The following is a 57,671-nucleotide window of genomic DNA, read 5'->3' as shown; positions in this document are numbered from 1 at the left end:
GAAGGTAGTTTTGCGATTTTTTTACTAAATTATTTAACAATAAATGGATGACAAAAACACACAACAGATTGGTTAGGAAAAACACATGGATGAACCTTTACATAGCCTTGACAATATTTCAGCACCTTTTGATAAACACACTAATAGCAAGCAAGTTAGCTATGAAAAAAAACATGTTTTGCTGGTTAAAATTTGTTCGCCAGATAAACAACAACTTAGTTACATACTAAAAACACTGGGTTATATCCCGGTTGAAATAACCAATGCAGACAGCAACGAAAGCCGCATCTTAAAAATCAGCAATAGCTGCCTGATCATTGTTGATGACGAAAGTCATGACCAAAAGGTGCTCAAGTCAGTTAACGAAGCACAAAATACGATATTTTCTCAATCTAGGTTACACCGCCCTGTTTTATCACTTGTTGATGTTAACAAATGTAATAAGCATGAACTGTATACTCTTGGAGTATTTGACTATATCAGCTGTCCGTTAATCCCTCAGGAATTAACGCTCAGAATAAGCCATGCCATCAATTATTTTGAAACTTCGCAAGCAGCTTTGTACACCCTTGCCTTACCCAGAAAGGGTCGCCCAAAAGCGGCTTCACCATTAATTAGGCAAAAAACCGTGGCATTGGCCAAAAATACCGCTGCATATCTGCAAACCAAGCTTGGTGAAGATATCAAGCTCAGCGAGTTGATTGTTAAAATGGGCACTAATCGCAATAAACTTAATGATGCTTTTAAAACCAGTTATGGCTTAACCGTGTTCGCCTGGCTACATGAAAAACGCATGTCATTGGCTCAAAAATTATTAAAAACAACCACTTTGAGTATTTTGCAGGTGGGTGACCACGTGGGGTATCCAGACTCTAATAATTTTTCAACCGCATTCAAGCGTGAGTATAAATTATCGCCGAGGCATTACAGACAATCCTTATCTTAGGATCATTTGTGCACCCAACAAAGATATTAGGCGATGAGGCAAAGGTTTATTAATGTTGAGAGTCATATAGTCATTAAGTAAAAAGTAATGAATTACAAAGACACGCATCGTAATAAATATAAAATTAATTTTTGGGCTGCTAGTTATCGAGGGTGTTTTGTTAATTTTTTTCAGTTGCTAAGGAGTATTCTATGAAGTTAATCAGTAAATTAAAGTTTTTGCTACCTCTATGCCTGCTATTGGTCGGTCCGACGTTAGCGCAAGAAGGGAAGATCAATTCCTTGCAACAGATGATGTTGTTTAGAAGTTTTATCCAAGATGCTGATGCATGTATGGTTATTGTCAAAGATCGCACCGTCAACTATGCGGATGCGGTTACAAACTCTACACCCACAACCTGTCCTGACATGTTCGCGTGGGTACAATTGGCAGAAGTAATTGATCAGAAATGGTGGGAATGGGGATTGGATCAAACGGTTTGGCCAGCGGTTCCTTGGCCCGTGTGTACCGAAAGTATCACCAGCAATTGCTGTTCACAAACTGCTAAAGCTGTTTCCGAAAGCCAGCCAGAGCATTGCCCTGCGTTTCGTGCAGATTACAAAAATCCATCACCGCTCCCTAATTCCATAACGCGTCCCAGTGGTGACGTTATCAGCCATACTGGCTTGAATAACATCAATGACCGTGATCCCGATCGTTTGTTGCGTGACTTGGAAAACGAATTGGTTTTCCGCAACAAACCATTTGTAAAATATGTTCTGGACCAAGATTTGTATTCAAAAGAAGGTTTAGGTTCGCGTAACCGCGCACAGGCAGCGGCGATAAGTGCAGGTAATATCGGCCTAGCCCATCGTCTTGAAGTGAGTTTCCCAACCGATGCGTCAATGGTAAAGGCTGATTTCATTCCTATGGACATCATGTTGGACCGTAAATTGATCCAAAACCAAGCAAAAGGTTCCACAATACATCCGCCAAACAATCCAGATTACCCATATTTGACTGTTTGGATCGGCGGCGACAAAGAAGGATCAACCCTAACGCCTGATCCTAAACATCCAGATGATCGCAGCAAAGATGTCTACAGCTATAATGGCTATTACTACTTGGTTGCGATGACTAATGCGTCAAAAGATTTACCAAAGTGGCATTGGTATGCATTAGAGCATGTTGCAAACGAAGGTCGTTGTGACTTGATCGGTTGTAACGACAGTTATGGCTATCAGGTTTCTGCGCATAAGCAGAGGCGAAATAACGCTGATTTTGGCCCCAGTTATGTGCCCCCGCATATCACCTATAACAACGATCGTCATTCAGGAAACGACGCCATATTCCATTCAGGAAAAACATATCTTCCTGTGGAGACGGGTGAAACGATCAGCGCTGATCTGAAGGCGTTATTGAAAGGGTTTAACATTGGTACGGATAAAACAGACACTGACCCTACGACGATTTCGGGGGCCGATCCTGCATGGATGAATTATCGCATGAAGGGAACACAAACCGCATTCTACCATGCGACAGGTGTTCCAACAGGTATGGGTGCGTCTGTGACAGAAGGTGGATTTGTAAACTCTGCTTCTTGTATGTCATGTCATGCGCAGGCATCGGTTAATGCTTATGGCCAATCTGGTTTCCAAGGCGTTGGTTCAACGTGGCGTCCAAATCTGGATGGAATGACCGAAGTGACTATGGGGGCGCCAAATATCAGCGATTTCTATGGGTTAGGTGGGCCGACAATCACGGCCACACAGATCGATTTCGTATGGGGTATTCTCGGCGCATCTTGCCAAGTGGTCAGTGATTCACCTGGTGTTTGCGCCCGCTATCCAGACAGACCGTCGATTAAAAAATAGCAAATTGGCTGCTCGCTAGGGTGGGTCGCTATATATGTAGATGAAATGCCGCGAACGCTGGGTTTAGTAAATGCCTTATAGGGGGAAAGGCAAATCGGTTTTACATATAGAATACGTCTAGACGTTGTGTAGGTTTCGGTTTGTTAGCCTTTGTAGCACCTACTCAGAGCAGTCTATTTTAGTTGAGATCTGAATCAGAGAACAATAAAGGACAGGCACTCTGAAAGATCATCTAATCTACAATTGGATAAAAAAGTCGGTTTCAGAAAATAAATAACAATTTCCGATTAAGCATCGAATTTAACCCAAAAAACTGTTTTCCAGGTATAGCTGCCCGCGAACACTCAAAACGTTCTCAGTATTGGTTGGTCGGAATCGAGGGTCAGGTCTTGAAACTTGTATTCGGCCCTGATAAGCGGAGTCGGCACACCACAGGCATCATCAGGTATAATCATTAATATGCCCCTAAAAAATAATATAAACCAAAACAACTTTAGGAGAACTAAAAATTATGAGTTACTTACAATTTAACCCACACAATCAAGGCCCTTTGCAGGAAGGCTCCGCCAAGCAAACCAAAATCCAACAGGGGTCGATCAAGCGGTCTTTTTCGGATTGGATCATCGAGAATTATGGCGCAGACTATTTAGAGACGTTAAATAAGCAACGATCTAAGAAAGGAGCTGAACGATTTAACAACTGCGCAGCATCAAATCAACCGGTAGTTGGGATCATCGGCGGCGGATTCGCGGGCATGTACGCGGGGCTTATTCTGCAATCACTAGGAATCGAGAGCCAAATTTTCGAAGGTTCTGAGCGGGTCGGAGGCCGGATTGACACTTGGTATTCCAGTAATTACGATGCAGACAATAAACAAACTGCCGGACTATATGGCGAGATGGGTGGCATGCGCTTGCCGCAATATTCAGAAGATATGCTACCAGTGCAACATTTAGCCCTAGCGGTTAATGCGGTGTTAAAAAGTAACAACATGGCTGACAAGCTGGTCGAGTGGCGTAAGTTTTATTACAATTCTCCGGTGCAACGGATGCGTTACAACAACATGGAAGAACCTATCGAGGCGCAAGATTCAAGTTTGAACTCGCTTAATTTTGGCTCTGATGAAGGTGGTGATATTCCAATGGTTTGGGTAACGCCTACGACGCAGGGGAGCAGCACTGAATATTTGCCGATCAACGTTATTCTGGATAAAGTTAATGCTAAGTTTATCGATGCACTGAGTGACTCTTTTGCTGATGGTTTCAAGATGTTAATGGAGTTTGACAATTACTCTATGTGGGCATATTTAACCAACGTCTTTACCTTAGAACATTTGGGCGAGTACTACCAAGAGACTATGGGGCCTAAAGATGCGCATTTGTCGTACAACGTTACCAGCTATCTAGAAACAATGAATGTTGGCACAGGCATGTATTCGGTATCCTTTGTAGAGATGGTGATTGCTGTTTATGATTGGGGCGGTAGTAAAAACTCATACAACCCCTGCGACCCAAACATCTATATGCTAACTGTCGATAAAGGAATGCAGAACTTTCCTGATGCTTGCAAAGCCGTATTGAATTTAGAGTCTGGCGTTACCGCCGATGTGGGATATGCCGCACAGCAACAAATCGGCATGATCAGAGGTACCAATGAGCAAAAGGGCTATTCGCCAGATAACCTCACAGCAGCAGCACAGCCACCTTCAAGTGTACCTAAGGCAGAAACTATTCCTAGCAACCCACCACCTGCCTCAAAAACAAAGCAACGGGTGTTTATGAATCATCAAGTATTGGGTGTGGTTCATGATCCTTCTTTATATGACGGTCTGGGCGGTATGAAAGTCTCCGTCAAAGATACAAATGGTCAAGGCGATGCTGTCGAAAGACACTTTCCTTATGTGATTAGCACCCTGCCAAACGGTAAATATTTAAATGGGCAAGCGAGTTTTGATTTCTTTGAAGATTTATCATTTTCCAAAGCAAGGGCTCTAAGAGAGTCAAATTACATGCCATCTTTTAAGGCTTTTATAACCTTTGATAGCCAATTTTGGGCCAAACTGGGTGAACGTCAAAATGCGGGTTTGGGCGTTGGCACTACCGATCGTTCTAACCGGCAAATAGTCTATCCGAGCTATGGCTACGATGCCGATGCCGGTGTATTACAAGTCTACTGTTGGGCTCAAGATGCAGAGCGCTTAGGCGCGTTAACCGATGAAGAGGCGATCAACGAATGCTTAAAGGGAATTCAATATTTATACCCAGAAGTTGACGTTATGGCTGAGTATGCCAAATACAACCCTGATGTCACCACCAAAACCTGGTTTTGGGACAATCATGCCGGCGGTGGCGCCTTTGCAATGTTTAGGCCAGGGCAATTCAAAAAACTTTATCCGACGCTACTAACACCGGAATTTGATGGTTGCCTAAATTTCGCCGGCGAATGCTGTTCAGTGCATCATGGTTGGATCGTCGGTGCTTTAGATTCGGCCTACAATGCCGTTTACAACATCATTCGGCAGTCTGGAGATAAGGCTCTACTTGATCAAATGGAACGCACCTGGGGCATACTCACGGCGCCCGATATCGATTCGCGGTCAACGCGCGTGCAAAAAATGTTGGCCTAAACATTTAGAATAAAAGAATAAAATATAAGGGGTCAAATATAAGGGGTCGGTGACACTTGATAATTATTCTCATTTGCATTCTTTTAAAATTAGCCATAATTGATGGGGTATTTAGGGTCGAAAGGAGTCGATAATACCCCGTAAGCCACGCCATTTTTTAGTAAACGTTCAATGTCATCATGGGTGTATGGTTATTTTGGTCAGATAAATAACTTAGTTTTACACTCAAAAACTGGGTTATGTCCCGTTTTAAATCAGCAATGCCGATAACAATGCAATACTTTCTTAACCCGGATTAAACCGCCCTTGCTATCCCTTGCGGATGTCCATAAAAGTAATAAGCATGAACGGTATACTCTTGGGGTATTTGAATATGTCAGTTGCCCGTTAATTCTTCAGGAATCAACCTTCAGGATCACTCATGCAATTAATTATTTTGAAGCTGCGCAAGCACCTTTGCACGTTCTTATCTTACCCAGCTAGGCTCGCCCGAAAGCGGCCATAACCTTAATCAAACAACAAATCATCGCCTTCGTCAAAAATACCGCTGCATATCTGCAACTCCAGCTTGGTGAAGATATCAAATTCAGTGAGTTGATTATTAAAAAGTGCACTAATCAAAATAAACTCAATAATGCTTATAAAACCAGTTATGGCTTAACCGTGTTTGCCTGGCTGCATGAAAAACGTATGTCACTGGCCAAACGTTATTAAAAAACACCACTTTGAGTATTTTACCTGTGGGTGAGCAAGTGGGTTATCCAGATTCTAATAATTTCTCAACCGCATGCAAGCGTGAGTATAAATTATCGCCCAAGCATTACAGACAATCCTTATTCTTAGGAATATTAGTGCACCAAACAAAGGTTTTAGGGAGCGAGGCAAAGGTTTATTAATTTTTAGCGTTGTATTGTCATGGCATATGAAAAAAATGAATAAGTAAATGAACACATCACCACTTCGGATGGGACAGATGTGGCGGAGCTTACCTGATGTTAGCAATAGAAAAAAAATGGTATCAAATTTATACCAAGTCCAACGCAGAAAAAAAACTGTATGAAAAAATCCTCATGCTGGATGCCGAGGCATTTTTACCATTAAGAAAGCTTCGTAAACAGTGGAGTGACAGAGTGAAGGTCATAGAGGAGCCAGCGTTTAAATCGTATATATTTGCAAAGTTGACCGGTACACAAGTACGTATGGTTGAGCGGTTGGCTGAATTTTGTTGTTTTATCAGCTATGGCGGTGGCGGCAAAAGCATGACGGGTAAAACGAACAAATATTTTCCGTCTATTACAGATCAAGATATCGATAGTATCGCCAAGGTATTGGCCATTTTTCCGAGTGCACAGTTGCAAGACATAAACACATTGAGCAAAGGCAGTAAAGTTCAAATCAATCACGGTAGTTTAGCAAACTATCAGGGGACTTTATTGGCAGACCCTGAAGGCAATAAAGTGGCCATTGATATTAAAGGCTTGGCACAATCGCTGGTGATAAATGTCCCTGTGGATTTACTCAAAGCAATAGCATAATCATTATAAACAATCACAAAACTATTTTGGCTACTCGTTATCATGGGTGCCTTGCTATTGTGATGTCTCTGACCCCTCGATCGGATTGGAGGTATAAAATTACTAAAATAAACACCTATAATATTCAAGGATTATGGACATGGCTACTCCACTTTTGCCGCCAGAACCTGCACCTGCAGCCAAGCATAGTAAATTAGACCAGTTTATTCCGGTTCAAAATTCACCCCCAACAATAGTGTTATGGAGATTTGCTGAATACCTGTCTGGTAAGTGGAACCATAAATCCATAATGTTGAGTATTAAAAAAGCCTTAAATACTAACTACAACCAATGGATAATTAATTTAACCATTAAAAATGGACGGTTTGATATAGGTAGAGTGGATCAATTACCTTGGGGTCAACGACAAAAGCTTGCTGAAATGTTTGCCACTTGGCTCACTGGTCAACAAACATTAACGCCGAAAGAAAAAAATTACTTTTATGTCGCTTCCATCCTTAATAATAAATCCATGTTACAAGAAGCAGCACAATTTTATTGCGATGTAGTACAACAATACAGAAATGATCCGCGGCTCGAGGGCTATATATCCAAAGAAAGTCAACACAACTGGCCTTGTCCTCCATTCTCAAACGGGATCTATGACATTCTTACCACACTACCCATTTTCAGCTGGATACAGTCGAATATAAATAATCGTGGTTATGTGCAAATGATATGGACAGCCTTGTATCAAAAAATTTTAGGGCGCATTGATTTAAAACATGGTTTGCTTCTTTGTGAGGTACATATGCAAACACTCACGCAAAAGCAGGATGACTATACCGATGATGAAGTCGGTTACATAGTCCGCGGCATGTTACAACTTCGCGATGTTAACAAAGTAGAAAAACATGACCGCAATGGTGTTTACGCCAGATACTGCACCGATAGTGACAAACTCAAAAATCGCCTGATTGGAAAAGCGGCGCGTTATAGCCGGAAAAACATCACTAAAATTGGAAGTGCGAATATTTTAAAGTTCGGTTTAAAGTTTTCGACGCTCTACGACATTAAAGATCTGGATCCTGGCGCTAAAGGGCGGATATATAATTATAGCCATGATCATATTCAGGGGATGTCAGGAAGCACTTTAGACTATTGTAATTGGCTTCATTATTTAACCAATGGTGACATGCTTAAATCATTAAGGCTTTTTCAGGTTAATTACGCGGGTTGGCATGCCATTGCTCCCGATGGTATGTCACATTCACAATTAGAATCTATCAATACTATCTTTGATATGTGGGGTGGCCATCACATCTCAGATGCCATAATGATACCGATAACAAGCCATGATGATATCAAGAGCATGATGAAAATCATTCACAATACAATGCCCTATTTAGTCCCTGTCGATCAAGGTTATACGAGGAAAATATAAAATCAATGGTTGAGCTAGATAACGGCTCTCTTAACCGCATACGAACATAAATAACACAGCAAAATCAACAACTTAATCTGGACTTAATTCGATTTATCATTCTATTATAAAGACCAACACCGAAACGTTTGACTGTGTGTACTTATGTTCTATACACGCAAAAAACGTTTATAAACTTACTGGGTTGACTATCAGGAGATAACTATGTCAATACAAGATACGCTACCAAAATCACGCTTAACCTTGCGCTATCGCACTGAAATTAATGGCCAACAAGAGGATATCGAGTTGCCGTTACGCCTTCTTGTCGTGGGTGATTTTTCTGGAAGCAATTCCAGTAAAGATTCTTTTGAAGGGCGCAATGTGCTGAGCTTTGACGGAAAAAACCTGAATAATATAATGCAAAAAATGAAAATTCGTTTAAAAGTAACTGACAGCGAAGAAAACACTCACACTATTCCTATTGAAAATGTTGACTCTTTTTTACCGGGCAACGTGATTAAATCTATCAGCACAATGGATGATATGGTCAAAGCAAAAAACTTACTTAACTCCTTACTTTCCAGCATAAATAATAGCAATAAATTTCGCCAAACCCTGTCCACATTATTGGAAGAACCAGAGGCATTGGACAAATTAAAACAACTGATGGCACCCGGTTACGAAAAGATTGCAACATTACCTCCAAGCGTTACCCATGCTGGCACTGCTGGTTAATGCACAAAACAACTATCAATTTTACAGGAACATAAGCCATGAGTGATAACGCTGTAGCTACCCAAACATCTCTTGCCGTACTCGGTGAGAGTTTGCACTATCAACCGGAGATACTGCAAAAACTGTTGAATAAGAAACAACGTTTACTGAGTTTTGATGAGCTTAATCAAAACATTTCTAAACTGCTTGCGCCAATGGAGGACATTAAAGATACCCCCGAGCTAAAAGCAATGGAGAAGACCCTCAACAAGTTTAAAACAGCATCCACCAATACGCTAAAATTTATTACCGAGTTGGATACAGACAGTAAAGTGGATATTGTTAATATTGTTGATAAAACGATTAAAACATTAGACGAAAATACCGATAAAACAATGGCTTTGGTGGAAGAGGCGAAAGCCGCTGAACCTGAAGATACGGCGACATTAGATAATGCTCGCAAATCGTTTCTCAAGTTGGCCAAGGATACACAACCTCTAAGTACACAACAAAAATCCCTTAGTGAATCCTTGCAAAGCGAAGATAACTTGGTGCTTGATGAAGCCGAACAAGCAGCCGATTATTTTTTGAGTAGTCTGGCCATTGCTCTATTTAACGATATTTTGTCAGTTGATGACGACGAGAGTTCTCATTTGGCTGCCATTCGTCAAAAAGTACGTAATTTAACCAGTCAAATAAATGACAAGCTTGATGAGGACTTAAACGCCATAGTGCATGATGAAAATTTTAAGGCTATGGAAGCCAACTGGTTAGGTTTGCATAATCTTATTGAAAGTACAGATTGGTCTGCAGATGTGATGATTGATGTGTTCGACTGTACTAAAGAAGAACTAGGTGAAGATCTTGAAAACAATGCCGTAGATTTGATTAATGGTGAATTTTTCAAAAAAGTCTATGTAGCGGAATACGACCAATTTGGTGGTTTGCCCTATGGCGCTATTATTGGGTTATATGAATTTGAAAACACCCGTGAAGACCGGGCTTGGTTGTCAACCATGGGTAAACTGGCAAACGCCAGTCATGCGCCTTTTATTAGTTCGGTGGGACCTAAGTTTTTTGGTTGTAAAAACATTGAAGAAATGGCTGATATTCGAGACCTAAGGGCGCATATGAGTCATCCTAGATTTGAGAAATGGCAGGCCATGCGAGATACTGAAGAAGCAGCTTATATAGGCCTCACACTCCCTCGTTTTTTATTAAGGGCCCCCTACCACGCAGAAAATAATCCTGCTGGCGCTGGTTTGACGTATGAAGAAGAGATCCGTACCCAAAAAGGAGGAGAGGATTTTTTGTGGTGTAATGCTTCATTGTTATTTGCCAAAAATATGATTGGATCATTTATCAATTCTGGCTGGTGTCAATATTTGCGAGGCCCTAAAGGAGGCGGAAAAATAGAACACCTGCCGCGCTATGCTTTTGATCTTAATGGCCAACAGGAAATTAAAGCCCCCATTGAAATGGTCATTCCTGACTACCGAGAATTGGCTTTTGCCGACCTAGGATTTATCCCGTTAATTTATCGTAAAGGTGGCTCTGAGGCCTGCTTCTTTAGTAGTCAGTCAATTAAAAAATCAAACCGTTTTAAAGACCCCCATGACTCTGAAAACTCACAATTGGTGACGAATCTGTCCTACACATTATCGATCACTCGCATCGCCCACTATGTCAAATGCATTATGCGTGACAACATTGGTAGCTCTGCAGATGGTCCCTATATTAATAATGTTTTACAGACGTGGTTGTCTCAATATGTAACGACAGTCGTCAACCCAGATGACCTAACACTAAGGTACTACCCCTTTAAAGCAGCACAAGTAATTACAACGTCTCAAGAAGGCATGATTGGTTGGTACAACAGTGAGATAACAATTTTACCGCATATTCAGTTTGAAGGGTTAGATGTTGAATTAAAAATGGACGTGCGGATTTAGGTTTGCACAGTTTTGCACAGTATAATTTTAATAAATATTAAATTGAGGATTTAAACATGGCTTCTACATCATTTAATTGCAGCGTTAATCAGGGCTTTAATTTTGAAAAAGACTCTCAGAGCGTTGTTGGGCATCTCACGTCCTTGAAAATTGGTACCACAGAATTCGCCAAAGACATTGAAATAATGGACCCTACCGCTATCAAAGATGACACCAAAGTCAAAGTGGTGGGCGTGATATCAGGGATCTATTGGAATGGCGGTTATGCTGATCCACTTAGCATAAATTGCCAAGTTTCAACCGTGAATAAACAAGATTCGGTGGTGCTACAACACTCTGATTTGAGTGATACAACAGTGGAATATGACTACGTAATCTACGACTACGATCCAGTGGCAAAAGTTTACTTTAAGGCCTTTCACAATAACGAAACAACCTTAAAAGGCCTAGTAGAAAAATCCGGTGGGTCCTTGAGCCTTGGTATCGAAATGGACCAAGGTATGGAAGTCGTATCGCCTAAAAACTTTGGATTTTACATTGGCATTATGCCCCAAGAAGAAGCGCAAACTGTGCATTATGGCGTATCCAATACGGGTAAGTTCACTAAAGCTTGGGGAGTGACTGTCGCTGCATAAGGTGGCAAGCCTGAGCTATACCGATTATAGCTTAGGTTAACACCCCTTATGTTGCCTGTTTATCGTGCAACATAGTGGGTAATAATCATTCATTATCAACATATTTCGTTATCAATGGGCAAGCATCTATCTATGAGTATTCATGACATTGCACCTGTGCACTGGCAAATGGGCCAAACATTACTGCCCGACCACCTAATTGCACAAGAAAATGCCTTAACTGCTAACACTTTCTTGCGTCATCAAGCTAGTGGTTTGCCATTTTATGGCATAGGCAAGTTGGAATGGGACAAGTATTTGCTTGCAAAAGGTAATCTCAATCTCACCTCATTTCGTGTATTTACGCATGCCAATAGTTTGTTAGTGGATTGTCCAGGGAATGCCGATATTGTCAGCTTGCCCTTAGAGCTCAAAGATACATCTAGAGTTAAGGTATACTATTTTATACTACAGAGCCCACCAGCAATGAATACCGAACAATTACCACACAACATCTCAGAGACTGTTGCTCGCCGTATATTCAAAGTTATTTTGGCTTTGCAGCCTGCGTTGAGTGAAGAGTACGAAACCTTGTGTAAGCATTACAAGGTTATTGACCAAGGTAAACTTGCGGAATTTGTTGAGGATAACAACGGCGGTTGGAAACTGTCTGAGCGTTTTATCCCACCACTCGTACAGATAGGAGTAAGTGAATTTTTGCTTGGCCCTTTGAAGCAATTGAATATTCTCCTTAACCGTTATCTGAAAGAGACCCTAGGGCTGTATCAAAAACAACAGTTACCTGACATTAAACTGTTTGAGATAAAACACTGCATAAATGCTTTATATGAAAGCCAACAGTTTCTAGCTAACCATATTGGTTATCCAAAACAAAAACCAGAATTGCAATTACACCCCTACTTTTTATACGAGCAGTTACAAAAACTTCATAGGCAACTAAGTTTACTCAGTGGAGAATGGGCGCCCCTACCTTTGCAGAACTATCAACATAGTGATTTGCATGGCACCTTTAAAACATTGTTTCGCAATGTCGTATCTCGTCTTAAATTGCATAGTCGCAACAGTCAGAGTTTTCAGTTACACCTCAAAGATGGTAAATATCAAACGGTGCTTCCAGACGTTGCCAGTAGAAAAGATAACCTATATTTAGTCATAAACTGTGATCAACAACCTTCATTGGCTGACGAAGACCTGCCCTGCATGAGCAGCCACAAACGCATCTCAACTTTATTCCATTATTCTTTAAGTGGTGTGGGACTTATACCCGTTAAACATAAAGCGCTCACCCATTATTTTGGTCAGACCACCCAGTGTTTCCGGCTACAGGAAGGTGAAGAGCTTGATCACATAATTCAGGAGGCAAGCTTAAGCTTTCTAGCACAGCCAGAATTCGAAGCCTATTCCTTTTTTTTGTTTTATCAACCACAAACGTCCTCTTCAACGGGAGTCATACATGCCCCTATTAAATAAATTTGTAACCTTGCCCTCTACTAGAACAGGCCACCCCGTTGCTAGCGAGAGTGACGATCCACAAGTTCAAAGCATCATAGACAACCTCAGAACAGTATTGCAGTCGCGGAGAACATTGGGAGCAGGGCACACAATAGGCTTACAGGATTATTCAGAGCAATTGCTAGGTGAGCCACTGATGCATCTGCTTTGTGCAGACATGCGTGAGCAAATTACTCTTCATGAGCCTAGATTGGATGCGGTGGAGGTATCATTAATAGAAAATGGCGCTAATTTATGGCGTATGACCCTCAGCGCTCAGTTAAAGCAGCGACAAAACGCAGCAGGGCAGACCTCTTCCAAGCATAAACCTATTACCTGCATATTAGAACTGGCCAAGCCAGCCTATTTACAAAACATGCGAGACGTCAAAGTGGTGATGATATGAGCGCGCTATTTTGTCGGGTTGAGTTGAACAAGACAGATGGCATAGTCATTACCCTAGATAATAAGGATGGCAGTATCACTCACACCATAGTACTCAGCGGTGATGATATCACGACCATCAGCAAGGGTGATGCAGGTACCAGCACCATAGTGCAAGCACCAGACAAAATTACTATGGACTGTAAAACCTTCGAGCTCACTGCTGAAACTATCACATGCAGCGCCAGTAGTACGGCTGAATTCAACAGTGGCAGTGACTTCAGCATTAACAGCGATGCCAATCTCAATGCTAAGGCTGCCATGGATGTCAGTGTTGATGGCACCAATATCAACCTCACTGGCACCGCGCAAATAAGTGGCTCAGCGCCCCTTATAAAACTGCAATAACGGGCAATAGGATAAAAAATGGCAACGTCAGAACCCAAAATCACAGCAAACGAACAGAATATTTTCCATGAAGAAATGACGTTTCTGGCGAATATCCAATCACGTTTTATGGATATACATAGCCAAGTCCCGGTAGAGTATGAGGATCCTGATGTTAAACGCCTCTCTGAAGCCATGGCAGCATTTATGGCCAAAGGTCGAATCGAGGGCAAGGCCCAAATCAATCAACTTCATCGCCGTGTATTTCAACAATTGTTACCCTATATTGCCTCCCCCGTGGCCTCAATGGGTTTGTTACAAACCAACACGCGTCATATTACTGAAGCGACCGAAATAAAGGCTGGCACAGCATTTACTATTATCTCAGAAGATGACGACAAGGCTGAATACCAAAGCCTCCATGCTATGCCGATAAGGCCCATTACCTTGGGACGTCTTGGGTATGCATCAAATAACCTAACAACAGCTAGCGCCGGCAGTCAGTTCAAAATTGAAATAAACGCACTCACCAAAGTACCTGGTCACCTGCAACACTTACCCCTTTATTTAACGGTTAATAATAATTACTCGCTGACCTTACAACTGATCAAAATATTGGAGCAAAGTCTGGTAGCTGTGAGCGCAGTATTTGATGAAAACCTTGAAGTATTAGGCCAGTTTTCATTAGGCGCTTGTCAACCAGAAATTCAAGCCATAAATACCCGCAACTCACCTGATATGGAGCCAGATGCAGAGCATCCTATCGAAAATATAAGGCACTTCTTTCAGTTACCCCAGCAAGAGAATTACCTAAATCTATATTTTAAGGAAAGCCCACAGCAGTGGAACAAGTGTGAATTGAAATTAATTTTAAATTCACCTTGGCCGCAAAACAGCAAATTATCAGTTGAGTTTTTTAAACTTGGAGTGATTTGTGTTGAGAACATAAGCAAAGATCAGGCAGAGGCATTTACCTTTGATGCAACCCGTAGTGCACACCCCGTTCGACCACCTGCTACAGCACCTGAACTGGTTATGCTTAAATGCCTTGGTGTTTATCGAGGGGCATTAAAAGACCGAGATTTATTACGCCCCGGTATTCTAAAGTCTGGTGATGGTGCATATGAACTCCATCATCAAGGAACGGCCCCCCCTTTGATTGACATCCAACTTGCTGAAGCTTTCTTCAAACCAGTAAAAATTACCGTTGACGCTTTGTGGCACCAACCGGGGTTTAGTGCCCACCTCTGGAAGAAATTAGCAGTCAGAACAACGCAGTTAGATATACCTGGGTTAAAATGTCAGGTATTTTCTCCTCCTGTCCCCCATGTACCCTTTAACGACAACGATCCACACAGTCTATTAGAATTAAGTCTGTTAAAGAACAAAGACAGATTAACGCTTGAAGAAATAATTTTTATTCTTGAAAGTATAAGCACAGTATTTACACGAGAATTTAAAACTGTGAAACCCTTGCTAGTAGAAGTACATTTTTTCCCACCCAACAATTATGGGTTTGTGATTGCCGATACCAGTGCGCAAACACGCACGTTACTTGAGTGTTTTGTGAAAAAGTTACAAATATTGCTAAACCTCTGGTTAGCTGGCAGCAAAATCAGAGTCACTATCAAAAACAAAATCCACATAGCTGAGCCCACCAGCCATGATGAATATCAGGAACATGAATTTGTTCCTGAAGAAGAACCCACTTCATCTAGCCAACCTCTATCAGCCACGCCACACACAGCAGAAGAAGACAAACTCATTCCCGTATCTTCAGACAATTGGTTGCTTTTTGAAGAGGAAATAGACGAACTCGGTTTAACGCAAAGAGATGCTAAAGATGCATAACAAGCTCTGGGACATAATCTATCAATACTTTACTGCACAGGCCAAGATTTATCATAAATTTGCAGACCTAGATTTTGAGCAGCAAATGGCATTGCTGGCAGAGACAGAGGTTGATCCTGTCGACCCAGCAGTGGTTGGCTTGAATTCGCTGTATGTAGAACTTTGTGAAATATTACAACAATGCAAAGAAAACATGAATGGGCTACTAGATGAAACCCAGATTCAGTTTGTTGTTTGTACATTGGCCATTGCTTGTGACGAAAACGTGTTAACGACACAAATAGCTAAAATGCAAATGACTCAGGGGTCATTAGACAAATACTCACGTACCACCGCTGAGTTAACACTCGCGACAAGTTGGCCAAAATTACAGCGGGAATTTGCAAGTTGTACTAATGGTGGTGAGCAGTTTTTTGATAACATCGACTTATTTCTTACTCAGTCGAATGTGTACAGGTTTATCATCGAGTTGTCCTATTTCTGCCTTGCACAAGGATTCCGAGGTAAACACCTTGCTCGCCTCGAAACCATCGATACTTATAAAGACCGCTGTATAGCTAAACTTACCCACGGAGATCATTTTTCGGCAACGGATGATAGACATAACAACAAGAAAATTAATAAGTATGGACATGCTTTGAGGAGCAAAAATGAACCCTCAGCATAATACAATTTCATCATGGTCGTTAAAACAAGAAATAAATGCCCGCCTTGGGGACTTTGATCTTATTTCGTTGCTACGACTACTCAAATTACATCACTATGACGAACAATCACTGTGGTTTAGTAGTCACAATAATATTACCTCTCAAAATCGCCTTATAGAATCGGTCAATATTGACGGCAAACAAGGTTATGCTTTTATAGAGTTGAATATTGGGATCCTCGCCAGCACAGGCATACTGCCAGAACACATGCGAAAATTTATGGATCGCCCTGATGTAAATGAGAAACAGTTACAACAATTTTTTCAATTGTATGACCACCTGCTAATTGTCAGCTATCTTGGGCAGCTTTACCCAGAGATTAATCGTCATTTTTTTGATAATTGGCAACACACAGTGGCTTGTTATACACATCTGCAAAATATGCGCAGTAAAGCTAGCTTGCACTGGTTATTAAATACTGCTTTCCCTGAATTCGAAGTCGCTATAATTAGCAGTCTGTCGAACGACAATAATTTTTTATCTGAGCCTATTCTTGGGCAAATGACCTTGGGAGAAATAAGCGCACAAGAGAAGGAAACAACGCAGCTCGGATTCAAATTTTATATGCTATTACGCCCCGAATGGAATAACCAACCGTTCGACTGGCAGGTAAAAACCAAAGAACGCATCATTGAATGGATTATTCCTTGGCTAAAAGACTTTACTATTGAAGTGGAATTTTATTTATCCATCACCCGCTCTGAAACACACCTAAAATTGCGCCAGCAAAGTGTGTTGGGTTATGACCCGTTTTTGCAAAAAGGTAAAAAAACAAAAATCGAAGCTTCTAACGTAGCAAATTACACCGTACTTATTCATAAACAAAGCTTACCTGAGCACTCACAACACAAGCCGCTGCAAAGAGAATGGGAAGACACATGGCGAATTCGAGTATGACCTATTTTGCCATTGACACTCTTCAAGCATTACCTGTGGTTTTTCAGCATATTAATGAAGATAGTGAAGAGATGCCGATGGTAATTACCAACAATGTCGATGATTGCTTTATGTCTATGTCATCTGATTGGCAATTGGGAAATTACCTAAACATTGTTGAATATGCGAATAACCAACCTATTTATTGCCTCTGCGATATACGTATATGTGTTTATTATTTGTATAGTTTATGGGCTTCGCAAAAAGAGATCACTAGCGAAACACTTTTTATTATTCTGAACCGTATTCTGAACCACCCCCAAGCGCCTTGGAAAGTCACACTGGTAAACCAATCGGATAAAAGTATCAATAAAGTTTTATCCAATAGTGTCGCTTTACTGCTGCGTAAAATCATTAACCACTTAGACAATCCTAATACCCAAGAACGTATTGGGCAGGAAAAACCAGAACAAATTTTACGGGCGCTAAACAACCTGCATACCACGGTTAATAAGCGGCTCAGTCAGCCAACTGATGCACTAGAAAATGCTTTTGTAAGCATAAAGGAATGTTATTCACTACAGCAACAACAGGAACATGAAAAAAATAGCACACAACAAGCTGTATTGAGTGTGGTCGAAAATAATGCCGTTGCGGCCACTAAGCCCGCCAACGTAAAGCCAACCATGGGCAAAGAAGCAATCGATAACAACAATCTGGTTGATCTCACATTATTCAACCCCTCTCATGCGTTAAAACAACTTTTCAGACATATATTATTGTTTAAAGACTTAATTAAGCAAAATGACCAACTGAAAGCCGCCGTAGTATTGAACGATATACAACAAGAATTAGACAACTTTAATCCCCTGCATTATTTCCCTGAGTATTTTACCTCATTTGCTAGTTTGCGGGCTAAACACGGGGCTAAACTCGCACCATTATTTGACCAGCAAGACAGTTATCAATGGAAAGTATTGAGTGAATGTTATAAGACCAACATTGAAGCTTTTCTAACGATAGAGGATACCCAAACAGAATGGGATAAACACCCAGACGATAAGCCAATCGAAGACTATTTGGACGATGGTTATCATGAATAATAGATCTGGTGAATACACCCATACAGGCCCTTTTTCGCAACTAGATGCTCAAACGGGTCACTGCCAGGAATCCCTTGCGTTGACCTTAGTGTTAAGTATTAATGGACAAGACACGACTATTCCAGGGGCGAATATCAAAGTATGTGAACTGGCCATATTACGTTATGGGTTTACTGGTGTTTTAGAGTTTTACGTGCCTAACGACCAACGTGAAGATACGTTAATTGATACTTTTGCTACAGAAGACTTAATTAGCTTAGCGCTTGGGATTAATGCGGTACATAACTTACCTGAACCACTACCAAAAGCGTTTACAGTTAAGGGCTTGGTCACACAAAAATCAGTGACAGAGTCGGCCTATCGTCAAGTAAATGGTGCGCCAGTTTTGTATCGATACTATCGCATCCATTTTGCTGACCCAGCTCAGGTACTTTGGCAACAGCATTATCCAAGCGAGCTATATGTGGATGACTGCATGACAACCGTTATTAACGCACAAGTGGTTTCCCCCATCACCCTAACAATCGATTTTTCGCCAGCCGACACTATTGTGCCCCTAATATGCCTCGCGCTTGGTAACACCGATAATTCACACCCAGGAGAAACCGGTGTCACTAATAAGGCCAGCTTTTACGATTTTTTAATGGGTTATATTCATGATAACAATGGGTTTTTCATCTACGACTATGAGGAGCAAACGTACCAAATCTGTTTAGAAGAACCTCAATTACAAAACACAACAGCATTTTTACCCCATGAAATAAACACGATTCAACATACTTGGCCTGCCAGCAAACGCTCTGTAACCAGCCTGTTAAATGCCACAGCAGACAACAGCAAGAATACGCCATTGACCAATGAGCAAGCAGTGGCTGGTATTAAGCACGACACTATGTTGCGCCAATCAATCGAAGACCGATTCAATCAGCGTAAAGACATGCAAAGCAATCGATTAACTGTGCATGGTAAACAAATTCAAGTTGTTTTTAATCAATGGCCACTGCAAACGTTTTGGCCTGAGTGCGAACTGAGTGTGGATCCCTCAGTAGATGGTCAGCACTTTTTACACGCTAATCAAATCTACCGTTGTGCCAGCCTATATATCAATGTAAAGGCGCTGGATAATCGGCCTGAAAAAGACCTTGATTTAACGTACACCCAATACCAGTTGCTATATCAGGCTCAGGGTCACCCGACGGATAAGCCACAATCTGTGCTGCCGAAATATACACTGCCCCAATACCCTTTGTATGTAGAAGGTTTGATCGTCAGTGACCAAGGGCAAGACAATGAGAAAACCTTTGATGTACCTAAAAATGATGATACTGGCCAATTCGAATACAAAGTAAACATTCCTTTGTGGGATCTAACGATTAAAGTCATGTTGGAGCCTGACTATCTAAACAGCCACTTTTATTTTCCCTTTCATCGAGATACAAAACTACTACTCGCCTTTGATTTATATCGAGCCCATGTGGTGAAAGTACTTAACTGGGGCGAAGGTGTGCAATTACCCATGGCCACCCAAGGAAACCATATTTTATTTGGTAAAACCTCAGAAGATCAAACCTCTGTGTCGCATTTCTATGACGATGGCAAACCGGTTCTTGCGATAAAACGTAATAAAGAAAATGATACAGAACTCGTGCGCCTAGAAGAAGGCAGTATCATTTTACAAACCAGTGAAGACGACTAATGGAGACAGCTTGTGCCAAATTGTGTATGTAGTGGCGCCACCTTACAATGTAGTTTTGGGGTTGCCCCTTCAGTGTTAACTGTATTGCCTATCAATCGTGTGATGGAAGGTACACCGGCGGCAAATATCATGGACTTTATCCCTATAATGAATATTGCCCCCTTTGCACTGTGTAATTCACCCAGTAATCCGGTTGTGATTGCACTGACGGCGGCAGCGTTTGGGGTGCCCACACCTGCGCCTTGTATTCCTGTTACTGTGAGTCCTTGGATTGCAGGAAACCCAACGGTGCTGTTAGCCAATTCACCCATTTTAACCGACGATAGCCAGTTAAACTGCATGTGGGCCGGTGTCATCAGTATAAAACAAGCCGGACAAGTCGTCGTTACCGCTTAGGTCAAAATGAAGTCATTAATCGTCCAAAGGGCAAAGGAGTCAAGTGAGCATGAGTAAACTTCACAGGGATATGTTATTAGGCGGGTTAGGTTTGATTATTTTAGGTACCTTCTTAAGCCTGGTGTTATTGATAGACTGGGCAACATTCAACGACAGCCTTTTATTAAATTTATCGCTCACATTATTGGTTATATTGGGAGGCATATTTTTCTGCTATTTACTTTGGGTAAGAGCTTATGGGGTAAAAGTACTGTTATTAGGTGATCATTCTTATGACGAAGAAAGTCTGATAGACAATTACGAAATACAACTATTAGACGGTCAACTTCACACAAAAATCATCCCTCAAGTCATATTAGAGAAAGATTCGCTAAGAACGCGTGCTCAGTTACGGCGCATAAGGGGCTCTTTCTTTTTCCCACCACGCGTGGTCATCAACCTTAATATTAATCAGTTACTGTTAAACGATGAAGCGCAACAAGTGTTGCTAACGCACAATCTAAACCGCGTGTTACATCTATTAAAACGCCGGCTAGATGAGCAAAAAATAGATGTCATCATTAATTCCATGGGCACCCAAGAAGGCTTTTACGAATTCAGTAATCTGGCCAGTCAACCCATGCGGTTTAGCGCTTCATCCAAGCTCAAGGAGCAATTTGTCGCACTACAAAATAGTAGCCATGCGCTTGGCGAATACCCATCAGAGTGCTTTCTAAACTACCTGAAGTTTAGCCACAACATACCCGTATTTTTGACCATAATAGATACATTATTAAGCAACATAATGTTGTCGGGTTATGATTCTAACTGTGAGGTGGTTTTTTCAAAATAATGAAGAGAAAAGAAGAAAGAAGGAGGGCAAGTCATTTGATTATTAAAACTATTCAAAATGGTAAAACTATTGATGTGCTATGACTTCAACTATGCGGTTTTATTGGCCCTTTTATTAAGCCGCTGAGTTTACGTTAAATTTGATGTTTTTGCCTTTTTCGTTGGCGGATTATTACAAAGCTACCTATCGCCATAAATTGCAAAACTATTTTTTGGGGTACTCGTTATCATCGGTGTGTTGTTAATTTAGATCAAATAAACAACAACTTGGTTTCATACTCAAAAAACTGGGTTATATCCCGGTTTAAATCAGCAATGCCGATAACAATAAAGCCGCATCTTAAAAATCGACAATGAAAATATCAGCAAAAGTTGCCTGACCATTGTTGATGCCAAAAGCCATGCCCTTGGCCAAAAATACCCCGGCATATCTGCAAAGCCAGCTTGGTGAAGATATCAAACTCAGTGAGCTGATTGTTAAAATGGACACTAATCTCAATAAGCTCAATGATGCGTTTAAAAGCAGTTATGGTCTAACCGTGTTCGCCTGGCTGCTTAAAAAACGCATATCATTGGCTCAAACGTTATTAAAAACAACCACTTTAAGTATTTTTCAGGTGGGTGATTAAGTGGGTTATCCAGATTCTAATAATTTTTCAACTGCATTCAAACCTGAGTATAAATTGTCACCAGGGCATTACAGAAAATCGTTATCTTAGGAGCATTTGTGCACCCCGCAAAGGTATCAGGGATGAGGCAAAGGTTTATTAATTTTTAGGGTTGTATGATTATTATGTTAAAAGTAATGAATTACAAATATATGCATAGTAATAAATGAAAATTTTTTTTTCTTCTCGTTATCATGGGTGTCTTGTTAATTCTTTAATTCTTAGGGAACCAAAATAATGAGTCATTGCGACAATTCACACTGTCCGGGGCCACGGCAACCCAATTTCATAGAAGATCAGAGAGGCACTCGATGTCTCTACTGCGGGCACCGCCTAGTACGTGAACACCAGCCCGTTGACGAGGTCGCGAACGCGGTATTGGCACTGGAGTTGGCCACCACCACTGCCGCAAATGAATTGATCCATCGACGGCACATACGCGGCGGCATTCGAAGGCTGCTGCATGAGGGCATCGCCGACGCTCGTAAAGCACTGCTCTTTGGCCCTGAATCTCCGCTTGACGCTAACGCGCGCGATCTGGTGGTCGTGGCAAACGAACTATTGGATGGCGTTGCCACATCGCCAACTATTCAGGTTCTATCCGACCAATTTGTGGATCGAGAATTTAACCCGCGAGGGCCGGTGGTCGATGGTACTCGTCGGCGGTTCCTAAGACCCACGCCTCCTCTTGATCCAAACGCCACAGGCCGATCTCGGACCATCTCGCGTAGGCAGGTGGACGCCTATAAACTTATTCGGGACAAGGTCATTCGCAACGAGTTAAGTGGCAGCACCAAGTTCTACAGCTTTTACCATGCACAAACGCCGCGAATGAGGATTGCTCAGGATCTCTACAAGAAAGTCTACGAGAAGTATTACCGAAGACCCGTACCCGCAGATTTTCACTTCTTTCGCTACCCAGGACCTAACGACCGTACGTTTGCCGAATTCGACAACGTCACAGACTTCTTAGTGGCCAAGATTGAAGAGACTGGCATGATCGACGACAACGATGGTGGTACCAAACGCCATATCATTTCGGCCAATCTCTCGTTGTTTGGCAGCCTCGGACATGCCGGTGAGGAGACGTTCCATTATTTTCAAATTGGAGAGGGGCAAACGCCACTTGACCCGAGATGGTTCATTGAAAAGTTTTTCGGTGAGTTTGGTTTCGACACCGCACCCATCGCCCAACTGATGGCCGCAGCCGAGCTGACAGACACTGTCGAAGGCAGTCTCTTCCAGATCATGGTGCCAGCAGATCTTGTCGATGACGTCGCCTATATGGCTCACCCCCATGGCATTCCCTTCGACGATGAACTGCTCGATGACCTGCATTATGTTGGTGATATTCAATACCGCTGGCAAGATCTTGAGCCTGGGTCGGCGCTCGCTCGTGAGAAGATGAACGACGAGCTCACACGTAAGCTCAAACTGTTTCCTCAACGACCAGCTGTCGTGCCTGGCCCTCCGGTACCACTGCGCTCAGCCTTGAGAACCGCCCATGATCCAAAGCCACCAGTGACCGGTACCAAGGAGGAGCGTGACAAACTGGCCGACGACAATATGTCTCGAAGGTACCGTTTAGAACTCAATGAATTGACGCGACGCACGATCCTGAGAGCCCGCCAAGGACACTATCGTCCCTCGGTTTACTTACAGCGGTACGGCCAAGACTCAAGTCAGTTCCACCACCCACAGCAAGCGCATTTTGCCCAAAGGCAGCGGGAGGCCCCTGATCATATCGGGCACGGCAAAGAGAGTCCGCACGAGTTGATACGCATTCAAAACAGGCCACTATTCATGCAAGCGCGCTTGCTATTGTCCCAAGCGCACATGCTGGACCCTGCCAGTGGTATACGAATTTTCCGGCATACGACCGTCGCTCCGCCCGATCAGGCTCGCTACGAACGCACGCTCGACCAAATGGCCGACGTGTTGATTCACTCATCTCGACCGCGTTGGCGATGAGAAGCAAAAAGAATAAAAGGGGTCGCCCATTAGGGATCCCCAGTCAAGCATAATAAAAGGGGTCGGTGACAAAAGGGGTCGGTGACACTTGAGAATTATTCTCATTTGAATTTTTTAAAAATTAGCTATACTTGATGGCGTATTTAGTATCGAAAGGAGTCGATAATGCCTCGTAAGGCACGCCATTTTTTAGCAAACGTTCCTTGTCATATCATTAGTCGCGGCAATAATCATAATGTGCGTTTTTTTGCCGACGATGATTATTTATTTTATCTCGAATGCCTAAATGATGCCTGTCCAATCAATGGGGTCAGAGACGTTGATTTTCAACAATCAATGGGGTCAGAGACGTTGATTTTCTAATTTAGTCATCTACGCTTATGTTATTCCTTTATTTTAGGGCTTAGCTGAAGATGGCGAGATTACCTCGATTAAATTTGGCGGGTATTCCTCAGTATGTTGTTCAGCGTTGCAATAACCGTCAGGCCAGCTTTTTTGCTGAACAAGATTACACCGTTTATCTCGATAAACTCAAATATTACGCAAAAAAGTACCAAGTGAATGTTCACGCATTCGTATTGATGACCAACCACGTGCATTTACTCATGACACCTGAAACAGAAAAAGGCGTGAGTCAGCTCATGCAATCTCTGGGGCGGTATTATGTTAGGTACATCAACAAAACCTATCAACGTACAGGTACGTTATGGGAAGGTCGATATAAATCTACCTTAGTCGATAGTGATAACTACTTTTTGTTGGTAAGTCGTTACATCGAACTTAATCCGGTGAGAGCTCATATGGTGGTGCACCCTGCGGAATATCCTTGGTCAAGTTACCACGGCAATGCACTGGATAAAGATGTAGCACTACTGTCAGCCCATTACTGTTATCAATCACTTGGCACGAACAAAGAGGAACGCAAACAGGCTTATAAATACCTGTTTGAACACCACATACCTGAACTTACGTTACAGGAAATACGGGATGCGACAAATAAAGCGTGGGTATTGGGTGAAAATCGATTCAAACAACAAGTTGAGCAACAAACGGGAAGAAGAGCAGTGCCACTAGCCAGAGGTGGGGATAGAAAATCCAAGTGTTTTAGAGGCATAGTATAAATCAACGTCAACGTTGATTTCCTGTCTAAAAAATGCAGCATCAGTACATGCTTATGTACTGATGACAAGCCATGTTCACCTGCTCATGTCAACCAGTGAGTTAATGTCTATTACCAAAGTAATGCAATCGGCAGGTCGGCGTTATGCAAATTAATAAAGTTAACAACCCATGATAATGAGCAATTCCAAAAATAGTTTTTATTTATTATAATGGTTATCTTTCTGATTATTTTCTTGAGTTTTGTGTTTACTGAAAAGACTACACAATCGTACCCTAGGTTTTTTTATGAACGATAGTATTGTTACAAAAGCAAAGTTTTGGAAGTGTACACTCCAAGTTAATCCCGCCAGCTATATTAATTATTGTGGAGTTGAGTACAGCATTTCGTACACGTCTCATATGGCGGTACTTTATGAATACATTTAAGTATGTTGCTACCAATATTATAGATGAATTACATGCTATTCGAGATGAATTTAGACAGTCAAAGATTTTAATGAGCGTAATTTTTATTTCCATTATTAGCTTAATATTTTATCTAGACCCTATTCCTAATAGAGTTATTAATTTTAGTAGTGATACTAATCAGTCGCAATGGTATTCATTTGCTAAAGATACTAGGTTAAAACTACAAAATTCAGGAATTAATATGACCATTTTTAATACAGGCGGTGCTGTCGAAAATGCGACTCTAATTAACAATCCAACATCTAAAATTAACGCTGGTTTAACTTATGGTGCAGCTTTGGACGAGAGTCAGATTGATGGGATTTATTCACTAGGCAGCATTGCGTATGAAACTTTATTTGTTTTTTATAATAAAAATAAAATTCCGGTTTTAAAAAACTTGAAAGATTTGGCTAATTATAAGGTTGCTCTAGGACCAGCCAATAGTGGTTCTTTTGTTATCGCTAAAGATTTATTCATGGCTTTAGATGTCAATGTGAATGAGAATCAGAACTTCAGTTTGGGAGAGTTTTTAAAGATAAGGAAACGTTTATTGAAGGGAAATGTAGATGCTGTGATTATTGTGACCAATATTAATGATCCTTTAATTCGCCCCTTGTTTGACGATCCCAATATGGCTCTATATAGTTTCACAAATGCATTAGCTTATAAAAAGCATTTTAGTTATTTTGAAGCTATGACTTTACCGGCTGGTTCGATTGATTTACTAAAGCATATTCCCACAAAGGATGTTTCATTGATATCTACATCAACTAGTTTGATAGTTAGCAGAGATATGCATCCAGATCTTCAGTTAGCCTTGCTGATGGAGATAAAAAATTTGATTCACAGCAGTCCACTTACATCTTTTGCTAAACGCAATGAATTTCCAAAATATATTGATACTTTAATACCGATAAGTCCCATTGCGCAGAAATTTTATAATTATGGCCCTACAAAGGCTGCACGTTTTTTCCCTTTTTTGATCGCTGGTTTTATTGATAGAATTTGGCTCTTTGCTTTGGGTTTGATTTCAATTTATTACCCCTTATCAAAACTGAATATTAACGTCAGAACAAGACGTTTTGATATTAAACTACAATCGTATTATAAAGAACTTCTAGAAATAGAAAATAGTTTGTACGGAAACAATATAAGTGAAAATCAAAAATTAGAATTTCTCAAGCATTTGGTTCGTATGAATTCGGATGCTCATGAGTGTTGTGTACCAAGAGGAAGTGAAGGCAATTATTTCGACTTACTCAACGGCATTATAAGCCTTAAAAACCAAATTGAGTTGATTGTTACTTGAAAAGAAATAAAGGGATCGGTAACACTTGATAACTATTCTCATTTGAATTTTTTAAAAATTAGCTATACTTGATGGCGTATTTAGGGACGAAAGGAGTCGATAATGCCCCGTAAGCCACGCCATTTTTTAGCAAACGTTGCTTGCCATATCATTAGTCGCGGCAATAATCATAATGTGTGTTTTTTTGCCGACGATGATTATTTATTTTATCTCGAATGCCTAAGTGATGCCTGTGTAAAGTATGCAGTTTCAGTACATGCTTATGTGCTGATGACAAACCATGTTCACCTACTCATGACACCCAGTGAACTAATGTCTATGCCCAAAGTAATGCAATCGGTAGGTCGGCGTTATGTACAATATATCAACAAAACGTATTGGCGAACGGGCACATTATGGGAACGTAGATAAAAACCGCAACGTCAATGAGTTATGCACGATATTTATCGTCGTTTGGGTAATGACGATAGCGCGCGTTATTATGCCTCGGTCTCGAAAAAGCCAAGTAAGTTTGATTGATACACCTTATTATCATTGTGTGACGGTCGTTTAATTTTGGCCGGTGCCTTTGCCACCGAAATTTGTGCTTACGCAGTGATGAGTAACTATGTGTATGTGGTAATACATGGGGGTGTAGGCATGGCTTGAGATCTTAAACGGTAAATAGTATATGTCCCTTACTCCGAAAAGTTTAAATAATTTAGAATAAATACTCCGTGTCATTAATTGATTTTTCCAACTAAAACGAGTTTTTTCATACCTATCAGAGACTTGAATGTTGATACTTTATCTTGCAGGTTTAAAATCCGTTATATAAAAACCTTGAGTTTAAGTCTGAAGATGATAATAAATCAAATTAAAACAATGAGTTAAAGTAAGAAGGTTACCAGAAGGTAGCGAATGAGTTTTTTCTTTAGAGTGTTTGACATCAGGTTGATGCCGTAAACACACGAAGGATTTATTAATGACTCCAGCTAACAATTCAAGAGAGGCTAACAGCCATAATCTGGACTTATGTTCAGTGATTGAGAAATTCTCTATTTCCCTTTCCAACGAAAAAATAGGTGCCTTTATTGAGATGATAAATGTTATTGCGGAAGGTATTTTTGTAGTCAATGCTGATGGTGTCATCGAATTCATTAACCCAATGGCTGCGAAATTTTTGGGCAATTCTCAAGACGCTTTAGTGGGGCAGCGTTGGTTTCACTTTCTACATGATCGCCATCGCGAACAATATGAGTATATCTTCCTAAATTGGAAAAAAAACAAAAAGCAACCATTAAGTCATGGTCCCAAAGAGGTATTATTAACCCGTGCGGATAGCACTTGGTTGGAGGCTGACTTATCGATTTCTCGCTTGCCAGAATCACTAACACAAGGTAGCCCGATGTTTGTTGGCGTGTTACATAATTTAACAGAACATAAGGCTGAATATAGCGAACTTCGCAAACAAGCCAGTATCGACCATTTAACGGGTTTGGCGAATCGGTATCATCTTGAAAAAACGCTGAATAAAAGTTGGACTGATAGCATTGTGAATGGACAACCCATTAGTTTAATCCTTATAGACGTGGATTATTTCAAGCACTTTAACGATCGATTTGGCCATGTTTATGGCGATAAATGTTTGCAAAAAATAGCGAAGGTTATCGATACTTGTTTACCTTCGAATGATAGCTTAGCGGCACGCTATGGTGGCGAAGAATTTGCCGTCATTCTACCCCGCAACCATACAGCAGATGCAGAGTTAATTGCCAAACAAATTCAGCAACAGATAAACATCATTAATTTTAGCGATCTGGGTCTGCCTTCAACTCTACGAGTGAGTGTTAGCCAAGGTATATCATGCGAACATAGTGGTCAATACCGTACCCCAGAAGCCCTTATTTGTTCAGCAGATACCGCTTTGTACCGCGCTAAAGCAGAAGGAAGAGACAGAATTAACCTCAGTTTGTAGCAGTTGAGGTTCTTTGACCAATTAGTCGCTATGGTCGTAATATTTTGAAGGAAAATGATTTATTTATTAATAACGCAGGAAGTAAAAAAATTATAGGGTTACATCTTCAAGAGAAATAGCAAAAAAAGTATTGGTACAAGATGCCCGATACCATATTTTGATCATTCGAGGAGACAAAAGTGTTCATGCTATTGGGTTGTATCGAAAATACAGTATGGTTGGGGAACGCAAAGCTATTAGTCTTTTTGACTCTAATCAAAGGAAGTTGACTGCTGCGGGTCTAAATGACGTGAGTGGCTTTAGTCTTTATAAAGTCACTCACAAACCTCAGGTATTATGTTGAAATTTTATTTTAAAGATAAGTATTTATCAGGATCAGTTAACAATTCAATTAACACCTCAACATTATTATCAAGTTGTTGTTTTACACGGCCAGGAAATATTTCGTTTAGTTTATCTAAACGGTCAAATTGCGTGTGCCAAATATTTCCCCAGTTTTTTTCGGTCTTTTTATCACAAGCGGTAACGTTCTTTTGATCATAGCAAGTCCACAGCTTTTCTTTGGTCGATTGAGAATAACCATCAAAGCCATCCTTACCGTTAATCGAAAAGTTTGTTGACTCAACATAAGCAATGGGCACGCCAGCACAGGCAAAGCTCGCATGATCAGACCAAGAACCTGTTACACCTTCAGGGTAGCCCGCATAATCAGGATGAATAACATACTTATTGTCTTCACCTAAAACGTTAATTGATGCACTGAGTAAAGCATTGCGCATTGATGTGTCGCTGTTGTACTCATCACTTTTACAACGCTTATAAGGGGTTGAATGTGCGCTGTGTACATAAACTTTATCGCCACCGGCAATGGTGTCAAAGTTTATCATGGCAGCAATATTACCAATTTCGTTACGTGCTGATAAATCGCTAACGTAGTGATTAGAGCCTTTTAAACCTATTTCTTCTGCGCCAAACGCGACGAAACGAATATTATAATTTTTAGGAAGCTGAGTGGTGAGTGCTTCGGCTATTGCCAGCATTGCTGCTACCCCAGCACCGTTATCGGTTGCTCCCATTGAACCTGTTTTCATCGCGGTCGAATCATAATGAGCACCCAAAATTATAGTAGGTTTAGTAGAATCACCCCATTGGGCAATAATGTTGTTTGACTCACCTTCCATTTCTCCACTTTGAAATGAAAATTTTTGTTCAGTAACTTGGTAACCAAATTTTTCAAACATGGTTTTAATATAACTTGCTGTTTGCTGTTCTTTTTCAGTTCCAGCTTCGCGAGCGCCAATACCTTCGGTAGGTGAAGCGAGTTGTTTAAGATAGGTATAGGCTCGTTTTTCATTAATATCTGTATTGGTTTGATTTGCTGCTAAAGAACAAGGAGTGACGAGTAATAGCGAACTGGTCAGGAAACAAGGTAACGCCAAAGGGTGGAAATATTTCATGTTTATCCTTAAGGGGAGGACGAAAAAGGGCTGATTATTTTATGGTGATAGAATAATAGAGTTACTTATTATTAACAATAACAGAGAATGAAAAAAATTAATCACCATAAAGAACGTCAATTAATATTAGGCGCCAATAATAACCTTTATATATAAGAGTCAATAATACGGGTAATACTTCCATTCACTTTTAAAGTTTGAATCGCATGATTGATTTGAGGTAGTAGGTACTCTAGTTCTTTTCGAAGTCTTACTCTTAAAAAACCATCAGAATGTATTGGGCCTAAAATAATAGGTACCGATAACGCTTTTGCCCAATACTGTGCAGGCTTGTCGCCACTAATGGCAAAGGTAATTCGTTTTCTAAAAAGTGCTTTCACCAATTCTTTTTCTGAAGGGTAATCTAGCCGATTAAATAAATGATCGTTGTGATAGTAATAACCTCTAACAGTACCTAAACTTTGACCTTTTAATTGTTCATCTTTTCCTAGATCTTTGGGGATAGGAGTACCTGCCAAATAAATAATATGCTCTTTGATTGGAATAACCGTATCACTAAAAACATAGCGGCTAGACTTTTTCTCTTCAGATAACCAATCAGGATTAATTAAATCAAAATCAACCACCGCATTTTCAAGCGATAAATTAGTGCGCATTGGCGGTAAAATAACTTCTTGGCCGTTGATATTGGCATTGACGAGTATAACGTCAACCACATCAGTTACGATGCCACGTTTTTCGCCCGTGTTAATATAATAAGGGTACCAAGCACTGGAACCCGAAGGGTCAAACTTTAACGTTGGGATAGGCGAATTACAAGCAACATCAGCTTGTTGGCATGCTACGCTCTTCAAAGGAAGTAACGATAACGCTAAGATTAAAAATTGACACAATGAATTATTAAACATGCTGTCCCTAATTAATGATCTTTTAAAAATAGTAGCATTTGAATAAAAATATGTCTTTATTTTAAATAAATTTATGCTAAAAAAAACAGCGTAAACCGGAAGGTGTACGCTGTTGTGCTACTGTTTTTTCTAAAAATGGTGCACTAAAGTTTAATCGCGGTTAAATAGATTGATGCCGCTTGTCTCTTGTTAACACCACCTATTTTTAGGGTGTTGTTGGTATATTTATCTTTTCTTTTCTCGGTTTTGTTAACACCACAACATTACCAGCAACAATAATTAATAAGCCAATTACGGTATAAACATTCCAGCTAAAGCCTTCAAAAATTGTTGATATGACGACAGCGACAGCAGGAAACATCACACTGGCGTATGAAGCTTTATGAGCACCGATGTTATTTAGTAGTGTTAAGTAACTTGCAAAGGCGATAATCGAACCGAAAATAGATAAGTAAATGAGTGAGCTGATATAAGGTAAAGTATATGAAAATGTAAACGATTTACCTTGTGCTAATAACAGTATTGTCATAAAAATCGAGCCATACAACATACCCCAAGCATTGGCTTGCATCATCGGTAAGTTCATGAGTTTATTTTTCATTGAAACCATATTGCCGGTTGAAGCAAATAAAGTACCGACAAAGCAAAGTGATAAACCAAGTAACGTTTCTGTGCCTAATTCTGTATCGTTAATTTGTGGCCAAAATAAAACAACAATACCCATTAAACCCAGAAAAGCACCGAGGTAAGTCTGCTGAGTAATTTTAGTTTTGAACCAAATTCGTGCGTTTATGATATTAAAAAACATGATCATTGAAAAAGCGATTGAGGTAAGGGCAGAGTTTATATGTTGCTGTGCGGAATATAAAAAATAGTAATTACAGCCAAATAGCATTAAGCCAAAAAATAAAAACTGTAAGTGCTGCTTTCTATTAAAGGCAAGTGAGAGCTTTTTAAAACGGCAATAGGCAAACAAAAGTATTGCCGCTAAACCAAAACGATAAACAATTGAAGCTTCAGGTGGAACGTCACCCAATTGGTAATTAATGGCGATCCAAGTTGTTCCCCAGATAAGCACGGTGATCACATATAATAGTGTGTTGTTCATTATTCTTTCCTGAAAATTTAGACGATCATTTTTTTACACGGCATTTAACTTAATAACGTTAACATCATTTTTGTTGACGTTTTATTACTTCGTTATTTTACTCAGTTTAGACACATTTATATATTGTGTATTCAATAACAACAGGGCTTTATATTCGATAATTATTTAATCAAATGTTTGTCTAGCTACTAATGATTTCTTACAATGTAAAGTAAAGTCATGGTGTTCTTTTTCACACTGTTTGAATGCTTAACTGAATGACTCTACTGTAGATAGTTTATAGTATACACTGTTGTGTAACAGATACAGAAAATGTAAAATGCAACCTGTACAGTTTGCAATGGTTAGATAAAATGCGTCTTTTAGACAAATCTTCCTCAGAGTTCCTCTATCAGCAAGTTATCGACTTTGTTGAGTTCCAAGAAAAAAGTGGTGCCATAAGAGCTGGAGATAAACTGCCTAGTTTACGAAAGCTCAGTAGACAGTTTGAGATTAGTATTCCAACCGTGAAGCAAGCCTATATTGAATTAGAACGCCAAGGTACTATTTCTGCAAGGCCACAGTCTGGTTATTATTTAAAAGCAAAAAAAGCACGTACTTTAAAGCCGATGCGCGCTATATGGGCAAGTTGCGAGCCTGTTGAAATTTCTTGTCGAAGTTTAATCGAGCAAGTGTACGATGCTGTTCATCTACCGGACTCGGTTGCGTTGGGAATTTCTAATCCGGTTAATGCGCACCCACCAGATAAAGCGTTAGCACGCTTAATGCGAACGGTGTTAAGTAAACATGCTGAGAAAGCGGTGAGCTATGGCCCTGTAAATGGCGATCCAAAATTACGTTTAAACCTTGCTTTTCGTTATCAGGAACAGGGTGTTGCCATTAATCATGACGACATAATTATTACCAGTGGTGCTCAAGAGGCGTTGTCAATTGCCTTACAATGCGTCGCGGAACGCGGTGATATTATCGCGGTAGAATCGCCTTGTTTCTTTGGGTTAATTGAATTAATTGAAAGCCTTGGCATGAAAGCCTTAGAAGTTTACACCTGTACTGAAGAGGGCGTTTGTGTTGACGAACTCGCTAAGGTTATTAAGCAGCATCCCGTTAAAGCGTGTTTGTTTTCTACTGCTATCTCTAACCCTCTTGGCTCTATGATGACCGACCAACAGCGCCAGAACATGGTCAGCTTGTTAGAAGCGCATGATATTCCTCTTATTGAAGATGAAGTTTATAGCGATTTATATTTCAGTGAAAATCGTCCTGTGCCAGCCCAGCTTTATTCGGAAAAAGGCTTAGTACTTACTTGTTCGTCTTTTTCAAAAACAGCGGCGCCTGGTTATCGTGTTGGCTGGCTATTACCGGGGAAATTTGAAGAAGCAGCAAAGCGTATTAAGCGCGCTCAGTCTTGTTCAACCCCAATGTTACAACAATGGACACTAACAGATTATTTGATGAGCGGGGAGTACGATCGCCACTTACAAGTGTTAAGAAAAACCTTACGCTATAACTGTGAACGGATGCGCGCTTTAATCGCCAACCATTTTCCAAATGAAGTATGCATTTCACAACCTCAAGGAGGCAGTGTCTTATGGATCCGTTGTCGTTCTCATGTAGATACTAGTCAATTTTTTAGCCAAGCGATTGCGAAAGGCGTTAGCTTTGCTCCCGGTGAAATATTTTCACCGACCGGGCAATACAAAAACTTTATGCGCATCAGCTATGGTGTAAAATGGTGTGAAAAAATAGATAAAGCTATTGCCGACCTTGGTAAACTTGTTCACGATTATCCGGAAAAATCATGAGTAACTTAAAAATTAGCGAACAAGCAGAGCTGTCCTTAAAGCTACTCTTGCCATTATTAGCAGCAATTATTGCTATTTCTCCTCTGGCAATTGATATGTATTTACCAGCAATGCCTATATTGGCTGAGCAACTGTCTACAGATATGCCAACGGTGCAGAATAGCCTAAGTATTTATTTGTTAGGTTATGCCCTAGGTTTATTGTTTTTTGGCCCTCAAGCGGATAAGCGCAGCAGAAGAAAACTCGTTATGCTTGGTATATCCGGCTTTATTGTCATGAGCATTGCCATCGCTTTTGTGACCAGTATTGAGCAGTTTTTGTCATTCAGGTTTTTGCAGGCATTTATTAGTAGTGCTGCAACGGTCGTTGTGCCCGGTACGATAAAAGAGCGTTATGGCAAAGATACAGCGAAAGGGTTTTCTTACGTATCAATGATCATGATGATTGCACCTATGATAGCGCCCAGTATTGGCTCGGTGTTGTTACTACACAGTTGGGAACTTATATTTTTAAGTTTGGCTGCTTATAGCTTTATTATTTTACTGTTGGTCTATCGCTTTTTACCGGAAGTTAAACGAGAACAGAATTTAGCGGCAGTTAGTTTTATTCAACGCTATAAAACTGTGCTGTCCAACAAAAAATCACAATTAAATATTGTGAGTTCAATGGTTATATCGCTGGCTTTTTTTGCTTATATCACCGCAATCCCTTTTGTTTATCTGACCGTCTTTAAGGTCTCTGAGTTTGAATTCAGTCTGCTTTTTGCGGTTAATGTGGTCGCGTTGATGATGGCACATTTTATTAATACGCGTTTAGTAAGCCGTAAAGGCTCAACAAAAATGCTGGCCTACGGTTTAATGGTTGCTCTATGCTTTTCGTCTTTATTAGTTGTGGTTAACTTTTTACAACTTTCGCTCGTTTATACAGCGATTGCTGTGTTGCCATTAATGGGGAGTTTATCGATGATAGCGGTAAATGCTGATGCACTTATTATGCAAGAATTTACCCGTGAGTCAGGTACAGCAAGCGCTGTAATTGGTACACTACGTTTTGGTATTGGCGCCTTGGCGGGACCCATATTAGCGTATTTTTACGATGGTAGTGCTTTACCGTTTGCATTATTAATGTGGTGTTCGATAATAGTCGTTTTATTATGTCAATTACCGAATATGACAAAAAGTATAGTAATTAAGGATTAACATGAAAAGAGTAGCGATTATTTTATCTGGCTGTGGCGTTTACGACGGCAGCGAAATTCATGAAAGTGTTTTGACATTTCTCGCTATTGAGCAGCAAGGCGCAACTTACCGGTGTTTTGCACCTAATATTAATCAGCATCACGTGATTAATCATTTAACGGGCGTTGTTAGTGAAGATGAAACACGTAATGTTTTAGTCGAGTCTGCACGTATTGCTCGTGGTGATATTGAAGATATTACCGAGCTCTATCAAGACGAATTTGATGCATTAATTTTTCCAGGTGGATTTGGTGCAGCAAAAAATTTATGTGACTTTGCCCTTGATGCAGAAAATTATCAAATCAATGCTGAAGTGCTTGCTGTGGCACAATGTTTTATTAAAGCAGATAAACCCCTCGGTTTTATGTGTATTGCACCCGCAATGATCCCCCTTATTTATGGTGAAGATACGCAAGGGACCATTGGTAAAGATCGTGATATTGCAGAATCATTAATGAATCGTGGTTTAGCGCACGTTGATTGCGAAGTGGGTGATATTATTGTTGATGGAAAACACAAACTTGTCTCAACACCGGCCTATATGCTGGCCACGTCGCTTGTTGAAGCGGCCAGTGGCATTAATAAACTGGTGAAAAAAGTGATTGCCTTGAGCTAAGGTTGTTCAGCGTTTACTGCTTGCTCTTTAGCGTGTAATTCAGCTTGCTGTAAACGCCACTTTTCGTGTTCGCTATAATAATGGTCCCATACACAAGGGCAACAAGCGCCACCACCGCAACAATCATCATCGGCAGGGACTGAAGGTTTTTTAAGTAATTCACTCATAAGAAATGTCGCTTACAAAATCGATTAATATTAATTCGACTCGCTTTTTTGAACCTGTTTTTCTTTTAAGGCAACTTGTTGCAGGCGCCATGCTTTGCGTTTCGCATAAAAATTATCCCAAACACATGGTGTACAAGCGCTGTCGCAACATTCACCATCGGCAGGTGGTAAAGGTTTTTCAAGTAATTCAGTCATATTTTAAAATTCAGTGAGTAAGATATAGGTTGTTCATTGTCAGCCATGATACCACGACATCGCTTATTTGGATGTCGGGACTTCACTTTTGTTATCAGGTTAAGATCTGAACGCTCATCCCTGACATAAAAAAGCCCTGCGATGCAGGGCTTATTATTAAATCTACTGAAAGTTATTCAGATTCAGCTAATTTTTTCTCTAAATAATGGATGTTTGCACCGCCATTAACAAAACCTTTATCATTTAAAATATCTTGATGTAAGGCAATGTTGGTTTTAATACCGTCAATCACTAATTCGGCTAAGGCATTACGCATACGTGCGATTGCCACATCTCTGTTATCACCCCAAGTAATCAATTTCCCAATCATAGAGTCATAATTTGGTGGAACTGAGTACTCAGCGTAAATATGAGAATCCCAACGTACACCTAAACCCCCAGGAGGATGGAAACGAGTGATTTTTCCCGGTGAAGGAACAAAAGTACGTGGGTCTTCAGCATTAATACGACATTCTATTGAATGACCAGCGATTTTAATATCATCTTGGGTATAAGATAACGGTTGACCAGCAGCAACACGTAATTGCTCTTTAATCAAATCTACACCGGTGATCATTTCAGTGACTGGATGCTCAACTTGAATACGGGTATTCATTTCAATGAAGTAGAATTCACCGTTTTCGTATAAAAATTCAAAAGTACCAGCGCCACGATAATTAATATCAAGACAAGCTTTACAACAACGCTCACCAATTTTAGCGCGCATTTCAGGAGTAATTCCCGGTGCTGGAGCTTCTTCAACAACTTTCTGATGACGACGTTGCATTGAACAATCGCGCTCGCCTAAGTGAATTGCGCCACCTTGACCATCAGCCATTATTTGAATTTCAACATGACGAGGGTTTTCAAGGAATTTTTCCATATAAACCATGTCATTTTTGAAAATAGTACCTGCTTCTCTTTTCGTTAAAGCAATCGATTCTACTAAGTCTTCTTCGCTGCGCACAACACGCATACCACGACCGCCACCGCCACCCGCAGCTTTAACGATAATCGGGTAACCGATACGTTTAGCATGGGCTTTATTTGCGGCTTCATTGTCATTAAGTGGGCCATCTGAACCCGGAACACAAGGAACACCGGCTATCTTCATCGCTTTAATTGCCGCAACTTTATCACCCATAATACGGATGCTCTCTGCTTTTGGACCGATAAAGGCAAAGCCTGATTTTTCAACCTGTTCAGCGAAATCAGCATTTTCTGCTAAAAAACCATAACCAGGGTGAATAGCTACCGCATTTGTTACTTCCGCTGCCGTTATGATGGCAGGAATATTAAGGTAACTGTCAGGTGCTGGTGCTTTACCAATGCAGATAGTTTCATCAGCTAATAAAACGTGTTTTAAGTTTCTGTCAGCCGTAGAGTGTACTGCAACAGTTTTAATACCTAATTCTTTACATGCACGTAATATTCTTAGTGCAATTTCGCCTCGATTGGCGATAACAACTTTATCTAACATGGAATGACCCTTTTGTTTTGATATGTATAGGATTATTCAATGATGAATAGCGGCTGGTCAAATTCTATAGCGTCTTCGTTACTCGCTAGAATTTCTTTAATAACCCCCGATTTGTCAGCTTCAATTTGGTTCATCATTTTCATTGCCTCGAGAATACATAAAGTATCACCCGCATTTACATGTTTACCCACTTCTACAAAAGAGGGCGAATCAGGAGAGGCTGAAGCGTAGAAGGTACCTACCATTGGAGAGCGCACTACATGACCTGAAATAACAGCAGGTGTAGGTGGCGTATCATTGCCAACTGGAGCAGCAATTGGAGCAGGAGCTGAATGCATCATTGGCGCGGCTTGTACTAAGGTACCACCACGGCAAATACGTACTGACTCTTCACCTTCAGAGATTTCTAACTCGTTAATACCTGATTCTTCTACTAATTCAATTAATTTTTTTATTTTACGAATATCCATTTGAATACCTTTTTATCAATGTGTAATGTTTATTGTTAATAGAACCACTGAATATCAGCCATTCTCTGTTGTTTATGCGTTAACTTTTATGTTGAGTTAACCATGCATACGCAGACCCTAATGCATATTTATAGCCATCTGCGCCTAAACCACAAATAACACCTATAGCTTTGTCTGATAGATACGAATGATGTCTAAATGACTCTCTGGCATGGACATTTGAAAGGTGAACTTCAATAAATGGAATGTCTACACAAAGAAGAGCGTCACGTATCGCTATACTTGTATGGGTGAATGCGGCTGGGTTGATCACAATAAAGTCAATTTCATTATGAGCATTATGTATTTTTTCTATAAGCAGGTGTTCGGCATTTGATTGCAAATGGCTTAACTCAATTCCCAGTGGTAAAGCTTGTAACGTTAAATTATCAATAATATGGGTTAATGATTGCGCACCATAAATTTCAGGCTCACGTTTTCCTAACATATTTAAGTTAGGGCCATTTATCACTAAAACTTTAAACTTTGTGGTCATGTTCTGAGAAAAACCTATTAAATAGCAAATTAACAAATATCATCACATAAAAACTACAGTGATGGAATAGATAATAACAAAATCGAACATTTCTGCTGTTAGGCGATTATTATAGTGTTTTCGCAGAATATAGCAGCAAAATACTGGTCTGATCACTTAGAGGACATTTTTTATTGATAAGCCAACAATAAAGTTTTGTATTTTAGTAAAAATTTACTACACTATAACTGTCTATATTTATTAGTTAATTCATTGGCTTAGAGTTTTTATATAAAAAGTAACAGGAAGTATGCTGTTATGTATTAAGTCACTTATTATAAATAGTTACTACTGTGTACTTGGCTAGGTAAAAAACTATCCGCTTCCATTAACAAGGATTTAGTTATCAACCAAATTATCTATAGGTTAATGGTGCTTGTCATGCTTTTTGGCAGTCCTACAATCTCTGCTGTTGAAGTTATTACCAATAACAGCGCTGATATTGCGTCAATAAAAACAACTCAGCTGCGCCGTATATATTCTATGCGTCAAGTCAAATGGGCAAACGGTGTTCCAATTACCATTTTTGTTTTATCGAGCACAACTAAAATTCACCAACAATTTTGTAAAGAAACCCTGCGTTTATTCCCTTATCAACTTGACCGTATTTGGAACAAGTTAACTTTCTCAGGTATGGGCATTGCACCCACCATTGTTTCGAGTGAACAAGAATTAATACAGGCTGTTAAGTCAACAACAGGTGCTATTGGTTATATTGAAAATATTAATGAGGTAAGTGATGTCAATCGGCTTGAAATTGATGAATAAAGTGAATTATAAATTAATATGTTTATTAGTATTACTGACATTCAATGTCATTGCTGAAGATGACCATTCAGCGGAGCCTTTAAAAATACATGGTTTTGTTGCTCAAGGTGTTATCGATGTTGATGGCAGTAATTTTGTAAATGACGATGGTGAACTTTCGCTAAAGTTAACTGAAATTGGACTTAACACCTCTTATCAATTGTCTGATGACTTTCGCTTTGCTGCACAAGCTGTCTATTTAAATGGTGGTAATCGCTACAACGAAGGTTTGCGTGTTGATTATTTTTTAGTAGATTGGAACGCCTATAGTTCAGAGCAGTTACAGGTTAATTTTTTTGTAGGGCGCTTTAAAAACGCTCACTGGCTTCATTCAAGTACGCGTGATATTCCTTTTGAACGACCTTCAATTATTTTACCACAAGGCCTTTATTTTGACGGTTTTCGTGACATCGCCGTTGGAGGTGATGGCGCCGCATTAAAGGTAGCCTATAGCAATGATGAATATGGTGAATTCGATTTTAATTTTAGTCGTGGTAAAAGTCCTATTAAAAGCAAGGATGCAGAAGTTATGCTTAGTGAATTTTCTCAGGGTAATATCAAACATGAGCTTGATACACAAGCAAGTGTTTATTGGCGGCCAGGATTTTCACAATGGAAGTTTGGTTTAACTTTATTAGATTCAGAGTTTAACTATAAAAGTGCAACTTTTGATTTTTTTGTTGATGGTCGATTTCGATTTCAAAACTATACTATAAATGCTGTTTTTGAAGGGGAGCAATGGAGATTTACTTCAGAGATTTTGCAAACAAGGTTTTTAACGGAAGGCTTTTATGCTCAACCATTTAATCAAGACAGTATGGGTCAAGGGGGCTACTTTCAAGCTCGCTACAAAGCTGATCAACAACTCACACTGATTGGTCGCTACGAAAAATTTTATACAGATAAAGATGATAAAAGAGGTAATAAGTTACAAGAACAAAGTGCTGGATTAGTGCCGAGCTATTTTGGTTATCAAGATGACGCCATGATAGGATTTTCATACAACTTTTCTGATAACTTTAGAGTTAATGCTGAATACCACTGGGTAAAAGGCACTGCTCGACTTAACCCTATTGTTTTACCCAATCCTCAAGCAAACAGTGAACACTGGAAAATGTGGGCTGTACAATTAATGTATTGGTTTTAAATGATGAAAAAAATATTTATTAGTGTTCCTATTAAATTATTAGTGTTAGTCATTGGTGCTTTAATACTATTGAGCGCTATTTTTTCTTATCAGTCTTTATCAAGATTAAATCAAGAATTTACACAATATCAAAGTGACACCTTAAGAAAAGGGCATGCACAATTTACCGTACAAAATAACGTTTTGCGGCAGCAACGACGTATATGGCTGGAATCTTTTTCAGACATTGTCCGTTTAAAAGAGCAACAAAATTTTGATGTGTTAACCCAAGAATTTTATGCACAATTTGATACGTTACAAATGAATCAAAATGTTGAAAATGTTTGGTTAGTTTCTGACAATAATGAACAACTATATCTGTCTAATCCGATCCCTAGGTTTGTTCAGGCGAGTATCGAAAATGTACTCGAACTTCAACAACCGGAACATTCATTATTTTGCCAAGCGCAATGCGTGCAGTTAATAACCGTACCGGTATTAAATGGCAAAGGTGATATGGCCGTTGTCGCGATGACAGTTTCACTTGTTGATATGATTTTTGATATTAATCAAGCGCTTGAAAATGAGTTGGCAATTGTCAGCTTTTCTCGTGTTGATAACCTTTTATCAGCAACAGATAGTGCGGTGACGCTTAAACTTGCAGACGCTCAGTTTATCACCTCTACAAATACCTTACTTGTGAGCGAATTGTTTGTTGCTAACCAGAAAAATTTTAACAGCGAAACCATTAAAACCCAAGGGATAGAAGCCTCTGTAGATGATAACAGTTATCTTATTAATTTAATTCCAATCGCTAATGTTAATGAACGATACTACTACCTTGCTCTTATTGATGATGTCACCGCCTTTACTCGAAAATTTCAACATAATCGCCAGCAATTTTTGATTTTTACGCTCGTTATTCTTATTGCATTAGCTATTGTTGTCCACTTTGTTGCGAGTCCCTTTACACGCCGTTTACTGGTGTTATCAGATGTTCTACCTTTACTGGCAAAAAAAGAATTTGATCGATTTCGTCAAACAGACCTTCAAAGAAATGGTAAATATATTGATGAACTAGATATTTTGGCAAATGCGGCCACCGAGTTAAGTTTTGAACTTGAACAATTAAACATTGAAGTTGATCAAAAAACGAAGGAACTCGAAAATATTGCCATGTATGATTTATTAACGGGGTTACCTAACCGTAATATGTTGAACTACCAACTTCGTAAAGCGTTTCTCAATGTATCACGCAGTGATGGACAAATTGCCGTTTTATTTTTAGATCTCGATGACTTCAAAAAAGTAAATGATAGCCATGGTCATACCGATGGCGACAAGTTGTTAATTCAAGCGGCTAATCGTTTGCGCTCGAGTATTAGGGAAGTTGATATGGCTTGTCGTTTTGGTGGCGACGAGTTTGTTGTCGTTCTTGGGCATATAGACCATGAAAATGACGCAGTGCTTGTTGCAGAAGAAATTTTAGAGGCGTTTAAAGCACCGATAAAAATACAAAATAGCCTTTTTTATGTGAGTACAAGCATTGGAATCGCTTTTGCTCCTGAAGAAATGACTAAGTCAGAAGATCTCATTAGCTATGCAGATATTGCTATGTACGAAGCTAAAGATGACGGTGGCGCCAAATATCATATTTACCATGAGGAAATGTATAAAAAAGTTGCGCTTCGGGTGATGATGGAAAGTGAAGTCAGGCAGGCATTAGCCAAAAATCAATTTAGTTTAAGTTTACAACCTCAGTTAGATGCAAAAACAAAAAAACTATACGGCTTTGAAGCGTTACTTCGTTGGCAGCATCCTGAGCGAGGTATGGTTTCGCCAGAAGATTTTATTCCTCTTCTTGAAAATTCTCAGCATATGGTTGAACTGGGTTATTGGGTGATCAGGCGTTGTTTTGAGCTCTGCCAAACATTTATCGATAAGGGCTTAACAGATGTTCGTATTGCGATAAACTTGTCGGCAGGGCAATTTGCCGATCCTCATCTAACCCCTTATTTAATCGATTTACTTGCTGAGTTTTCGCTCGAAGCAAGTCACTTCGAGCTAGAGCTGACCGAGCAAACTTTAGTAAAAAATATTGATAGTGCAATTGAAATGATGAATGGCTTGAGGGATGTCGGTTTTAGCTTCGCTATTGATGATTTTGGCACCGGTTATTCGTCCTTAGCTTATTTGAAAAAAATGCCAGTCGACGTTATTAAAATAGATAAAAGCTTTGTTTTTGGCATGTTAGAAAATCGAGCTGATTATCAAATTATTATGTCAACCATTGCTATGGTGAAAAACTTAGGGTTGCAGGTCATCGCAGAAGGTGTTGAAACGAGTGCCCAGTTACGCAGTTTAACGGAAAACGACTGTGATATTATTCAAGGTTACTACTTTTCTAAACCTATTCCTGAAATACAACTGATGGAATTTATTGACACAAAAATTGTCAACGGTTATTGGAAAGTATCAGCACTTTAACCCGCAGAGCTGTGCGAGTTAAAGTGTGCTTGTTTATTGAAGGCGAGGGGTTAGAGAATTTTCTGTAAGTGTTCAGTAAATTCTTCAGCGCCCATAAAGCCCGTTACCCTCTGCTGAGTTAACTCTTTACCTTGTTGATTAAAAAATAAAATAGAAGGTAAACCTAAGACTTGGTACTTTTTAGCGAACGCCGCATTATTAACAGAATCAAACTCAGTCATATCAACTTGCAGTAACAGGGTATTGTTGAGCACTTCCTGTACTGAAGGTGCATTGAACGTATATTCTTCAAATTCTTTACAAGCGATGCACCAGTCAGCATATAAATCTACCATCACGGTTTTTCCTTGTTTATTCGCTTGCTCTACTTCCATTAATAATTCAGTCAGTGTTACTACCTTCGTAAAGTGTTTTTGTAACACTTGTTGATTGATTGCGGCAACTTGTTGGCTAGGATTGATTAATTGATAAGCTTGATTAGCGCCAAAAAATATCATTACAAATATCACAATGCTTCTAACACCAAACCAAAAATTATTTTTTGTCTGTTGATTAACCGTATAAAAATAACCTGCGCTTGATAAGACTAATATTGCCCACATGGTTTGTGTCACAACTTCTGGTAAAAATCTTTCCATTAAAAAGATAGGTACAGCTAATAGTAATAAACCAAAAACATTCTTAATTACGGTCATCCAAGTTCCTGCTTTTGGTAGTAACTTACCACCAGAACTTCCTAAGACAAGTAACGGAATACCCATACCTAAACTTAACGCGTATAACGCTGAAGCACCTAGCCAAATATCACCAGACTGCGATATATATAATAAAGCACCTGTTAAAGGAGCTGTAGTGCAAGGTGATGCCACTAAGCCAGAAATTGCGCCCATAACAACAACACCAAAATATGAACCTCCTTTTTGGCTGTTACTGATGTTATTTAATTTATTTTGCCAGCTACTTGGTAGTGCAAGGTTAAAAATGCCAAACATAGAGAGTGCTAAAAATATAAATAAAACACTTAGCACAATTAATACAGCAGGGTGCTGAAACATTGCTTGAAATTGTGCGCCAGCTAATGCAACTACAATACCTAATAATGTGTACGTTATTGCCATACCTTGCACATAAGCAAACGATAAACGAAAGGCTTTTGCTGTAGAAAGTTTGTCGCCTTGACCAACAATAATACCGGTCAAAATAGGGTACATAGGAAAGACACAAGGGGTAAATGAGAGCAGTAAACCACCTACAAAGAAAGCTAATAGCGTTAGCCAAATATTATCACTTTTTAACATGTCAGCTAGTTGATGCTGCTCGCTAGCACTTTCAACAGTTAACGATGTTGTTTCAGCTTCATTATTAGCCGAGATAGCCGCTAAAACATTGTTAGCATCACTGGCCTTTTGATGACTAAATTTTGATAACTCGACCACTTTACTTTTTGGTGGAAAGCATAAGCCTTTTGCTGCACAACCTTGATAACGTATTTTTATACTGGCGTCATTTTCAACATTAATCAGCTTAATCGTAAAGTTAAGTTGCTCAGTAAATATTTGTTGAACACCAAAAAACTCATCTTCATGGTCTTCACCTTTAGGCAGTTCAAAGGGGGTTATCTCTGCGTTTTCAATGCTGAACTTAAACTGATGACGATATAAATAATAGCCTTTAGCTATTGTAAAGGTGACCTCTAGTTGATCCTCTTTTTGATGGAAATTAAATTCAAAGGCTTCCTCAACACTAAGGAACTCATCATCGTTACTAAATAAAGACGAAGATGAAGTGTCAAAAATTGATTCCTGAGCTTGAGTATGGGGTAATTGTAAAAAGATACTGGTTAAGACCAACCAAAAAAGTAAGACAATTTTTTTCATAACAACTATTTTAAAGACTCATTGATCCAGTTTAAATAACTATTGTCGCCTTGCTGGATGTTCATGGCGATAATTTCAGGGGTATCATAACGATGTAAGCGTTTTATTTCATTAGCTACCTCGTTAAATTTGTCGCTTTGTGTTTTTATGATTAACTGTATTTCTTTGTCACATTCAATCGCATCTTGCCAGCGATAAATAGAGATAACGTTAGGAATAATATTGACACAAGCGGCAAGCCTTTCTTTTATTAAGTGTTGTGCAATAAGTTTTGCATTGTTTATATCAGGGCAAGTACACATTATTACTTGAAACATTAACTAACTTTCCTTAACAAAAGCTTAAGTGCTTTTAATTTAAATGAGTAACTCGTCATTATTCGAAATCCTTTGTTATTACCTGATGCTTGAAAAAGACCTGCTCAACCCCATATATGTTTCATCTTATATCCATTTTTTTAATGAAGAGATTTTAAATGTTTCGATTTTTATTTATCCTTTTTATTGCCGTGCCTATTATCGAAATTATGGTGCTGATTAATGTTGGCGCTTGGCTTGGTGCATGGCCAACGATTGCTATTGTTATTATTACCGCATGGTTGGGCGCAAAAAATGTTAAGCAGCAGGGGATTGCCACCTTAAACTCAGTACAAACCAAAATGGCACAAGGCGACATGCCGTCAGATGAAATCGTTGCCGGATTACTGTTACTGGTTGCTGGCATACTTTTGGTGACCCCAGGGTTTGTTACTGACATTTTTGGATTATCACTGCTGATCCCTAGTGTGAGAAGTATGTTGATCAAGTCAGTGCAGTCACATTTAGTCATGAATCAAAGCGCGGCTGGTTTTACTTATCAAAGTTCAGTGCATACTCAGCAAGAACAGCCAGTTACGTCTGATCCATTTGAACAGGGTTTAGGCACTAAGAAGCCGATTGAACACCACCAAGGTGAAACGCTTGAAGGTGAGTATGAGCGCAAAGAATAAAAAATGTTTTAACGGGGCTTGTGAAGTATTAAATTAGCCCCATCTTTAATTGCAACAAAGTTTTATAACCTTTTATTTTAAATTTATTGAGAGCGAACAAACTCTCAGGAGAAAATTAATGAGCATTCGTCCATTACATGACCGCGTAATAATTAAACGTAAAGAAATAGAATCAAAATCAGCAGGTGGTATTGTTTTAACAGGAAGTGCTGCAGAAAAATCAACGCGCGGTGAAGTTATTGCTGTGGGTAACGGTCGCATTTTAGAAAATGGCGAAGTACGTGCTTTAGACGTAAAAGTAGGTGACCAAGTTATTTTTAGTGAAGGTTACGGCGTTAAAACTGAAAAAATTGATGGCGAAGAAGTTTTGATCCTTTCTGAATCAGACATTCTAGCGATTGTTGAGTCATAGTAACGCTACTGACTTTATATAAACTGTAGGAATTCGTTAGGCTAAGCCTCAACTTACAGTGCATAAATTATTGTAGTCGAACGATGTTCGACAAACTAACAAATATAGGAAGAAACAACATGGCTGCAAAAGACGTATTATTTGGTAATGACGCACGAGCAAAAATGCTACGTGGTGTAAATGTTTTAGCTGACGCGGTAAAAGTAACATTAGGCCCTAAAGGTCGTAATGTTGTATTAGACAAATCTTTTGGTGGTCCAATTATCACCAAAGATGGTGTTACTGTTGCAAAAGAAATTGAATTAGAAGACAAATTTGAAAACATGGGCGCACAGATGGTGAAAGAAGTTGCTTCTAAAGCCAATGATGAAGCCGGTGACGGAACAACTACTGCAACTGTTTTAGCGCAAGCTATCGTTAACGAAGGTTTGAAATCGATCGCTGCGGGTATGAACCCAATGGATTTAAAACGTGGTATTGACCAAGCTGTTATTGCTGCTGTTGAAGCGTTAAAAGGTTTGTCACAAGAATGTAGTGATAACAAAGCGATTGAACAAGTAGGTACTATCTCTGCTAACTCTGACGAAACAGTGGGTAAAATTATTGCAACAGCGATGGAAAAAGTCGGTACTGAAGGCGTAATTACTGTTGAAGAAGGTCAGGCATTAACTGACGAATTAGACGTTGTTGAAGGTATGCAATTTGACCGTGGCTATTTATCTCCTTACTTTATTAATAACCAAGAAAGTGGCACTGTTGAATTAGAAAGCCCGTTCATTTTATTAGTAGACAAAAAAGTAGGCAGCATTCGCGAATTACTTTCTACTTTAGAAGGTGTTGCAAAAGCAGGTAAGCCATTATTAATTATTGCTGAAGATGTTGAGGGCGAAGCCTTAGCAACATTAGTCGTGAACAACATGCGCGGTATCGTTAAAGTAGCCGCGGTTAAAGCACCTGGTTTTGGTGACCGTCGTAAAGCAATGTTACAAGATATTGCGACATTAACGGGTGGTACGGTTATTTCTGAAGAAATCGGTATGGAGCTTGAAAAAGCAACATTAGAAGATTTAGGTCAAGCTAAGCGTGTTGTTATCACCAAAGATAATACAACGATTATTGACGGTATTGGTAACGAAGCTGATATTCAAGGTCGCGTAATGCAAATTCGTGGTCAAATCGAAGACTCATCTTCTGACTACGACAAAGAAAAATTACAAGAACGCTTAGCTAAATTAGCTGGCGGTGTTGCGGTTATTAAAATTGGCGCAGCAACAGAGATTGAAATGAAAGAGAAAAAAGCCCGTGTTGAAGATGCATTGCATGCAACTCGCGCTGCGGTAGAAGAAGGTGTTGTTGCTGGTGGTGGTGTTGCTTTAGTTCGCGCTGCTGACCTTATTAAAGACCTTGAAGGTGCTAACGAAGATCAAACACATGGTATTAACGTTGCGATTCGTGCAATGGAAGCGCCATTACGTCAAATCGTTGCTAACTGTGGTGATGAAGCTTCAGTCGTATTAAACGAAGTGCGTAACGGCACAGGTAACTTCGGTTACAATGCTGGCAACTCTACTTACGGTGATATGCTAGAAATGGGCATTCTTGACCCAACTAAAGTAACACGTAGTGCATTACAATTTGCTGCTTCTGTAGCCGGTTTAATGTTAACAACTGAAGCTATGATCACTGATTCACCAGTTAAAGATGCCGGCGCATCTGCAATGCCTGATATGGGCGGTATGGGTGGAATGGGCGGCATGATGTAAATGCGTAGCATTGCATAAGCTTGCGATGTGACACTTTTAAAGCCTGCAGGTTTTATAATCTGCGGGCTTTTTTGATGATTTTTCATTGCTAATGATTTGTTTAATTCCACCTTGACTAGTTCATCTTTAACTACCCATCCCTGAATACTTTACGCCAGCAAGTAGTGCCATTTCCCTGTGCCAAGTAGCTAAGTCATGGCTATTGAATTTTTCAAAAGAATCGTGGCCACATGCCCTTGCCATGACTGACATTAGTTCGGTGGAGGCTTCGAAAAAGTTTTTCAGCTGAACTGCGGATTTTTCAACATTTAAGCGCTGGCGCAAATCTTTTTTCTGCGTAGCAATACCCGCAGGACAATTATTGGTATTACATATTCTTGCGGCTACACAGCCTATAGCCTGCATAGCACTGTTTGATACGGCGACACCATCTGCACCTAAAGCTAACGCTTTAACAAAGTCGATAGGAACTCTTAAACCACCAGTAATAATTAGCGTGACTCGTCCACTCGCGTCTTGTTCGTCTAAATACTTTCTAGCACGAGCAAGGGCTGGAATTGTTGGTACACTAATGTGATCCCTAAACATTTCAGGTGCAGCACCTGTACCGCCACCTCTGCCATCCAAAATAATGTAATCAGCACTGGCATCTAATGCGAATTGAATATCTTCTTCGATATGATTGGCACTGAGTTTAAATCCAATGGGAATACCGCCGGTGACTTCACGCACACGGTTGGCAAAATTTTTAAAGTCTGCGGCCGTATGTAAATCTTTAAACGTTGGTGGAGAAATGGCGGGGGTACCTTCCTCAATACCGCGAACTTCGGCAATTTTACCTGTATTTTTGTTACCGGGTAAATGACCACCTGTTCCCGTTTTTGCACCTTGTCCGCCTTTAAAATGAAATGCCTGAACATTTTTGAGTGTAGACTTATCATAGCCAAATCCTGCACTTGCCAGCTCGTAAAAATATTTTGAGTTCGCTGCCTGCTCTTCAGGTAACATTCCACCTTCTCCTGAGCAAATACCTGTTCCTGCGAGTTCCGCCCCGGTTGCCAGAGCAATTTTAGCTTCTTCAGAGAGTGCGCCAAAACTCATGTCCGATACAAACAATGGGATATCGAGTTTAAGTGGTCTTTTAGCCATAGGACCGATGACTAACTCGGTATTCACAGGCACATTTTCCATCAATGGTTTGTTGGCCATTTGTGCTACCATTATTTGTAGGTCATCCCAGTGTGGCAGTTGATAACGTGGTACCCCCATTGATGTCATAGGACCATGATGCCCCATTTTAGACAAACCTTCTCTGGCCAGTTGATGAATCAATTCAACGGTTGGCTCTTCCTTGGTTGCGCTAGCAGTCGGCATATTACTTACGTTGCTTGTTTGAATTTGAACACCGGGCCCTTCTTTGCCCACTTGCTCTTTATTAAACTTTTTATGACTACCATCACAAAAAGGGCTATTACCCGTATGTTTACATTGGCATAAATAGGCATCTCCGCTTTCTTGGGCGGTAAAAGGTTTGGGTGTAAAGTCAGTTCCCGCATGAGAGCCGTCGCAAAAAGGTTGGTTATTTGATTGGCCACAGCTACAAAAGTAATATTCTTCCCCTTTATTAAGGCTCACTTTTTTGGGCACTATCGCTGCAATTATAGGGTTAGTCATTGTTGTTTCCTTTTCTAGTTGTTGTCTATATCTACTTAATTTTAGCTTTGCTTATCAAAGGTTATTTTCTTTAACGTTCGGTCTTTTTTAACAAAATGATGATATAGCGCTGCCATTGCATGCCCAAGTATTAATAGCCACACAAGCTACGAGTCTCAGTGACAACGCTATTTTGTTTATCCGGTTTAAGCATATTCATAGTTAACGCTCAGTATTAATAACGTATTTATTATCGACCTTTACTATGCCTCTAAGTATTTTAATAAGAAAAAGCGGGCTTTAATCCAATGGGCACAATACCGTGTGGATTGCGTAATGGGCTGGCCGAGTTATAGCCTTTACGATACACATCAAGTTCAATGGTTTTGCCAACATTGGGTAAGTTAACTACATCCTGAAGGTATCGAGATAAATGAGGGTAATCCCTTAACGCTCGCAAATTACATTTGAACGCAGTGAAATACCCAACATCAAAACGTACCAGGGTGGGTAATAAACGCCAATCAGCTTCGGTAATATTGTCACCTAAAAGGTATTTGTTAGTCGATAAACGCTGCTCAAGTTTATCAAGGGCGGTAAAGACTTTGACAACAGACTCATCATAAGCACCTTGTGTTCTGGCAAAACCTGTTTGATAAACCCCATTATTAATATTTTGATAAATGTAGTCATTAAGCTCATCAATTTCCTGGGCTAATGCGTCTGGATAAAAGTCCTGAGCGTCACCAGTAATTTCATCAAAAACACGATTAAACATGCGAATGATTTCCGATGATTCCGTACTAACAATCTTATTCTGCTGTTTATCCCAAAGCACCGGTACGGTCACACGACCACTATAATCAGGGACAGCTTTTACGTACAATTCATGTAGGGCCGATAATCCCAGCAGGGTATCTGTAAAGCGAGGGTTAGCACTTGTATCATCACTAGTAAATACCCAACCATTTTCGGTGCGTAACGGCTTAACCAGTGAAAGCGAAATAACGTTTTCAAGTTGCTTAACACTTCGATAAATTAAAGTGCGATGCGCCCACGGACAGTTAAGTGCAGCAAAAAGGTGATAACGATCGGCCTCTGCCTTGAAACCACTTTCTCCTGAAATTCCGGCACTGCCATCAGCGGTGATCCAGTTTCGACATTTTGCCGTGCCTCGTTGAAATCGACCCTTGGCAGTTTTATATTGCTGTTGCTCAAACGCCAGCAGCTGTTCGTCATTTAACCACTTACCATCAACTAATTGACCCATGATTTACGCTCTGTATGTTTTTTTTCGGCAGAAAAATGCTCACGACCATGCGCTGTATTAAAGTCAATTAATGGCCCTGAAGGTATGATGCGCGTAGGATTAATCGTTTCATGGCTTGCGTAGTAATGCGCTTTGATATAATCCATTGCCACAGTGTCAGCAATGCCCGGTACTTGGTACAAATCTCGTAGATAACCCCAAACATTTGGGTAATCAACAATACGGCGTAAATTACATTTAAAATGACCCACATAAACCGCATCAAAACGCACTAATGTCGTAAATAGTCGCCAATCGGCTTCAGTGATAGTATTTCCGGTTAAGTAACGATGGTTTTCTAGACGTGCTTCTAAGGTATCAAGGGCATCAAAGACCTCAACCACCGCTTCGTTATACGCTTCTTGAGTGGTAGCAAAGCCAGCGCGATAAACACCGTTATTAATGGTTGGATAAATGAAGTCATTTAATTCGTCGATTTCAGCTAATAATGCTGGCGGTGAAAAATCTCCAGGTAATGCGCCCACTTCATCAAATGCTGAATTAAACATGCGAATAATTTCAGGAGACTCATTACTGACAATAGTATTGGTTTTCTTATCCCATAAAATGGGAACCGTTACACGACCCGTATAATCCGCTTGAGCCGCCGTATAGATTTCATGGACGTTCAAGGCATTATGAATTGGATCAGCTACTACGCCTTCACCGGGTGCGAATGTCCAACCTTCATCGCCCATAAAAGCATTCACTACCGACATTGAAATCATGCCTTCCAAGCCTTTAAGTTTGCGATAGATAATGGTGCGATGTGCCCAAGGGCAGGCTAATGATACATATAGATGGTAGCGGCTGGGCTCAGCTTTAAAACCGCTAATACCTGATGGGCCAGCACTGCCATCTTTTGTTATCCAGTTACGAAAACTGGGGGCTTTGCGCTCAAAGCGGCCACCGGTTGATTTTGTGTCGTACCATTCATTTTGCCACTTGCCTTCAACTAAAAGTCCCATTGTCTACTCCTAAAATTCTTCGAATATAAAATTAGCTATATCAAGGGCAATAGAAATTACCACCCTTCGTAGTTCATCAATTAAGCAGACTTTTTGTTAGCACGATTATCAAGTGAATAATCACCTGCACCATGAACAAATAACGTTAAGAAACCACCTGCAATAGCGATATTTTTCATGAAGTTAGTCATCTCTGCTTGATTGCTAAAATCGGCATGAAAAAGTATTGCAGACAACACAGTGAAACCAGCTAATGCAAGGGCGACATATTTTGTTTTCCAACCTAAAATAATCGCTAAGCCGCCAAGTGCCTCAGTTAAAATAACCAGTGGTAGTAAAAAGCCTGGAACGCCCATTGCCTCCATGTAACCTTGAGTGCCTGCATACTGTGATATCTTTGTTAGTCCTGACATAAAGAACATGATGGCTAAGAAAAAACGACCTGTTGGTGCTGCAAAAGTTTGTAATGTATTCATGATAAATCTCCAAATTTAGTTTACTAAAGTTTTTTTATTGCGGCCGTTTTAGGTCTTGCTCAAAACGACTTGTTGTGTTGATGAGGTAATCTTATTAGTAAACTAAAAGTGGATAAACATAAGATAAAAGAAATCATTGTTTCCATTTTGAGAATAATATTTTGGTGCGGTGGTAAACATATTTTTGACTAAGACTTATCTTAATAAGGCTTGTCACCAAATTTTTCAATTAGGAAGTCGATCAAACTACGTACTTTAAGCGGTAAATGCCTATTGGGTGGGTAAACGGCATAAGCATGTATGGTTTGCAGTTGATACTGTTTTAACACAGGGACTAAAGTTTGCGTTGCCAGCGACTACCAGACGATAAAGTTGGGTAAGTAACTGGTCCCGTGATTGGATTCAGCTAAAGATTTAAGAAAGTCTCCATTATTAGCGATAAAATGCGGCTCAAGATACACAACTTGTTCTTTACCGTCCTGAGTTAAGGATATAAGGCCATTTTGATTGGGGCTGCCATATTTAAGTATTTTATGTCGCCTGAGATCTTCAGGGCTCTTTGGCTCGCCATGTAATTTTAAATATTTGGGGCTAGCACATAATACATATTTAATAGGGCTACTTTTCTGGCCTGCATGGAAAAATTATCTAATTGACCAATACGAAATGCCAAGTCTACGCCCTGCTCAATAATATCTATTTTTTGATCAGAAAAATTAATCTTCAATTTTAAATCAGCATGCTCTTTCAGAAAAAGATCAAGTGCCGGAGCCAAGTGACTAAGCCCAAATGATAAAGGTACGGCAATATTTAGCGTTTCTTGTAATGCTCTTGTTCTTTTATAAGTTTGGCTATTTAACTCTTCAACGTCATCAAGAATTAATTTACTGCGTTGATAATAATGTTGGCCAGCTTAGGTAATACTAGCCATGCGGGTGGTGCGATTTATTAACTTGATACCAAGTTTGTGTTCTAGTGAGGCTAAACGTGTGCTCACCGCTGATTTAGCAATATTCATTTGCTCAGCAGCTTTGTAATGACGCCCGTTTCAACAATACGCAGAAAAATATGTATATCTTCAAGCTGTCCCATATTACCTCCAAGGCGTTTACGAAATTAGTGTTTCCTTTTAGTTAACTATATTCCCAGTTAACTAGTGTTTATTCCTTATATGCTAATAATTATCAGCTTTTCATCAAGTTCTAAGCATTAACTTGCGATTAAAAACAGGTTTATTAAAATAAGCATGAGTATTAATATGTTTCAAACCATTCAAAAAAACCATCAGAGCGCTTATTCCTATTGTGAGAGCGCAAAATACAGACTAACTTGAACATACATACTTTACATAAAATATCCTTAGTATCACTTTCTCTATTCATCAAACTATGAAATCATCTATATGCATTGCATAGGGTTGCATGATTCAAAGGGGATAAAGTGGGGTGCCATTTTCAATGTTCTATAGCCTAATGGACGGCATGATGTAAAGTAAGGTCTAAACTCTAAATCTATACAGCTCTAATCATTTAGATGAAAGCCCGAATAGCGATATTCGGTTTCTTCAACCCTATCTAGCTTTCTGGTAAAAGCATATATTGTCAAATGATTATTCTCTAAAGAAGGATAAAATGAAAAGTGTAAACTACCCAGGTGCTCACTGTGGGCTTGGTTTATGCTACGTTATTGATTTCGAAAAGGGATCTTCTACTTTTATCAACTAATCAACTAATCAACTAATTAAGTTTTCCTTTTACAAAAAACCATACATATCGGCATTATCCATATTGCAGGTGGATGTATAATTATGTTGCCTGAGTAATTAATATAGGGAGGAAGATTATTCATACTTATGTCCTTAATATAACTTTATGATATCAAATGAAAAAATATCAAGTTGATACGTCATAAACTCTAAACGTTATATTTTGTAAAAACAAATTTTTTGGTAGAGATAAATATCATCCATGTGGATCCTTACTGACTCTTAACTTTTTGGAAAATATAAATAAGATCTATACTATATTTTTTCTGTTATTAGTTAATATTTCTGCTAGATGTAGACCTACAATCAGTAACAACTAGGCTTTTTTATAGTCGTATTAAGTATCAAGATTCAGAAAATTATATTTATGGGTAATGATAAAATATTTATGAAATAGGTCTTTGATAATATATTAAAAATAAAAACATTATAATTTTTCATGTTATTCATAAGAAAGAGCGTAATGTAAGAGCCTATACCGTTGAATAGAGGTATTGTTCATTGAAATTAATCTATTGCATGCTTATAGTTAATGCTAAGGTTTTTTGTGGACTTCAATATAATATGCAGGTGTTTCCTTCACGCTTTTCTTTAACGTTTGTAGCTCCTTTCTTTCTATTATCTTTTTTCTCTTCTGCCCAGATGCAGGACGTACTAGTTGTAAATGAACAGAGCGAATCGGCGTCAAACGTAGTTTTAGTATTATCAGAACCATCAAATATAATCCCAAAGCCACATCCGATGTTGGAAGTCATCGTGGTAACGGCACATAAACGCACTGAAAATATTCAAAGGGTGCCGGTTTCAATATCGGCTTTTGATAGCCAATCATTGTCGAGCTTGGGTATTCTCTTGCCATCAGACATTGCTCAACAAACGCCAAATCTACAGGTATCACAACCTTATGGAGATGCGCAGCCTATTTTCACATTACGTGGCATTAGTATGACGGATTTTAATACCAATCAATCTAGCCCTGTTGGTATTTATGTTGATGAGTCACCAGTTGAGGCATCTTTTATGCAAGCTTCACAGTTGTTTGATATTGAGCGTGCCGAAGTTTTACGTGGTCCTCAAGGAACGTTATATGGTAGAAACACGACCGCTGGCGCTATCAATTTTACGAGTAGAGTCCCTGAATTTGAGCGAAATGCACGCTGGTATTTATCCTACGGCAATAATAATAACCTTCGCGTTTCAGGCGCAGGTGAAACCGTATTTCTTGATGATACTTTGGGACTAAGAACCGCTTTTACCTACAGCGACAGTGATGGGTTTTATGAAAATAACTATGAAGGCGCTGAAGATTTGCGAGAAATTAACAATTGGGCGCTTCGAACCTCGTTACGTTATAAAACAGAGTCGATTGATGCAATATTACGTTTACAGTCGGGTAAAACGCTTGGTAATACGGCGGGTATTATTGCTAAAGGGCGAGGCCCAAATGGTTATGATGTGGCGGGCTTTTTTAGTGGTGGCGTAATAGAACAACGTATTGAACAGAACTATGATGACTTTGAAGGCTCTGAAGATAAAGTGGGTACCTATAACACAGAAACAGATAGTCTTAATTTAACCGTAAAAGGTGCATTGACAAAAGATATTGATTATACCTCCGTGACAGCATGGTCGAAGGGTAAAGCGTTAAATGAAAACGGCGATGGTTCACCTGTCTCAATTCTTGAAATAGATTGGAGTAGTAAGATTGAACAGTGGTCACAAGATCTACGTTTAACGACCAATTTTGAGGGCGATCTTAATGCTATTGTTGGTGTGTTTGTTAGTCACGATAAAATGAAAATTCAAAATGACCTGAGCTTTTTGTTATTCACTGAGTCTTTAGGAGTGCCTTTTGATCCTTCTCTAGCGACCAGTGGTTTTACAGTGGGTCAACGCTATCAACAACAGCGTGATTCTCAGGCTATTTATACGCATTTAACCTACGACATTAATGAGTTGTTAGAAGGTTTTTTGGGCGTGCGTTATACCAAGGATAAAGGAAGACTTTCTAATGTACATTCATGGGTGGGCGATTATGATGCTAATCACGCCTATGACTTAATTGTAGATCAGCCATCTAAGCGTTACAACGATGACAAAGTAAGCGGTAGTATGGGGTTGAAATATCAATTATCCGATGAGTTTATGCTTTATGGTAGTTATAGTCAGGGGTATCGCAGTAGTGCTTTCAATGGTGGTGCAACCTTCAGCACAACTGAATTGACAATAGCTGAGCCTGAAACGGTAGAGGCTTACGAAATTGGGATAAAGTCTCGTTGGTGGGATAACCGCTTACAGTTTAATGGTGCGCTATTTCACAATAATTATAAGAATCAACAACTGGTTAATATTGTTGGTGCTGTACGATTTCTGGAAAATGCAGGTAGCTCGTACATTGATGGTGCAGAATTAGAGTTTCGTGCGCTACTGTCCGAAGCCTTATCAATTAATATAGGTCTTGGTTTACTCGATACAGAGTATAATGAACTTAGCTTAACAAACCCGGCTACAAGTTTACCCGTTGACCTTTCTGGTAACCAATTACCTTCGGCGCCCAGTGTAAATATGAACATTTCTGTAGATTACATTGCGGCTAGGGGGAGTTGGGGAGAGGTATCAATACACTTTAATAGTCAATATGTGAGTAAACAGTGGTTCTCTGCTTACAATGATGACTATGGGTATGAGGGCATTAAAGCAGACGGTTATATGCAGTCAAATGCTAGGTTTACTTGGTCGTCTGCAAATGAAAGTTATGATGTATCACTGTGGATTAAAAATATTGAAGAAAACAATGAGCCCGTTTATGCCATTAATGCACAGCAAACGTTTATGTTTGATTATTATATTATGCCAATGCCTCGGCATTTTGGTCTTGATGTAAATTGGCGATTTTAAAAACCTCTGCTATTTAACTATTGCTGTTTAGCGCTTCTAGTCTTATTAGGTTGATTGACTTTATGTTAAGAAAAACATTCATATATGCTAATGCTTTGTTGTGTGTCGCTCTGTTGTGTGTCGTGTCATTTAGTGTAAGTGCTACAAAGGCAGAGCCGCTAATATTAAATTCTTCTACCGTTGATCGAGACTTTAGCGATCTTGTCACATATTACCAAGCAGA

Annotated in this window: 52 protein-coding genes and 2 pseudogenes (1 of these 54 only partly in view); 38 read left to right on the top strand and 16 right to left on the bottom strand. The window is 39.7% G+C overall.

The genetic code is table 11. The features are described from left to right. Window positions 1-85 precede the first annotated feature (85 nt). From H4J73_RS16145 to H4J73_RS16015, 27 genes and pseudogenes are all read left to right on the top strand, one after another. Window positions 86-946 carry an AraC family transcriptional regulator gene (locus H4J73_RS16145; protein ID WP_182223581.1) on the top strand — a complete coding sequence of 287 codons (861 nt, stop codon included), beginning with the start codon at window positions 86-88 and terminating at the stop codon, window positions 944-946. 191 nt (window positions 947-1,137) lie between these two features. Continuing rightward, window positions 1,138-2,799: a hypothetical protein gene (locus H4J73_RS16140; protein WP_182177419.1), complete on the top strand. Its 1,662-nt coding sequence runs from the start codon at window positions 1,138-1,140 to the stop codon at window positions 2,797-2,799. Window positions 2,800-3,310: 511 nt separating this feature from the next. Beyond that, entirely contained in the window at window positions 3,311-5,425 is a 2,115-nt protein-coding gene (locus H4J73_RS16135; protein WP_182177417.1) for an FAD-dependent oxidoreductase, read from the top strand. A gap of 725 nt (window positions 5,426-6,150) precedes the next feature. Then, on the top strand, window positions 6,151-6,321 hold the full coding sequence (locus H4J73_RS21050) for an AraC family transcriptional regulator (RefSeq protein WP_182177415.1): 171 nt from the start codon (window positions 6,151-6,153) through the stop codon (window positions 6,319-6,321). 96 nt (window positions 6,322-6,417) lie between these two features. Continuing rightward, window positions 6,418-6,960 carry a UpxY family transcription antiterminator gene (locus tag H4J73_RS16125; RefSeq protein ID WP_182177413.1) on the top strand — a complete coding sequence of 181 codons (543 nt, stop codon included), beginning with the start codon at window positions 6,418-6,420 and terminating at the stop codon, window positions 6,958-6,960. 139 nt (window positions 6,961-7,099) lie between these two features. Next, window positions 7,100-8,383, top strand: a complete 1,284-nt coding sequence (locus tag H4J73_RS16120; RefSeq protein ID WP_182177411.1) for a hypothetical protein — start codon at window positions 7,100-7,102, stop codon at window positions 8,381-8,383. A 204-nt stretch (window positions 8,384-8,587) separates the two neighbouring features. Next, window positions 8,588-9,100: a type VI secretion system contractile sheath small subunit gene (gene tssB, locus H4J73_RS16115; RefSeq protein ID WP_182177409.1), complete on the top strand. Its 513-nt coding sequence runs from the start codon at window positions 8,588-8,590 to the stop codon at window positions 9,098-9,100. A 38-nt stretch (window positions 9,101-9,138) separates the two neighbouring features. Beyond that, on the top strand, window positions 9,139-11,031 hold the full coding sequence (gene tssC / locus H4J73_RS16110) for a type VI secretion system contractile sheath large subunit (protein ID WP_220459975.1): 1,893 nt from the start codon (window positions 9,139-9,141) through the stop codon (window positions 11,029-11,031). Window positions 11,032-11,087: 56 nt separating this feature from the next. Continuing rightward, the gene (locus H4J73_RS16105) at window positions 11,088-11,666 is read left to right on the top strand and encodes a hypothetical protein (RefSeq protein WP_182177401.1); all 579 of its coding nucleotides are present in this window, start codon (window positions 11,088-11,090) and stop codon (window positions 11,664-11,666) included. A 132-nt stretch (window positions 11,667-11,798) separates the two neighbouring features. Continuing rightward, window positions 11,799-13,136, top strand: coding sequence for a type VI secretion system baseplate subunit TssK (gene tssK / locus H4J73_RS16100; protein ID WP_182177399.1), 1,338 nt, complete (start codon window positions 11,799-11,801; stop codon window positions 13,134-13,136). Next, a complete protein-coding gene (locus H4J73_RS16095; protein ID WP_182177391.1) occupies window positions 13,120-13,563 on the top strand; it encodes a hypothetical protein in 444 nt (147 codons plus the stop codon). The genes tssK and H4J73_RS16095 overlap by 17 nt, the downstream gene beginning before the upstream one ends. Next, entirely contained in the window at window positions 13,560-13,949 is a 390-nt protein-coding gene (locus H4J73_RS16090) for a hypothetical protein (RefSeq protein ID WP_182177389.1), read from the top strand. The genes H4J73_RS16095 and H4J73_RS16090 overlap by 4 nt, the downstream gene beginning before the upstream one ends. A gap of 18 nt (window positions 13,950-13,967) precedes the next feature. Then, complete coding sequence (locus H4J73_RS16085) at window positions 13,968-15,779, top strand: type VI secretion system baseplate subunit TssF (protein WP_182223580.1); 1,812 nt, start codon at window positions 13,968-13,970, stop codon at window positions 15,777-15,779. Beyond that, window positions 15,772-16,446: a DotU family type IV/VI secretion system protein gene (locus H4J73_RS16080; protein ID WP_182223579.1), complete on the top strand. Its 675-nt coding sequence runs from the start codon at window positions 15,772-15,774 to the stop codon at window positions 16,444-16,446. The genes H4J73_RS16085 and H4J73_RS16080 overlap by 8 nt, the downstream gene beginning before the upstream one ends. Next, complete coding sequence (locus tag H4J73_RS16075) at window positions 16,430-17,383, top strand: hypothetical protein (RefSeq protein WP_182177376.1); 954 nt, start codon at window positions 16,430-16,432, stop codon at window positions 17,381-17,383. The genes H4J73_RS16080 and H4J73_RS16075 overlap by 17 nt, the downstream gene beginning before the upstream one ends. Next, window positions 17,365-18,465 carry a type VI secretion system protein IglI family protein gene (locus H4J73_RS16070; protein ID WP_182177374.1) on the top strand — a complete coding sequence of 367 codons (1,101 nt, stop codon included), beginning with the start codon at window positions 17,365-17,367 and terminating at the stop codon, window positions 18,463-18,465. Before H4J73_RS16075 ends, H4J73_RS16070 begins: the two co-directional genes overlap by 19 nt. Beyond that, entirely contained in the window at window positions 18,458-20,161 is a 1,704-nt protein-coding gene (locus H4J73_RS16065) for a hypothetical protein (protein WP_182177372.1), read from the top strand. The genes H4J73_RS16070 and H4J73_RS16065 overlap by 8 nt, the downstream gene beginning before the upstream one ends. Before the next feature lie 12 nt (window positions 20,162-20,173). Next, window positions 20,174-20,557 (top strand): DUF4280 domain-containing protein, encoded by a 384-nt coding sequence (locus tag H4J73_RS16060; protein WP_182223578.1) that lies wholly within the window; start codon window positions 20,174-20,176, stop codon window positions 20,555-20,557. Between the two features lie 49 nt (window positions 20,558-20,606). Further along, window positions 20,607-21,389, top strand: a complete 783-nt coding sequence (locus tag H4J73_RS16055) for a hypothetical protein (RefSeq protein WP_182177368.1) — start codon at window positions 20,607-20,609, stop codon at window positions 21,387-21,389. 382 nt (window positions 21,390-21,771) lie between these two features. After that, window positions 21,772-22,017 (top strand): AraC family transcriptional regulator, encoded by a 246-nt coding sequence (locus H4J73_RS16050; protein ID WP_182177366.1) that lies wholly within the window; start codon window positions 21,772-21,774, stop codon window positions 22,015-22,017. A gap of 417 nt (window positions 22,018-22,434) precedes the next feature. Continuing rightward, complete coding sequence (locus tag H4J73_RS16045; protein ID WP_182177364.1) at window positions 22,435-24,027, top strand: hypothetical protein; 1,593 nt, start codon at window positions 22,435-22,437, stop codon at window positions 24,025-24,027. A gap of 165 nt (window positions 24,028-24,192) precedes the next feature. Further along, window positions 24,193-24,390, top strand: a complete 198-nt coding sequence (locus tag H4J73_RS16040) for a hypothetical protein (protein WP_182223576.1) — start codon at window positions 24,193-24,195, stop codon at window positions 24,388-24,390. A gap of 50 nt (window positions 24,391-24,440) precedes the next feature. After that, window positions 24,441-25,148 (top strand): transposase, encoded by a 708-nt coding sequence (locus tag H4J73_RS16035; protein ID WP_182223575.1) that lies wholly within the window; start codon window positions 24,441-24,443, stop codon window positions 25,146-25,148. Window positions 25,149-25,561: 413 nt separating this feature from the next. Continuing rightward, on the top strand, window positions 25,562-26,908 hold the full coding sequence (locus H4J73_RS16025; RefSeq protein WP_182223574.1) for a TAXI family TRAP transporter solute-binding subunit: 1,347 nt from the start codon (window positions 25,562-25,564) through the stop codon (window positions 26,906-26,908). Between the two features lie 102 nt (window positions 26,909-27,010). Next, complete coding sequence (locus H4J73_RS16020) at window positions 27,011-27,319, top strand: transposase (protein WP_182177362.1); 309 nt, start codon at window positions 27,011-27,013, stop codon at window positions 27,317-27,319. Window positions 27,320-27,389: 70 nt separating this feature from the next. Then, window positions 27,390-27,532: pseudogene (locus H4J73_RS20660) on the top strand (transposase); the annotation flags it as partial. Between the two features lie 340 nt (window positions 27,533-27,872). Further along, window positions 27,873-28,865, top strand: coding sequence for a GGDEF domain-containing protein (locus H4J73_RS16015; RefSeq protein ID WP_259367945.1), 993 nt, complete (start codon window positions 27,873-27,875; stop codon window positions 28,863-28,865). A 347-nt stretch (window positions 28,866-29,212) separates the two neighbouring features. On the opposite strand, the gene H4J73_RS16010 is transcribed toward H4J73_RS16015, so the two are convergent. The 3 genes from H4J73_RS16010 to H4J73_RS16000 all read right to left on the bottom strand — a co-directional run bounded on the left by H4J73_RS16010 (window position 29,213) and on the right by H4J73_RS16000 (window position 32,338). Beyond that, the gene (locus H4J73_RS16010; protein WP_182177360.1) at window positions 29,213-30,322 is read right to left on the bottom strand and encodes a M28 family metallopeptidase; all 1,110 of its coding nucleotides are present in this window, start codon (window positions 30,320-30,322) and stop codon (window positions 29,213-29,215) included. Window positions 30,323-30,468: 146 nt separating this feature from the next. Continuing rightward, window positions 30,469-31,230 carry an ABC transporter substrate-binding protein gene (locus H4J73_RS16005; RefSeq protein ID WP_182223573.1) on the bottom strand — a complete coding sequence of 254 codons (762 nt, stop codon included), beginning with the start codon at window positions 31,228-31,230 and terminating at the stop codon, window positions 30,469-30,471. Between the two features lie 205 nt (window positions 31,231-31,435). Further along, window positions 31,436-32,338 carry a DMT family transporter gene (locus H4J73_RS16000; RefSeq protein WP_182177357.1) on the bottom strand — a complete coding sequence of 301 codons (903 nt, stop codon included), beginning with the start codon at window positions 32,336-32,338 and terminating at the stop codon, window positions 31,436-31,438. A gap of 353 nt (window positions 32,339-32,691) precedes the next feature. Here H4J73_RS16000 and H4J73_RS15995 point away from each other — a divergent pair, with 353 nt between their 5' ends. Genes H4J73_RS15995 through elbB form a run of 3 tightly spaced genes read left to right on the top strand, consistent with a single transcriptional unit; the run spans window position 32,692 to window position 35,994 of the window. Next, window positions 32,692-34,140, top strand: coding sequence for a PLP-dependent aminotransferase family protein (locus H4J73_RS15995; RefSeq protein WP_182177355.1), 1,449 nt, complete (start codon window positions 32,692-32,694; stop codon window positions 34,138-34,140). Beyond that, window positions 34,137-35,339: a multidrug effflux MFS transporter gene (locus H4J73_RS15990; RefSeq protein WP_182177353.1), complete on the top strand. Its 1,203-nt coding sequence runs from the start codon at window positions 34,137-34,139 to the stop codon at window positions 35,337-35,339. The genes H4J73_RS15995 and H4J73_RS15990 overlap by 4 nt, the downstream gene beginning before the upstream one ends. Window position 35,340: 1 nt before the next feature. Beyond that, a complete protein-coding gene (gene elbB / locus H4J73_RS15985) occupies window positions 35,341-35,994 on the top strand; it encodes an isoprenoid biosynthesis glyoxalase ElbB (protein WP_182177351.1) in 654 nt (217 codons plus the stop codon). Here the strand turns inward: elbB and H4J73_RS15980 are convergent. The 5 genes from H4J73_RS15980 to aroQ all read right to left on the bottom strand — a co-directional run bounded on the left by H4J73_RS15980 (window position 35,991) and on the right by aroQ (window position 38,880). After that, window positions 35,991-36,161, bottom strand: a complete 171-nt coding sequence (locus tag H4J73_RS15980; protein WP_182177349.1) for an oxidoreductase-like domain-containing protein — start codon at window positions 36,159-36,161, stop codon at window positions 35,991-35,993. The two genes, elbB and H4J73_RS15980, sit on opposite strands and share 4 nt — an antisense overlap. Window positions 36,162-36,191: 30 nt before the next feature. Then, the gene (locus tag H4J73_RS15975) at window positions 36,192-36,356 is read right to left on the bottom strand and encodes an oxidoreductase-like domain-containing protein (RefSeq protein ID WP_182177347.1); all 165 of its coding nucleotides are present in this window, start codon (window positions 36,354-36,356) and stop codon (window positions 36,192-36,194) included. Window positions 36,357-36,528: 172 nt separating this feature from the next. After that, window positions 36,529-37,875 (bottom strand): acetyl-CoA carboxylase biotin carboxylase subunit, encoded by a 1,347-nt coding sequence (accC, locus tag H4J73_RS15970; protein ID WP_182177345.1) that lies wholly within the window; start codon window positions 37,873-37,875, stop codon window positions 36,529-36,531. A 32-nt stretch (window positions 37,876-37,907) separates the two neighbouring features. Further along, window positions 37,908-38,345, bottom strand: coding sequence for an acetyl-CoA carboxylase biotin carboxyl carrier protein (gene accB, locus H4J73_RS15965; protein WP_182177343.1), 438 nt, complete (start codon window positions 38,343-38,345; stop codon window positions 37,908-37,910). A gap of 79 nt (window positions 38,346-38,424) precedes the next feature. Beyond that, on the bottom strand, window positions 38,425-38,880 hold the full coding sequence (aroQ, locus tag H4J73_RS15960) for a type II 3-dehydroquinate dehydratase (RefSeq protein ID WP_182177341.1): 456 nt from the start codon (window positions 38,878-38,880) through the stop codon (window positions 38,425-38,427). 420 nt (window positions 38,881-39,300) lie between these two features. On the opposite strand from aroQ, the gene H4J73_RS15955 reads away from it, so the two are divergent. From H4J73_RS15955 to H4J73_RS15945, 3 genes are read left to right on the top strand one after another with little or no spacing between them, the layout of a single operon-like run. Next, window positions 39,301-39,687: a hypothetical protein gene (locus H4J73_RS15955; RefSeq protein WP_182177339.1), complete on the top strand. Its 387-nt coding sequence runs from the start codon at window positions 39,301-39,303 to the stop codon at window positions 39,685-39,687. 1 nt (window position 39,688) lies between these two features. Next, window positions 39,689-40,873 carry a hypothetical protein gene (locus H4J73_RS15950; RefSeq protein ID WP_182177337.1) on the top strand — a complete coding sequence of 395 codons (1,185 nt, stop codon included), beginning with the start codon at window positions 39,689-39,691 and terminating at the stop codon, window positions 40,871-40,873. Further along, the gene (locus H4J73_RS15945) at window positions 40,874-43,339 is read left to right on the top strand and encodes a bifunctional diguanylate cyclase/phosphodiesterase (RefSeq protein ID WP_182177335.1); all 2,466 of its coding nucleotides are present in this window, start codon (window positions 40,874-40,876) and stop codon (window positions 43,337-43,339) included. 50 nt (window positions 43,340-43,389) lie between these two features. Here the strand turns inward: H4J73_RS15945 and H4J73_RS15940 are convergent, their stop codons facing one another. Both H4J73_RS15940 and cutA read right to left on the bottom strand, forming a co-directional pair. Next, complete coding sequence (locus H4J73_RS15940) at window positions 43,390-45,216, bottom strand: protein-disulfide reductase DsbD (protein ID WP_182177333.1); 1,827 nt, start codon at window positions 45,214-45,216, stop codon at window positions 43,390-43,392. 5 nt (window positions 45,217-45,221) lie between these two features. Continuing rightward, window positions 45,222-45,533 carry a divalent-cation tolerance protein CutA gene (gene cutA, locus H4J73_RS15935; protein WP_182177331.1) on the bottom strand — a complete coding sequence of 104 codons (312 nt, stop codon included), beginning with the start codon at window positions 45,531-45,533 and terminating at the stop codon, window positions 45,222-45,224. A gap of 158 nt (window positions 45,534-45,691) precedes the next feature. Here cutA and H4J73_RS15930 point away from each other — a divergent pair, with 158 nt between their 5' ends. The 3 genes from H4J73_RS15930 to groL all read left to right on the top strand — a co-directional run bounded on the left by H4J73_RS15930 (window position 45,692) and on the right by groL (window position 48,379). Continuing rightward, window positions 45,692-46,204 carry an FxsA family protein gene (locus H4J73_RS15930; protein ID WP_182177329.1) on the top strand — a complete coding sequence of 171 codons (513 nt, stop codon included), beginning with the start codon at window positions 45,692-45,694 and terminating at the stop codon, window positions 46,202-46,204. A gap of 118 nt (window positions 46,205-46,322) precedes the next feature. Next, on the top strand, window positions 46,323-46,616 hold the full coding sequence (locus H4J73_RS15925) for a co-chaperone GroES (protein WP_182177327.1): 294 nt from the start codon (window positions 46,323-46,325) through the stop codon (window positions 46,614-46,616). Between the two features lie 119 nt (window positions 46,617-46,735). Further along, complete coding sequence (gene groL, locus H4J73_RS15920) at window positions 46,736-48,379, top strand: chaperonin GroEL (protein ID WP_182177325.1); 1,644 nt, start codon at window positions 46,736-46,738, stop codon at window positions 48,377-48,379. A gap of 126 nt (window positions 48,380-48,505) precedes the next feature. Here the strand turns inward: groL and H4J73_RS15915 are convergent, their stop codons facing one another. From H4J73_RS15915 to H4J73_RS20650, 6 genes and pseudogenes are all read right to left on the bottom strand, one after another. After that, entirely contained in the window at window positions 48,506-50,053 is a 1,548-nt protein-coding gene (locus H4J73_RS15915) for a glutamate synthase-related protein (protein WP_182177321.1), read from the bottom strand. A 259-nt stretch (window positions 50,054-50,312) separates the two neighbouring features. Next, entirely contained in the window at window positions 50,313-51,302 is a 990-nt protein-coding gene (locus H4J73_RS15910; protein ID WP_182177319.1) for a glutathione S-transferase family protein, read from the bottom strand. Continuing rightward, window positions 51,290-52,309: a glutathione S-transferase family protein gene (locus tag H4J73_RS15905; protein WP_182177317.1), complete on the bottom strand. Its 1,020-nt coding sequence runs from the start codon at window positions 52,307-52,309 to the stop codon at window positions 51,290-51,292. Before H4J73_RS15905 ends, H4J73_RS15910 begins: the two co-directional genes overlap by 13 nt. An 80-nt stretch (window positions 52,310-52,389) precedes the next feature. Continuing rightward, window positions 52,390-52,785, bottom strand: coding sequence for a DoxX family protein (locus H4J73_RS15900; protein ID WP_182177315.1), 396 nt, complete (start codon window positions 52,783-52,785; stop codon window positions 52,390-52,392). A 356-nt stretch (window positions 52,786-53,141) separates the two neighbouring features. Continuing rightward, window positions 53,142-53,560: pseudogene (locus H4J73_RS20655) on the bottom strand (substrate binding domain-containing protein). Between the two features lie 138 nt (window positions 53,561-53,698). After that, window positions 53,699-53,803 (bottom strand): LysR family transcriptional regulator, encoded by a 105-nt coding sequence (locus tag H4J73_RS20650; RefSeq protein WP_259367855.1) that lies wholly within the window; start codon window positions 53,801-53,803, stop codon window positions 53,699-53,701. Window positions 53,804-55,291: 1,488 nt separating this feature from the next. Here H4J73_RS20650 and H4J73_RS15890 point away from each other — a divergent pair. Beyond that, window positions 55,292-57,448, top strand: coding sequence for a TonB-dependent receptor (locus tag H4J73_RS15890; protein ID WP_182177313.1), 2,157 nt, complete (start codon window positions 55,292-55,294; stop codon window positions 57,446-57,448). 62 nt (window positions 57,449-57,510) lie between these two features. Further along, window positions 57,511-57,671: the beginning of a response regulator gene (locus H4J73_RS15885; protein WP_182223572.1), read on the top strand. It continues 3,325 nt past the right edge of the window; 161 of the gene's 3,486 nt are visible here — the first part of the coding sequence; its start codon is at window positions 57,511-57,513; the stop codon falls past the right edge of the window.

Source organism: Colwellia sp. MB3u-41, from assembly GCF_014076845.1.
Classification (GTDB): Bacteria; Pseudomonadota; Gammaproteobacteria; order Enterobacterales; family Alteromonadaceae; genus Colwellia_A.
This window is presented reverse-complemented; position numbering and strand designations above follow the sequence as displayed.

Excerpts from the sequence above, each read along its gene's own strand:
- H4J73_RS16145 (WP_182223581.1), top strand. The coding sequence starts at position 86 with ATGGATGAACCTTTACATAGCCTTGACAATATTTCAGCACCTTTTGAT.
- H4J73_RS16140 (WP_182177419.1), top strand. The coding sequence starts at position 1,138 with ATGAAGTTAATCAGTAAATTAAAGTTTTTGCTACCTCTATGCCTGCTA.
- H4J73_RS16135 (WP_182177417.1), top strand. The coding sequence starts at position 3,311 with ATGAGTTACTTACAATTTAACCCACACAATCAAGGCCCTTTGCAGGAA.
- H4J73_RS16125 (WP_182177413.1), top strand. The coding sequence starts at position 6,418 with ATGTTAGCAATAGAAAAAAAATGGTATCAAATTTATACCAAGTCCAAC.
- H4J73_RS16120 (WP_182177411.1), top strand. The coding sequence starts at position 7,100 with ATGGCTACTCCACTTTTGCCGCCAGAACCTGCACCTGCAGCCAAGCAT.
- tssB (WP_182177409.1), top strand. The coding sequence starts at position 8,588 with ATGTCAATACAAGATACGCTACCAAAATCACGCTTAACCTTGCGCTAT.
- tssC (WP_220459975.1), top strand. The coding sequence starts at position 9,139 with ATGAGTGATAACGCTGTAGCTACCCAAACATCTCTTGCCGTACTCGGT.
- H4J73_RS16105 (WP_182177401.1), top strand. The coding sequence starts at position 11,088 with ATGGCTTCTACATCATTTAATTGCAGCGTTAATCAGGGCTTTAATTTT.
- tssK (WP_182177399.1), top strand. The coding sequence starts at position 11,799 with ATGAGTATTCATGACATTGCACCTGTGCACTGGCAAATGGGCCAAACA.
- H4J73_RS16095 (WP_182177391.1), top strand. The coding sequence starts at position 13,120 with ATGCCCCTATTAAATAAATTTGTAACCTTGCCCTCTACTAGAACAGGC.
- H4J73_RS16090 (WP_182177389.1), top strand. The coding sequence starts at position 13,560 with ATGAGCGCGCTATTTTGTCGGGTTGAGTTGAACAAGACAGATGGCATA.
- H4J73_RS16085 (WP_182223580.1), top strand. The coding sequence starts at position 13,968 with ATGGCAACGTCAGAACCCAAAATCACAGCAAACGAACAGAATATTTTC.
- H4J73_RS16080 (WP_182223579.1), top strand. The coding sequence starts at position 15,772 with ATGCATAACAAGCTCTGGGACATAATCTATCAATACTTTACTGCACAG.
- H4J73_RS16075 (WP_182177376.1), top strand. The coding sequence starts at position 16,430 with ATGAACCCTCAGCATAATACAATTTCATCATGGTCGTTAAAACAAGAA.
- H4J73_RS16070 (WP_182177374.1), top strand. The coding sequence starts at position 17,365 with ATGGCGAATTCGAGTATGACCTATTTTGCCATTGACACTCTTCAAGCA.
- H4J73_RS16065 (WP_182177372.1), top strand. The coding sequence starts at position 18,458 with ATGAATAATAGATCTGGTGAATACACCCATACAGGCCCTTTTTCGCAA.
- H4J73_RS16055 (WP_182177368.1), top strand. The coding sequence starts at position 20,607 with ATGAGTAAACTTCACAGGGATATGTTATTAGGCGGGTTAGGTTTGATT.
- H4J73_RS16040 (WP_182223576.1), top strand. The coding sequence starts at position 24,193 with ATGCCTCGTAAGGCACGCCATTTTTTAGCAAACGTTCCTTGTCATATC.
- H4J73_RS16035 (WP_182223575.1), top strand. The coding sequence starts at position 24,441 with ATGGCGAGATTACCTCGATTAAATTTGGCGGGTATTCCTCAGTATGTT.
- H4J73_RS16025 (WP_182223574.1), top strand. The coding sequence starts at position 25,562 with ATGAATACATTTAAGTATGTTGCTACCAATATTATAGATGAATTACAT.
- H4J73_RS16020 (WP_182177362.1), top strand. The coding sequence starts at position 27,011 with ATGCCCCGTAAGCCACGCCATTTTTTAGCAAACGTTGCTTGCCATATC.
- H4J73_RS16015 (WP_259367945.1), top strand. The coding sequence starts at position 27,873 with ATGACTCCAGCTAACAATTCAAGAGAGGCTAACAGCCATAATCTGGAC.
- H4J73_RS16010 (WP_182177360.1), bottom strand. The coding sequence starts at position 30,322 with ATGAAATATTTCCACCCTTTGGCGTTACCTTGTTTCCTGACCAGTTCG.
- H4J73_RS16005 (WP_182223573.1), bottom strand. The coding sequence starts at position 31,230 with ATGTTTAATAATTCATTGTGTCAATTTTTAATCTTAGCGTTATCGTTA.
- H4J73_RS16000 (WP_182177357.1), bottom strand. The coding sequence starts at position 32,338 with ATGAACAACACACTATTATATGTGATCACCGTGCTTATCTGGGGAACA.
- H4J73_RS15995 (WP_182177355.1), top strand. The coding sequence starts at position 32,692 with ATGCGTCTTTTAGACAAATCTTCCTCAGAGTTCCTCTATCAGCAAGTT.
- H4J73_RS15990 (WP_182177353.1), top strand. The coding sequence starts at position 34,137 with ATGAGTAACTTAAAAATTAGCGAACAAGCAGAGCTGTCCTTAAAGCTA.
- elbB (WP_182177351.1), top strand. The coding sequence starts at position 35,341 with ATGAAAAGAGTAGCGATTATTTTATCTGGCTGTGGCGTTTACGACGGC.
- H4J73_RS15980 (WP_182177349.1), bottom strand. The coding sequence starts at position 36,161 with ATGAGTGAATTACTTAAAAAACCTTCAGTCCCTGCCGATGATGATTGT.
- H4J73_RS15975 (WP_182177347.1), bottom strand. The coding sequence starts at position 36,356 with ATGACTGAATTACTTGAAAAACCTTTACCACCTGCCGATGGTGAATGT.
- accC (WP_182177345.1), bottom strand. The coding sequence starts at position 37,875 with ATGTTAGATAAAGTTGTTATCGCCAATCGAGGCGAAATTGCACTAAGA.
- accB (WP_182177343.1), bottom strand. The coding sequence starts at position 38,345 with ATGGATATTCGTAAAATAAAAAAATTAATTGAATTAGTAGAAGAATCA.
- aroQ (WP_182177341.1), bottom strand. The coding sequence starts at position 38,880 with ATGACCACAAAGTTTAAAGTTTTAGTGATAAATGGCCCTAACTTAAAT.
- H4J73_RS15955 (WP_182177339.1), top strand. The coding sequence starts at position 39,301 with ATGCTTTTTGGCAGTCCTACAATCTCTGCTGTTGAAGTTATTACCAAT.
- H4J73_RS15945 (WP_182177335.1), top strand. The coding sequence starts at position 40,874 with ATGATGAAAAAAATATTTATTAGTGTTCCTATTAAATTATTAGTGTTA.
- H4J73_RS15940 (WP_182177333.1), bottom strand. The coding sequence starts at position 45,216 with ATGAAAAAAATTGTCTTACTTTTTTGGTTGGTCTTAACCAGTATCTTT.
- cutA (WP_182177331.1), bottom strand. The coding sequence starts at position 45,533 with ATGTTTCAAGTAATAATGTGTACTTGCCCTGATATAAACAATGCAAAA.
- H4J73_RS15930 (WP_182177329.1), top strand. The coding sequence starts at position 45,692 with ATGTTTCGATTTTTATTTATCCTTTTTATTGCCGTGCCTATTATCGAA.
- H4J73_RS15925 (WP_182177327.1), top strand. The coding sequence starts at position 46,323 with ATGAGCATTCGTCCATTACATGACCGCGTAATAATTAAACGTAAAGAA.
- groL (WP_182177325.1), top strand. The coding sequence starts at position 46,736 with ATGGCTGCAAAAGACGTATTATTTGGTAATGACGCACGAGCAAAAATG.
- H4J73_RS15915 (WP_182177321.1), bottom strand. The coding sequence starts at position 50,053 with ATGACTAACCCTATAATTGCAGCGATAGTGCCCAAAAAAGTGAGCCTT.
- H4J73_RS15910 (WP_182177319.1), bottom strand. The coding sequence starts at position 51,302 with ATGGGTCAATTAGTTGATGGTAAGTGGTTAAATGACGAACAGCTGCTG.
- H4J73_RS15905 (WP_182177317.1), bottom strand. The coding sequence starts at position 52,309 with ATGGGACTTTTAGTTGAAGGCAAGTGGCAAAATGAATGGTACGACACA.
- H4J73_RS15900 (WP_182177315.1), bottom strand. The coding sequence starts at position 52,785 with ATGAATACATTACAAACTTTTGCAGCACCAACAGGTCGTTTTTTCTTA.
- H4J73_RS20650 (WP_259367855.1), bottom strand. The coding sequence starts at position 53,803 with ATGAATATTGCTAAATCAGCGGTGAGCACACGTTTAGCCTCACTAGAA.
- H4J73_RS15890 (WP_182177313.1), top strand. The coding sequence starts at position 55,292 with ATGTTGGAAGTCATCGTGGTAACGGCACATAAACGCACTGAAAATATT.